The organism is Amycolatopsis sp. cmx-4-54, assembly GCF_046548895.1.
GTDB lineage: Bacteria > Actinomycetota > Actinomycetes > Mycobacteriales > Pseudonocardiaceae > Amycolatopsis.
The window spans coordinates 446,037-502,016 of record NZ_JAEBEJ010000004.1 but is presented as its reverse complement, the minus strand read 5'-3'; the positions used below and the strand labels follow the sequence as shown (position 1 = coordinate 502,016).

Sequence of the window (55,980 nt, the reverse complement as noted above, 5' to 3'; positions counted from 1 at the left end):
TACCGGTCGTTTCGTTCACCTTCGGCACACCTTCGCCCGAGGACGTCGAACGCCTGCACGCCAACGGGAGCAAAGTGACCGTCACTGTCACCGGCCCGGCGGAAGCCGATCGGGCCGTGGCCGTCGGCGCCGACGCCCTCGTGGTCCAGGGATTCGAGGCAGGAGCGCATCGTGGGCTCTTCGCTGACGAGCCTGGAGCCGAAGGCGGGGGCGCGCAGTACGGCGTCCTCAGCCTGCTCCGCCTGGTCTCGGCGCGGACGGATCTGCCGCTCGTCGCGACGGGTGGCCTCGTGCACGGCGCCGATATCGCGGCGGTGCTGGCGGCTGGGGCCGTCGCGGCACAGCTGGGCACCGCTTTCCTGCGAGCGGACGAGGCCGGGACGCAGCCGGCGCATCGGCAGGCGCTCGCGGACGGAGGAAGGCCGACGGCGTTCACCAGGGCGTTCAGCGGACGTCCCGCCCGGTCGCTGGTCAACCGCGTGGTCGCGGACTTCTCGGCGACGGCGCCGTCGGCGTATCCGGAGGTCAACAACCTGACCAAACCGATCCGCGCGGCGGCGGGCAAGGCGGGCGATCCCGAGATCATGTCCCTCTACGCGGGGCAGACCTACGAACTCGCGGGCTCCGGCCCGGCGGCGTCGATCGTCGAACGCCTCCAGACCGAAGCCCGCGAAGCCGCTACGCGTTTGAGTCGTCTCCGCTGACCTGCTTCGCGTCGCCGTTGCCCGCGTTCATCGCGGAGTGACGGCGGCTGTAGGCGAAGTAGATGATCAGGCCGACGCCGAACCAGGCCGCGAACCGCAGCCAGGTCTCCGGGTTCAGGAACGTGATCAGCCAGATCGAGAAGACGACGCCGATGATCGGCACGATCGGCATACCCGGGGTCTTGAACGTGCGGGGCAGGTCGGGCTGCTTGTAGCGCAGCACGATCACCGCGATGCAGACGACGACGAACGCGAGCAGGATGCCGATGTTCGTCAGTTCCGCGGCCTCACCGATGGGCAGCAGCCCGGCGATGACCGCCGACGCGATGCCGAGCACCCAGGTCATCCGGCTCGGCACCTTGCGCACCGGATGGGTCTTGCTGAACCACTTGGGCAGCAGGCCGTCGCGGCTCATCGAGTAGCCGACCCGGCTCGCGCCCATGAGGAAGGTGAACAGCACCGTGGTGATACCGATGATCGCGCCGACGGCGATGATCAGGCCGAGCCACTTCATGCCCAGGCCCGCGAAGGCGCTGGAGAAGGCGGCCTCGCTGTCGATGTCCTTGTAGTTGACCATCCCGGTCAGGACCAGGCAGGCCAGCACGTAGAGCACCATCGAGATGGCGAGCGAGTAGAGGATCGCCTTCGGCATGTGCTTTTGGGAGTCGGTCGATTCCTCGGCCGCGGTGGACATGGCGTCGTAACCGAAGACCGCGAAGAACACCGTCGCCGCGCCGGTGAACGCACCGCTGAGGCCGAACGGGAAGAAGTTCGAGTAGTTCTCGGTGTTGATGTGGAAGACGCCGACGACGATGACCAGCAGGACCAGGCCGACCTTCAGGTAGACCAGGAGCGTTTCGAACCGGGCCGCGTTCTTCATGCCCTGGTTGAGGATGAAGGCGATCAGCAGGCACAGCAGCACGGCGAACAGGTTGATCTTGTAGGAGCCCGGTTCGACGCCTGCCGCTTCGGTGCCCGGGGCGCCCAGCATCCACGTCGGGAGCTCGATGTTGAGATAGCCGAGCAGTTCGTTGAAGTAGCCGGAGATGCCGATCGCGACCACCGCCACGATCGCGGTGTACTCCAGCAGCAGGTCCCAGCCGATGAACCAGCCGACGATCTCGCCCAGCACGGTGTAGCCGTAGGTGTAGGCCGACCCGGCGCGGGGGATCAGCCCGGCGAACTCGGCGTAGGAGAACGCGGCGGCGGCGCTGGCGATCCCCGCGATGAGGAACGAGATGAGCACGGCGGGTCCGGCCGTCTTGTTCGCGACCGCGCCGGCCAGGGAGAAGATCCCCGCGCCGATGATGCCGCCGACGCCGATCGCGGTCAGTTGCCGCAGGCCGAGCGTGCGTTGGAGCCCTCCACCCCCACTGAGTTCTTGGATCTGTTCGATCGGTTTACGGCGGAAAATCCCGGATCCCGAGCTCAGGCTGCGCGGTGCGGACATCGTCGTCTCCCAACAGGTTGTGCCCTTCGGACTGGGTCACAGTCCGAATGGAGACTAGGCAAGCGCCGCGAAGCGGCTCCATTGAGGGTGGCGGCGGGGGCATGGATGGACGTAGCGGGAGTCGGGCCGTCGCACCTATCCGGCGACGGTGTCCTCACTCACTTCGGCGGCCACGCGGGCGGCGATCTTCGACGGCCTGGACGCGCCGGCGGAGAAGTAGGTCAGCAGCTCGGAGATCTCGACGGGGTCGTCCAGCTGCGGGCAGTGGCCCCAGTCCTCGCGCACCATCAGCCTGCTGTGCGGGACCAGCGCGTGCAGCCGGCGCCCGGAGGCGGCGCTGACCAGCTTGTCCTTGCCGCAGACGACCACCAGGAGCGGGACACGGATCTCCTCGAGCCGGTACGCGTTCGCCAGCTCTTCGATGAGCTGCCTCGCCTGTTCGAGCCGGGTGGTGGTGGACCGGTAGTCCGGGAAGAGCGAGGTGAACCGGCGGACCTGGGTGGCGTCCGCGACGGACGAGTTTGCGTACAGCAGCCGGGGGACGAGCTGCTCGGCGACGGCGCGCACGAGGAAACCGGGGATCGGCAGCGGCAGGGTCGAGTACATCCGGAGCGGCAGCGGGTACCGGGCCACGGTGCGGATGAGCCAGCTGTCCACGAAACCGGGCGCGGCGATCGACACCACGCCCGCGACCGGCAGCCGCTGGTTCTCGGCGGCCCGGAGGCTCATCGTGCCGCCGAGCGAGTTGCCGGCGAGCACCACCGTGCCGAGTACGGCCTGCTCCTTGACCACGGCCGCGGTGAACGCGTCCAGCTGCGGGAGCATCGAGCCCGGCCGCAGAGGCTGAGCGTCACCGAATCCGGGCAGATCGACCGCGACCGCCGGAACACCGGCGGCCGCGAGCAGTTCCAGGACCGGGCGCCAGGTGTCGGCGCTGTCGCAATAACCGTGCAGCAGCACCAGCCTCGGTGCCGTCGGCTTGACCTGTCCGCGCGCGGCCGACCGCTTGCCGAGCACCCGCCGGGGTGCGCGGTCGGAGGACTCCACCGGCTGCGGCCCGACCTCGAGCACTCTGGTGCGGACGCCGGCGTAGCGCCGGAACGAGACGCGGATCGGGTCGGTGTCGGTGGTGGTCCGGCCCCCGGGGTCCGCCGGTTCGGGCCGCTGCGATGCGGTCATTCTTCAAGGCTAACCGCGAGAGGTCGGATTTTGGTCGAACTTTGGTCGTGAAAAGCTTCCCGAGTCATAACGTTCTTGACACTTGACAAGGCTACAAAATGTCTGTTTGACCTGGGAGGACCAGGCAGACGTGCGCCTGTGTGCGCATTTCATCGCGACTCGGGGGAAGAGTCACCCCTCCGATGAATGCGTGAAAACGACCTTGCCGGAAGTTTCCCCGTCGAGCATGTTCTTAAACCCGGTTTCGGCTTCGGCGAGCGGCAGTTCGGCGCCGATCTGCGGGCGGACGCCGGTGAGCTCCAGGTAGGCGAGGAGATCGTTCAGTTCGTCCCTGGTCCCCATGGTCGAACCCGCGATACGCAGTTGCAGAAAGAACACGCGCTGCAACTCCGCGTGAGCGTCCGGTCCGCTGGTCGAGCCCGAAACGACGATGATCCCGCCCGGTTTGAGCGACTTCACCGAATGCGACCAGGTCGCCTTCCCGACGGTTTCGAAGACGGCGTCGACCCGCTCCGGCAGCCGCGCGCCGGACTCAAAGGTCTGATGTGCGCCCAGACTCTCGGCCAGCGCACGCTTTTCCTCGCTCCGCCCGGTCACCCAGACCCGGAACCCGGCCGCGCGCCCGAGCTGGACGAGTGCGGTCGAGACGCCGCCGGAGGCGCCCTGCACGAGCATCGTCTGTCCCGGTCGCAGCCCGGACTTCACGAATAGCATCCGGTACGCCGTCAGCCACGCCGTGCCCATGGTCGCGGCTTCCGCGAAGGTCAGGCTCGACGGCTTCGGCACGACGTTGCGTGCCGGAACCACGACCTGCTCGGCGAAGGTGCCTTGGTGCTTCTCGGTGAGCAGGGTGCGCTTCGGGTCGAGCGTGTCGTCGCCCTGCCAGCCCGGGGCGTTGATCACCGAGTGGACGACGACCTCGGTGCCGTCGTCGAGGGTGCCCGCGCCGTCGCAGCCCAGGATCATCGGGAACTGCTCGGGTTTGATGCCGACGCCGCGCAACGTCCACAGGTCGTGCATGTTGAGGCTGGCGGCCTTGACGTTGACCCGCACCCAGCCCTCGGGCACGTCGGGCTCGGGTCGCTCGCCGATCACGAGCGAGTCCAGCGGCTTTTCGGCGTTGGGTTCGGATGCGTAGACGGCGAACATGTCAGCAACCTACCCCGGCCCTTCCCTCGGGACCACTGACCCACGAGCGTAGGCTTACCGTCGTGTTCAACGGGCTCGCAGACTGGTGGGACGGCGTCGAGCTGTGGCTCGCGCAGGCCCCGTTTCCCGTGCAATTCGTCCTGGTCATGGCGGTCGTCGTGCCGCTGTGCCTGGTCGCGGCCTGGGTACTCGACACGGTGTTCGGCAAGGTCGCCCGGCTCTTCGGCACGGCCCGCGATGCGAACGACTCCGACCGGCCGTCCTAAGCTGGCACACCATGTTCAACCGTAGGCGGATCACCGCCGCCCTGATCGGCCTGATCGTGCTGGTGCTCGCAGGCTGGTTCGTCAAGGACGGCATAAGCGGTGACGACACGAAGAGCGCTCCGGCGAGTTCGTCCGCTTCGGCCGCGCCGTCGGGCGACGCCGCGGCGAGCGGGGCGAAGGGCAAGGTCGCGGGCGCGGAGTCCGGTCTCCCGGTCAAACCGCTCACCGGACTTCCCCCGCAGGCGTCCGACACCTGGAAGCTCATTCAGGCCGGCGGCCCGTACCCGTATCCGCGCAACGACGACGTCACCTTCCAGAACCGGGAGAAGGTCTTGCCCGCCAAGGGTTCCGGCTACTACCGGGAGTACACGGTCAAGACGCCGGGAAGCCCTGATCGCGGGGCAAGGCGGTTGATTGCCGGTGGCGGCAAGGAGCTGTATTACACCGAGGACCACTACAAGTCCTTCGTCGTAGTGGATCCCAGCCGATGAGCGCGGGCAAGGAAGCCGCGGACAAGGCGTTCGCCCGCGGCGCGTATCCGCATCTGCTCGACGGCGCGCGGACGGTCGACAAGGACACGACGCTCGACGCGATCGCGGAGGCGTTGTCGTTCCCCGACTACTTCGGGAAGAACCTCGACGCGCTCTACGACTGCCTCACCGACCTGTCGTGGCTCCCGGTGGGCGAGCACGTGCTGATCTGGTCCGGTTCTTCGGGTCTCAGGGAGCGCGATCCCAAGGCGTATCTGGCCGTCCGCAGCGTGCTTTCAGACGCGCAGCGGGCGCTGGGGCCCTCCGGTGACCGGAAGGACTCCCGGCGCCTCACTGTCGTCTTGCCGGATTAGGCCTCCGGGACCCAGTTCGGCTTGCGCTTCTGCGCGAAGGCCGTGATGCCCTCCTGGCCTTCTTCGCTCGCGAAGAACCCGGCGGACAGCTTGTTCATGGCCTCGAAGCCTTCGGACGGTGTCGCCGGGCGCGGCTTGCTGAGCAGTTCCTTCGTCGCCGCGAGCGCCTTCGGCCCGCCGAGGGCGAGCGCCTTGACGTAGCGGGCGACCTCGGCGTCGAGTTCGTCGGCGGGGACGGCGGAGTTCAGCAGGCCGATCTCGACGGCGCGTTTCGCGTCGAAGGTGTCACCGGTCAGGAAGAGTTCGTGCGCGGCGCGGGCGTTGAGCCGCGGCAGCACGGTGAGCGAGATGACGGCGGGCACGACGCCGATCCGCACCTCGGAGAAGGCGAAGGTCGCCTCGGGCACGGCGACGGCGATGTCGGTCGCGGCCACCATGCCGATACCGCCGGCCCGCGCGGGGCCCGCGAGCCTCGCCACGACGGGTTTGGGGCTGGTCCACAGTTGCTCGAGGATCTTCGGGAACTCGTTGACGCCCTGGGCGCCCGCACCGGCGCCGCGGGCCTCCTTGAGATCCATGCCCGCGCAGAAGACCGGACCGGTGTGGGTGAGCACGATGACCCGCACCGCGTCGTCCGCCTGCGCCTTGTCCAGCGATTCGCTCAGTTCACGCCGCAGCTGGGCGGAGAGCGCGTTGCGGTTGTGCGGGGAGTCCAAGGTGATCGTGGCGGTGCCGCCCACCACGCCGTAGTGCACCAGTTCGTCAGCCATGCCCCACCTTCGCACGGGCGAAGTCGGGCCGGGCAGTGGCCTGCGCCACCATCTCCACCGACGGTGACGCAGGCACGGGTCAGCCGATCGTCGTCGTGGTGAAGGTCGGGCTCGGGTTCGGGAAACACGAGGTCGGGGCGGAAACGTCGAAACCGGCGCTGACCACGGCGGTGAACGTCAGGCCCGGGTCGCTGTAGCCGGACCCGCCCAATTTCGTCTCGATGGTGCCGGACGAACCCGCGGTCAGGTGCGCGGTCACGGTCGGCAGTTCGAACGTCGAGCCGCCCGCGATCGGGCCGGGAAAGCTCAGCGTCGCGACGCTGCCGGAGAGGGTGATCTTCGGCGGGGTCGACCCGATGCCGGAGCCGCCGGCGAGGTCGGCGCCCACCCACGTCGAGTTCGCCGGGATCGGGATCTTCAGGGCGAAGTCCTTGATGTTCTTGACCTGGTAGCCGCTGACCTCGGCCGGGACGGTGTTCGGTGCCGGGTCGATGACGACGTCGAGCGCGGCGCCGGGGGCGACCGTGGCCGGAGCGGTGACGTCGGCGTCCTGGTTCAGCTTGAGGTACTTGTTGCCGACGAGCGGCGGCTTCGCCTCGCAGTCGAAGACGACGGTGGTCGCCGCGGAAGCCGGCGCGGCGACACCGGCGAGCGGGACGAGCACGGCCGACGCGCAGACCAGGGCACGGATGGCAGCCTTCATGTTCCACCTACCTGGGGGTTCGATGGGGAGAGAGGGAGCTGCGCAGCGTTTAGAGAGTTACCGGCAAGTTAAGTAACTCGTCAAGGAATCTCCGTTCCCATACGCGGGGTGTCACGGAACTGGGAACGGAACCCACCGAAGATTGGTATCAAGGGTCCGAACGGGACGAAACGTTCTACTGTGCCGATGACGATCAGGCGGCGAGCCTGGCCGCGGCGACGTCGTAGCGGTCCAGGACGAGCCCGGCGATCCGCGGATCCGGCCCCAGCGGCCCGGCGACGATCACCGATGGATCGGCTTCGCGGGCCAGGCGCGCGATCCGGTCCGGCAGGAGCCCCGGCGCGAGGAACCAGCCCGCGACCGCGAGCCGCTGCGCGCCGTTGAGCCGCAGCCGCGCGATGGCGGCGGACACATCCGGCTGCGCGGCGCTGGCGAAGGCGGGTGTCGCGAGCAGCCCGCGACGCAGGTGCCAGCGCGTGGTGATCCCGGCGACCGCGTCGTTCGCCGCGACGTTCGACGAACCGACGCCGGCCAGCAGGACACCAAGCCCGGGATCGTCCAGTTCGGCGCCCGCCTCGGTGAGCCGGTCCAGCGCGACCGTCTCGATGAGCGGGTCGATGCCCAGCACCCCGGAAACCCGCACATCGAGGCCAGGGCAGTCCGCAGTCGCCTCGGCGACGAGCGCGGGCAGATCGACCCTGGCGTGGTAGGCCACGCCGAGCAGGAGAGGCACCACGACGACCTCGCGATGCCCCTCGGCGTAAAGGCCGCGCAGGGCGTCGGTGAGCAGCGGCTCCGACAGGTCCAAAAAGGACTCACGGATGTCGAGACCGGGCGCCAGTCCACGGGAGACGTCGAGCAGGGCGCGGATGGTCGCGGCGGACCGCGGATCGCGGCTGCCGTGAGCGACCGCGACCATCGGCGGAGTGGGGCTTGGGGTCATGCGAACCTTTCGCCGACGAGTCCGGCCGCCAGTGTATCGCCGTCCTTCGGATCGATGACCAGGAAAGCGCCCGTCCGCGGGCTGACGCCGTAGTCGTCGACGCCGATCTCCTCGGCCAGCCGGAGCGTGACCCGGCCGATGTCGTTGAGCTCCAACGTGCCCGGATCGTCCACACTGGACAAGGTCTGCTCGTCGAACCGCGCGTGGAGCTCGCCGACGAGGGCCTGCACCGTCCGCGTCCCGTGCTTCACCAGTACCCGCGCGCCCGGTTTGAGCGCCTTGGCCGAGAGCCAGCACAGGGTCGCGGTGATCTCGTCGGTCACCGTCGGCTGCCGGTCGGCGGCGGCGATCAGGTCGCCCCGCGAGATGTCGACGTCGCCGGTGAGCAACAGGGTCACCGAGGTACCGGCGCCGGCTTCGGCGAGCGGCCCGTCGGCGGTGTCGATGGCTTTCACCCGGCTGCGGATTCCCTGCGGCAGCACGACGATCTCGTCGCCGGGCCGGACGGTGCCCGCCGCGATCTGCCCCGCGTACCCGCGATAGTCGGGGTGATCGGCCGTGCGCGGCCGGATCACGTACTGCACCGGGAAGCGGAACGCCGAATCGTGCGGATCCGGCGCCACCGGCACGGTTTCCAGGTGCTCCAGCAGCGTCGGGCCGGAGTACCACGGGGTCTTGTCCGACTTCTCCGCCACGTTGTCGCCCACCAGCGCCGAAACCGGCACCGCGAGCACGGAACCGCGCTCGTAGCCCAGCGACGCGGCGTGCTCGGCGAACTCCTCGGCGATGACGGTGAACGTCGCTTCGTCGTAGCCGACGAGGTCGATCTTGTTGACCGCCAGCACCAGGTTCGGGACGCCCAGCAGCGCGAGCACCGCGGCGTGACGGCGGGTCTGCTCGATGACGCCCTTGCGCGCGTCGACCAGCAGCACGGCCAGCTGCGCGGTGGACGCCCCGGTCACCGTGTTCCGGGTGTACTGCACGTGCCCCGGCGTGTCCGCGAGCACGAAACTGCGCCTGGGCGTCGCGAAGTACCGGTACGCCACGTCGATCGTGATGCCCTGCTCGCGTTCCGAGCGCAGGCCGTCCACGAGCAGTGAAAGGTCTGGTGTGGACAGTCCTTTGTCGACACTGGCGCGGGTGACCGCGTCCAGCTGGTCGGCGAGGACGGATTTGGTGTCGTACAGGAGCCGCCCGACCAGGGTCGACTTCCCGTCGTCCACGCTGCCCGCGGTCGCGAGCCTGAGGAGGCTGGACATCAGAAGTACCCTTCCCGCTTGCGGTCTTCCATCGCCGCCTCCGACATCCGGTCGTCGGCACGGGTGGCGCCGCGTTCGGTGAGCCGGGAGGCCGAGACCTCGGCGATGACCTCGTCCACCGTGGCGGCGGTCGATTCGATGGCGCCCGTGCACGAACCGTCGCCGACGGTCCGGTAGCGCACGGTCAGTTCCTTGACGACCTCTTCCGGCCGCGGCCCGCCCCACGGACCTTCGGCCAGCCACATGCCGTCGCGCTGGTAGACCTCGCGCCGGTGCGCGTAGTAGATCGACGGCAGTTCGACCTTCTCCCGCGCGATGTAGTTCCAGACGTCCGCCTCGGTCCAGTTGGACAGCGGGAAGACGCGGACCTGCTCGCCGGGGCGGTGACGGCCGTTGTAGAGGTTCCACAGTTCGGGGCGCTGCCGTCGCGGCTCCCACTGGCCGAAGGAGTTGCGGAGACTGAAGATCCGCTCCTTGGCGCGGGCGCGTTCCTCGTCGCGGCGTCCGCCGCCGAAGACGGCGTCGAACTTGTTCTCGGCGATGGTGTCGAGCAGCGGCGTGGTCTGCAGCGGGTTGCGCATCCCGTCGGCGCGCTCCTCGAGCCTGCCGTCGTCGATCCAGTCCTGGACCTTCGCCACCACCAGCCGCAGCCCATGCTGCTCGACGACGCGGTCGCGGAAGTCGATGACCTCGTCGAAATTGTGCCCGGTGTCCACGTGCAGCAACGGGAACGGCACCGGAGCCGGCCAGAACGCCTTGATCGCCAGGTGCAGCAGGAGCGTCGAGTCCTTGCCGCCGGAGAAGAGGATCACCGGCCGGTCGAACTCGCCCGCCACCTCGCGGAAGATGTGGATGGCCTCGGATTCCAAGGCCGCCAGGTTGTCCTGTGCCGCGGCGGCGACTGGTTCGAGCGTGGTCATGTCGTCCCTTCTCACCCGTGCAAACCGCACTCGGTCTTGCCCTGCCCCGCCCACCGGCCGCTGCGCGGGTCCTGGCCCGGAGCGACCTTCGCGGTGCACGGCGCGCAGCCGATCGACAGATAACCGATGGACACCAACGGGTTCTCGAGGATCCCGTGCTCGTCGATGTAGTCCCTGAACTCGTCGTCGGACCACGGCGCGATCGGGTTGATCTTCACCAGTCCATTGCGGTCGTCCCAGGTGACGATCGGGGTGTTCGCGCGCGTCGGCGCGTCGACGCGGCGGACGCCGGTCACCCACGCCGAGTACTTCGCGAGCGTGTTCCGCAGCGGCACCACCTTGCGGAGCTGGCAGCACTGGTTCGGGTCGCGCTCGTGCAGCTTCGGGCCGTACTCGGCGTCCTGTTCGGCGACGCTCTGCGCGGCCTGGGCGTTGACGATCCGCACCCCGGGGTACACCGCCTGCACCGCGTCACGGGTGCCGATGGTCTCCGGGAAGTGGTAGCCGGTCTGCAGGAACAGCACGTCGACGTCGGGTTTGACCTGGGTGGCCAGATCGATGAGAACGGCGTCCTGCATGTTCGAGGCGACGATGAAGTCGTCGCCGAAGGTTTCCGCGGTCCAGCGCAGGGCTTCGGTCGCGGTCGCCTCCGCGAGCTCCTTCGAGGCCCGTTCGGCGAGTGTCTTGTAGTCGGCAGTGGCGGTCATCCTTGCGACACCTCCGGAAAGGACAGTCCGAGGAACTTCACGGTGAAGACCCGGCGGCAGCCCGAGCACAGCCACGAGCCGCCCTCTTCGGGCCGCAGGTCTTCATCGCCACAGAAAGGGCAGTAGTACGGGGTCGCGCGTTCGGTCATTGCAAGACGCTTTCGTCGGCCCGCAGGACCCATTGGGCGAAGCGCTCGCTGGGTTCGCGGCCGGCGATGTACGCCCGCACGACCCGTTCGACGTACGCGGTCAGCTCCGACGCGGTCACCTTGTGCCCGCGCAATTTCCGGCCGAACCCGGCGTCGAGGCCGAGCCCGCCGCCGAGGTGCACCTGGAAGCCCTCGACCTGCTTGCCGTCCTCGTCGGTGACGATCTGGCCCTTGAGCCCGATGTCGGCGGTCTGGACGCGGGCGCACGAGTTGGGGCAGCCGTTGAGGTGCACGGTCACCGGGTTCTCGATCTCGGCCTGGATGTCGGCGAGACGCTTCTCGAGTTCGGTGACCAGTTCGACCGCGCGGGCCTTGGTCTCGACGATCGCGAGTTTGCAGAACTCCAGGCCGGTGCAGGCCATGATCCCGCGGCGCCACGGCGACGGCTCGGTCTCCAAGCCGAGTTCGGACAGCTCGCTCTTCAGCCCGTTCACCTCGGCCTCGGGGACGTCGAGGACCACGAGCTTCTGGTGCGGGGTCAGGCGGACGCGGTTCGACCCGGCCCGCTCGGCGGCCTTCGCGACCGCCAGCAGGGTGGCGCCGGACACACGGCCCGCGACCGCCGCGGCGCCGACGTAGAACTTCCCATCGATCTGCGGGTGCACGCCGACGTGGTCGATCTGGGCGGCGGGCACCTCGGGGGCCGGGCCGTCGGTCAGCTTGCGCTTGAGGTACTCGTCTTCCAGCACCTGGCGGAACTTCGCGGCACCCCAGTCCTTCACCAGGAATTTGATCCGGGCACGGGCGCGGAGCCGACGGTAGCCGTAGTCGCGGAAGACGCTGATCACGCCTTCCCACACGTCGGGGACCTCGTCGAGGGAGACCCAGGCGCCCAGCCGCTGCCCGATCATCGGGTTGGTGGACAGGCCGCCGCCGACCCAGACGTCGAAGCCGGGGCCGTGCTCGGGGTGGTTCACGCCGACGAAGGCGACGTCGTTGATCTCGTGCGCGACGTCCTGCTGCCCGGAGACCGCGGTTTTGAACTTGCGCGGCAGGTTCGAGTAGCGCGGGTCGCCGATGTAGCGGCGTTTGATCTCGTCGATCGCGGGGGTGCCGTCGATGATCTCGTCGGCGGCGATGCCCGCGACGGGGGAGCCGAGGATGACGCGCGGGCTGTCGCCACACGCCTCCATCGTGGTCATCCCGGCCTTTTCGAGCTTCGCCCAGATCGTCGGGACGTCCTCGATCTGGATCCAGTGGTACTGGATGTTCTGCCGGTCGGTGATGTCGGCGGTGTCGCGCGCGTGGGTCTGCGAGATCTCGGCGAGCACGGCGAGCTGGTCGGTGGTCAGCGCGCCGCCGTCGAGCCGCACCCGCAGCATGAAGTAGCGGTCGTCGAGCTCCTCGGGTTCCAGCGTCGCGGTGCGGCCGCCGTCGATCCCCGGCTTGCGCTGGGTGTAGAGACCGAACCAGCGGAACCGGCCGCGGAGGTCACCCGGGTCGATCGAGTCGAAGCCGCCGCGGGCGTAGATGTTCTCGATCCGGGCCCGGACGTTGAGCGGGTTGTCGTCCTTTTTGGACCGCTCATTGGGGTTCAGGGGTTCGCGATACCCCAACGCCCACTGTCCCTCGCCCCGTTTCTGTTTCACCCGGGGCGTGCGGGCAGGGGTCTCGCGCGTGGGCGACGACATGGGAGTCCTCCGGCAGATCGTGGTGGTGGCGGGGAGTCAGCGGTTCGTCGCACAGAGCGCGCTCGCCACACGACGGAGGTCCACGTGGCGGCGTGCCACGAGGGTGATTCCGGCGCGGGTCATTGATTCAGCGTGCCACGCGCCCACTATGTGGTCCAGGCCGGTCCGAATACTGGGAACACCGTCCGGAATCGACTCTTTTGGCTGGTCAGAGGGCTGCTTTGAAGGTCAAGCCCGGGTTCGCGCCCGGGCACTGTGACGCAGAACGCGCGCCCCTCACGACGGGAGGACGCGGTCCACGATGATCCGGATGACGTCCTCGTCGGAGACGTCCGCGAGCACCTCGGGCAGGGTGAGCCGTTCGACGGTGAGGCCGGTCAGCGCGAGGTACATCAGCAGGACCTCGGGGCGCCCGCCCGGCATCCCCGCCGCGATGTGCCAGTCGACGCTCAGATCGATGCCTTCGCGGATGGTCTTGGTCAGCTCGGCCGAGAGATCCGGGCGCCGGGTGGCTTCGAGCCGGAGTTCGAGCAGGGCGAGGTAGGGCTCGCGGTGGGCGGTCAGCCGCCCCATGAGCTCGCCGAGCAGGACGCCGACCCGGTCGTGGGACGGCGACTCCGCCTGCGGGTTCGCCATCACGTCGGCCGGGGCCGACAGTCGCTCGTGCACGCGGACGCCGACCTCGCCGAGCAACTGGTCGCGGTTGCGGAAGTAGTTGGACGTCGTTCCCGGCGGGACGTCCGCTTCGACGTCCACGGCGCGATAGGTGAGCCCGCGGGCGCCCTCGCGGGCCAGGACGGTGATGGCGGCGTCGGTCAGCGCGGTCCGCCGCTCCGGGTTCTGTCGCATCGGAACATTCTCCTTGCCTCAGTCAAACCACTATGTCTATAGTACTACGCATCAAGTGGTTTAGAACCGGGAGGAAACACCAGATGCAACTCAGCGGTTTCGGTGCCTGTGTGCTCGTCGACGACATCGCCGAGACCACCGCCTGGTGGAAGCGGCACATGCAGTTGACGGTGACGATCGAGCTCGACTGGTTCTCCAGCCTCAACGTCGGCGTCCCCGGCTATGAGATGAGCTTCGCCAAACGTGGTCACCAGGCCACGCCGGAGCCATGGCGGGCGCAGGAAGCGGCCGGCTCCATGGTCGGCTTCATGGTCGACGACGCGGCGGCCGAATACGAGCGGCTGCGCGAGGAGGGGGTCAAGATCGTGACCGAACTCGTGGACGAGGAGTTCGGCCAGCGGCACTTCTACATCGAGGACCTGAACGGATTCCTGATCGACATCATCCAGGTGATCCCGCCGTCCCCGGAATGGCTGGCCGCGAACGGGTTGGCCTGATACCGCTTCGGGTGAGTGAGGCCGCGCCGGGCCGCCGGCGCCGCCGGTTCGATTTCCGATCCACAGAGGACGCGGAGTTGCGCATGCGCCGATGGGTTCGCCGCGTTGGTGCAGGCTGATCTCGCTCCACGTCGGTCGAGGTGCGCGTCGCCGACAGGTAGCCCCGTCTCGTGAAGGCCTCTTTCCCCGGGGAAGGAGGCCTTCACGGCGTGGGGGACACTGAAGTGTGCCCGCGTTGCTGCCCGAAACCACCACGCCCGTCGAGTCCACGCTCCCCGAGAGCGCGCTGGAAGGGCTCGGCACCCGGCCGTTCGGTGTCTACGTGCACGTCCCCTTCTGCGCGACCCGCTGCGGCTACTGCGACTTCAACACCTACACCGCCGGCGAGCTGGACAGCGATTCGTCGCCGCAATCCTGGCTCGAAGGCCTCAAGCGCGAGTTCGATCTCGCCGCGCGCGTGCTGGGGAAGCCGCCCGCGGTCGACACCGTCTTCGTCGGCGGCGGCACCCCGTCCCTGCTCGGCGCCGACGGGCTCCGAAGCGTCCTTGACGCCGTTCGTGACACCTTCGGGCTCGCGCCGGAGGCCGAGGTGACGACGGAGTCCAATCCCGAGTCCACCTCGCCCGAGTTCTTCGCGGGCATCCGTGACGCCGGCTACAACCGGATCTCGCTCGGGATGCAGTCGGCCGCACAGCACGTGCTGAAGATCCTCGACCGCGTGCACACCGCGGGCCGTCCGGTCACGGCCGCCGAAGAGGCCCGCGCCGCGGGGTTCGAGCACGTCAACCTCGACGTCATCTACGGCACGCCGGGGGAGCGGACCGAAGATCTCCAGGCTTCGCTGGACGCGGTGCTGGCCGCCGGGGTGGACCACGTCTCGGCGTACGCGCTGATCGTCGAAGAGGGCACCGCGCTCGCCCGGCGCATCCGCCGCGGCGAACTGCCCGCGCCGGACGACGACGTGCTGGCCGCCGACTACGAGATGATCGACCGCGTCCTCGCCTCGGCGGGACTGCGCTGGTACGAGGTGTCCAACTGGGCGACTTCGGAAGAAGCCCGCTGCCGGCACAACATCGGCTACTGGCGCGGCGGTGACTGGTGGGGCGCCGGGCCCGGCGCGCACAGTCACGTCGGCGGCGTCCGGTGGTGGAACGTGAAGCACCCGGCCCGCTACGCCGCCTCTCTCGCCGCCGGGGAATCACCGGCCGCGGGCCGAGAACTGCTGACCGACGAGGACCGGCATCTGGAACGGGTGATGCTGGAACTCCGGCTGTCCGAAGGGCTTCCGCTCGACGCGCTCGACGACGACGGCCGGACCGAAGCCCGCGCCGCCGCCACCGAAGGACTGCTGGATCAGTCCGCTTTGGACGGTCAGGGACGTGCGGTGCTGACCGATCGTGGACGGTTGCTGGCCGACGGTCTGGTGCGCCGGCTCACGTGATTGACCGGACGACACGCGTGATCAGACGGACGACACGCGTGACTGGATGGACGACACACGCGAGGCCAAGCCGCGCAAGAAGAGATCGATGGCGAACTCGAAGCGTTCCTGCGCGGTCTCCGCGGTGAAGTACTCACCCGAAGCCAGCAGGTTCGGGAAGGCGCCGGGCGGGAACGACGTCAGGTACTCGACCATCCGATTGCCGCGTTCCTCCTGTTCGGCCAGGTCGATGTCGCCGTGTTGCCAGCCGGCTCCTTCGTACGCGAAAGCCTTGGCGTAGAGCCATAACGCGTCCGCGGCGAACAGTGCCCGCTTGAGATCGAGACCGCCGGCACGCAGTACCGCGAGCATCGCTTCGGCCTGCTGCAGGGCGTTCGCGCCGACCGGGACGGGGATGGCCCACGCGATCTTGGCGATCCCGGGGACCGACGTCAGCGCGCGCACGTTGTCGCGCAGTAGCTCTTTCGCCTGTTCGACCCAGTGTTCCGGATCGGGCTCGGGGAACGGGCCGAAGGCGAGGACGTGGTCGACCATCAGCTCGTGGAGCTCTTCCTTGTTCGCGACGTGGGCGTAGAGCGACGCCGGTCCGGTCTCCAGCGCCTGGGCCACGCGCCGCATGCTCACCGCCTCCAGTCCCTCGGCGGCGAGGAGGTCCAGTGCGGTCTTCACCACGAGTTCCTGGGACAGCACGGGTTTCTCGGCGCGACGCCGGGGCCTGCTCACTTGGTCCGCCCTCCTGATCCGGGGTTCGAGGGAAACTCTACTTGACGCGAACGCCGTTCGTCTGTAGAACGGTGTTCGTCAAACGAACACTGTTCGTCCAACTGGAGGAAGTCATGACCGAACGACAGACCGAAGTCCTGGCCGTGCTAGGCGAGTTGGCCGACGCGTGGAACGACGGTGACGCGACCGCGTACGCGTCGCTCTTCACCGAAGACGCCGACTACGTGACCTTTTTCGGGATGAACATGCCCGGCCGGGCGTTGATCGAGAGCGCGCACCGGTCCTTGTTCGAGGGACCGCTCAGGGGATCGAAACTGGTGAAGGGCGGCGGCGAGCCGAAGGTCCGGTTCCTCCGGCCGGACGTCGCGATCGTCGTGTCCGGCGGCGGATCGTCGCTGTCGGACGACAAGCCGGAGCCGGGCCGAGAATCGACGCTGACGTACGTCCTCGTGGAGGAGTCCGATGGCTGGCGCGTCGCGTCGTTCCAAAACACCCGGGTGAGCGATCCGGCCGCGAGGGCTTCGTGAAGCTCCTGGTCGAGGTGTCCGGTGTGGTCCCGGCTTCGGCCGCCGAGGTCTTCACCCGGCTCGCGGAGACGTTGCGGGCGCAGCCGTACAACCCCGGCTTCGAGCTGGATGCCGAGCGTCGTTTCCTCGCCCAGCAGGGTGGCTGGTGGTATCGCGGCGAGTACACCGTCGAGGAGGATCCGGCCGGTGCCCGGGTGACCCACCGGGTGTACAACGTCGCCACCTGGAGCCGTTGGGCGGTTCCGTTGGCGAACCGGTTCTTCGCCGGATTCGCCGAACGGGTCGGCGAGGACTTTGATCGGATGATGGGAGACCTCGCCCGGCCCGGCGGCGAGAGGCGTACGCTCGGTTAGGTTCACCTAACCCAGGAAAGGAAGTGTGCATGGCCGAGGCGCGGAGAGCGGTGTCGGCGACCCGCCTGCGGGTGCTGCGCACCGAGCGGATCACCCCGCACATGGTCCGGATCGTCGCCGGGGGCGAAGAGATCGCCTCGTTCCGGCCCAACGACTTCACCGACGCCTACGTCAAGGTGCATTTCCGGGTGCCCGGCGTCACCTATCCCGAACCGTTCGACCTCGCCCGCGTTCGCGAAGAGCTGCCACGCGAGCAGTGGCCGCGGATGCGCTCGTACACCGTCCGCGCCTTCGACCCGAACCTCGGCGAGCTGGTGCTCGACTTCGTCCACCACGGTGACGAGGGCGTCGCCGGGCCGTGGGCCGCCGCCGCGAAACCGGGCGACGAACTCCTCATTTCCGGACCCGGCGGGGCGTACGCGCCGGGCGAGGAGGCCGACTGGCATCTGCTCGCGGGGGACGAGAGCGCCCTGCCCGCGATCGCCGCTTCGCTCGAGGCGATGCCGGCCGGGGTGCCTGTGCACGCGTTCATCCTGGTGGAGGACGCCGCCGAAGAGCAGTCTCTGACCACCAAGGGCGACGCGCGGATCACCTGGCTGCACCGGAGCCGGGGTGACGATCTCGCGGCCGCCGTTCGCGCGCTCGACTGGCATGAGGGTGTCGTGCAGGCGTTCGTCCACGGTGAGGCCGGGTTCGTCCGGGACCTGCGGCGTCATCTGCTCGACGACCGGGGCATGCGGCGCGACCTGCTGTCGATCTCCGGATACTGGCGGATCGGGAAGACCGACGAGGCGTGGCGACTGGAGAAACAGGCCGAGCGGAACGCGTAGCCTCGGTCGCATGATCGAGCTGAAGGTGGACGTCGACCCGGCCGAAGTGGGTTTCGACGGGGAGCGGCTGCGCCGGATCGACGAGCACTTCGACCGATACCTGGAGCGAAAGCGGCTCCCCGGGTATCTGGCCGTGGTGACCAGGAACGGGAAGGTCGCGCATCTCGCGTCGAACGGGCAGCGCGACATCGAGGCGGGGCTGCCGGTCGAGACCGACACGATCTGGCGCGTCTACTCGATGACCAAGCCGGTCACGTCCGTCGCCGCGATGATGCTCGTCGAAGACGGCCTCATCGACCTCAAGGACCCGATCTCCCGCTGGTTGCCGGAGTTCGCGGAACCGCGGGTCTTCGCCGGTGGCTCGTCGGTGAAGCAGGCGACCGTGCCCGCCACCGAACCGATCCGCCTCTGGCATCTGCTCACCCACACCGCTGGGCTCACCTACGGTTTCCACCGCACGCATCCGGTCGACGCGGCCTACCGCGAGGCGGGGTTCGACTTCGGCACCGCGCCGGGGCTCGATCTGGCGGGGGTGTCCGAGGCGATCGCGCGGCTGCCGTTGCTGTTCCAGCCGGGTTCGGAATGGAACTATTCGGTCGCGACGGACATCCTCGGCAGGCTGATCGAGGTCGTCTCCGGCCAGTCGCTCGACGTCTTCTTCGCCGAGCGGATCTTCACCCCGCTCGGCATGCACGAGACGGGATTCCAGGCCGCCGAAAGCGATCTCGACCGGCTGGCCGCGCTCTACGTGCCGCATCCCGCCACCAAGGAGCCGTTCCGGCACGACGAGCTGGGCGCCGTCGGCCGCGTGAAGCCCTCGTGCTTCTCGGGCGGCGGAGGGCTGGTCTCCACGGCGGGTGACTTCCACCGTTTCACCCAGATGCTGGTGCGCGGCGGCGAACTCGACGGCGTCCGACTGCTCGGCCCGCGCACGGTGCGGCTCATGGCGACCAACCACCTGCCCGGCGGCGTGGACCTGGAGACGTGCGGGCGGACGGGGTTCTCGGAGGCACCGTACGACGGTTTCGGCTTCGGCCTGGGCTTTTCCGTGCTCGACGACCCGGTGAAGGCCAAGACCCTTGCCAGCGCCGGGGAATTCGCCTGGGGTGGCGCGGCGAGCACCGCGTTCTGGATCGATCCGGACGAGGACATCACGGTCCTGTTCTTCACCCAGTTGCTGCCGTCGTCGACCTATCCGATCCGCGTCGAATTGAGGAACCTGGTGTATCAAGCCTTGCTCGACTGAGGGGGAGCCCATGCGCCGGATCGTGGTGGTCGGAGCCGGTCAAGCCGGACTGGTCCTGGCCTTGGGCCTGCAGCGGCACGGATACGCCGTCACGGTGGTCACCGACCGCGACGCCGAAACGATGCGGGACGGCAAGCTCATCTCGAACCAGTGCGTGTTCCATCCCGCGCTGACCCGGGAACGCGCGCTGGGCATCAACTTCTGGGACGGACAGGCCCCGGAGATCCTCGGCGCGTCGTTCGGGCTCGCCGGGGACTCCCCGGAGCCCGCCGTCTCGTGGCAGGCCCGGTTCGACCATCCCGCGCAGTCGGTCGATCAGCGGGTCAAGGTGTCCGCCTGGCTGACCGCCTTCGCCGAACGCGGCGGCGAGGTGCGGATCGGCAAGGTGACGCCGGACGGGCTGGAGGAGTACGCCCGCGAATTCGAACTCGTGCTGGTCGCGGCCGGACGGGGACCGCAGTTCGACGCCCTCTTCTGCCGTGACGACGCCCGTTCCCCGCACCGCGAGCCGCAGCGCACCATCGGGATCCTGTACCTGGACTCGGGCAGGGAAGAGCCGCTTCCGGTGTATCCGGGCCTGACGTTCGGGCTGTCCCCGGCCGGTGAGTTGTTCGGGCTGCCGATCCAGTCCGTGCGCGGACCCGTCTTCGGTCTCGGGTTCTTCGGCGTGCCCGGCGGCCCCATGGACGTCTGGGACGGCGTCACCGATGTCGACGAGCATTTCGCGCTCGCGATGACGTTGCTGCGCAGGCAGTTCCCGTGGGTCGAGGAGTCGCTCGCCGACGCCCTCCCCAGCGGGCCGCTGGACGTCCTTCGCGGCCGGGTCCTGCCGATCGTCCGCGACCCGGTCGGGACACTGCCGTCAGGGGCGAAGGTCCTGGCGATGGGTGACGCCGCGGTGACGAACGACCCGATCGCCGGACAGGGCGCGAACATGGCGGCGCACGCGGCCGCGGTCTACGAACGGCGCATCCTCGACCACGACGACCGTCCGTTCGACGAAGCGTTCCTGCGCGGAACTTTCGCCGCATACTGGGAAAAGGCACAGCACGCGACCCGGCTGAGCAACGATCTGCTCGCTCCGCCGCCGGATCACGTGCTGGCCACCCTGGAAGCCGCGCGGACGGCGCCCGAGGTGGCACGCCGGTTCGCGAACATCTTCTCCGACCCCGTCGACTACGCCGGTTGGCTCACCGACGAGGACACCGCCAGGGCCTACCTGGCGTCGAACGGCGCGTGATCCGGGGCGCACACGGTGCCGCGCGCCGGAAGGCGTCCGTACGACAGATAGGCGTCGAGAGCCGCGTCGACACAGGCGCTGCGGTTCGCGGCGCCGTGCCCCCAGGCGTCCAGCGTCAGGAGCCGCGCGTTGCCGAGGATGCGTTCGGTCCGTTTCGCCCCGGCGTACGGCGTTTCCGGGTCGCCCTTGCCGTTGGCCAGCAACAGGATCGGCGCGGTCGGCCGGTTCCACGGTCCCGTGTACCGCGCCGGATCGGAGGCAGGCCAGAAGGCGCACGGCAGGGAGAGATACGCGTCGTACGAACCGAAACCGCGGCTTTCCCGGTCGGCCGCGCGGGCCGCGCGAGGCCAGGCGGCCGGGTCACGCGGGTTCGTCGTGTCCGCGCAGATCGTCCCGCCGCCACCCATCGCGGAGTCGAAGGGCGTCGTGATGGCTTTCGCCGCAACGGGTTTCGTCACGGACTGAAGGAATTCCGCCAGCGCGGGAGAACGGGCCTCGTCGGTCAGTGCGTTGTGAGTACGCCGGATGACCTCCTGATAGGTGACCGGTCCCGGTGTGGCTTCGAGCCGGTCGAGGAGTGTGTCGTACTTGGCCCGCAGGTCCTTCCCCGGCTCGCGGAACGCGCACCGGGTGTCGGCCGCGCACGCGTCGAGGAACGCCTGGAGCGCGCGGTCCGCGTCCCGGAAGCCGCCGAGCCTGGTGCTGAACGGGACGTTCGCGTCCTCCGGACGGTGGCCGGTGGACCAGGCGATCGGATCGTTGACGGCGTCCAGTGCCAAGGCACCGACGCGATGCGGGAACAGGTTGGCGTACACCTCGCCGAGGTAGGTGCCGTAGGAAAGCCCGTAGTAGCGCAGGCGGGGCTCGCCGACGGCGTCGCGCAGCCTGTCGAGATCCCTGGCGACGTTCGCGGTCGACAGGTGTCCGAGCAGCGGCCCGGCGTTGCGGCCGCAGGAAGCGGTGACTTCGCGGACGTCGGCGAAATGCCGGGTCTCCTGCTCGGCGGTGATCGGGAAGTTCCCCAGGATTCGTTTGAGCGGCTCGGTTTCCGCGTCGCCGGTGAAGCAGCGGACCGGCGTGCTGGCGCCGATACCGCGCGGGTCGAAGCCGACGATGTCGAACTGCCGGTGCAGAGCCGGGGTCTGGAACTTGCTGAAGCGCCCGGGGTTCCCGGGGCCGCCGGGGTTGGTGAAGAGGGTGCCGCGTTTGTGCTTCTGGTCCGTCGCCGGCAGACGGCCGAGCGCGATCGTGATCCGAGGTCCGCCCGGGTCCTGATAGGACAACGGGACCTCGATCTCGGCGCAGTCGTGACCCGGCGGCGATCCGGACGGACAGGGACCCCAGGCGAGACCCTTCGGCGCGGCGGAGACCGCGGGCGCGAGAGTGACGGCGGCGAGTGCGGTGAGAGTGAACACAGTGGCTATGCGGATTCTGGTCACCGCTCCAGCGTCGCGCCTCGCGGGCGCGCGATCCCTGGTGCTCGTACCCGGAAAAATGGTGGGGTACGCCCCTCCATGTTCAACATATAGCGCACCGGGGGCCTTGCGGCAAGACCCCCGTGATGCCGCAGAATCCTCGGTCGTAGCGAGAACAGGCCGAACAGGAGTGAAGATTTGACGGACGTCGACGTGATCATCGTGGGTGCCGGCCCGACCGGTCTGATGCTGGCCGCCGAACTGCGGCTGGCCGGTGCGCGCCCGCTGGTCCTGGAACGGCGGCCGGAACAGGGGACGACTCCGAAGGCCCACGGGCTCAGCGGGCAGATCCTGGACCTGCTGCGGTATCGCGGCCTGCTGGAGCGGGTACGGGGGCTCGTCACCGACCCCGTCCCGCCGCATCGGTTCCCGTTCGGTGGGGTGCACGTCGACCTCACCCGGTTCGAGGAGCCGCCGCTGAAGGCGCTGTCGGTACGGCAGCAGTCGTTGGAGCGGCTGCTGGAGGTGCACGCCATCGAGCTCGGCGCTGAGGTGCGTCGCGGGCACGAAGTCGTCGGGCTGCGCCAGGACGACGAGTCGGTGACCGCCGAGGTGCGCGGCCCGGACGGCGCGTACGAGGTCACCGCCCCGTACCTGGCGGGCTGCGACGGCGGACGCAGCCCGGTTCGGGCGATGGCCGGGATCGGTTTCCCCGGCACCACCTATCCCGAGGTCAACCGGATCGGGCAGGTCAAGATCCCCGACGGGCTGACCGTCCACGACAACGGCGACATCGAGACGCCGGAACTGGGCCGGATCAAGGCGGGTTTCACCCGTACCGACGCGGGTGTGTTCGCGCTCGGCTCGCTGACTCCGGGGATCCTGTTCATCCAGACCACCGAGGACGACCCCGGCGAGATCGACGACGACGTGCCGATGACCCTGACCGAACTCGGGGACAGCATCCGGCGGGTGCTCGGCGGGGACGTCCCGCTGGGCGACCCGGTCCGGCTCTCGCGCTACCAGTTCTCCGCCCGCCAGGCGGAGCGCTACCGCGAAGGCCGGATCCTGCTGGCGGGCGACGCGGCCCACCTGCTGCCGTCCACCGGCACGGCGATCAACGTCGGCATGTCCGACTCGGTCAACCTCGCGTGGAAGCTGGCCGCGGAGATCCAAGGCCGGGCTCCGGAAGGACTGTTGGACACCTATCACGCCGAACGGCACGCCGCCGGGGCGCGTGCGCTCCTGCAGTCCCAGGCGCAGGTCGCGTTGCGGCGCGGGCACGACGCGGCGGCTGAAGCGCTCCGCGCGGTCTTCCAGGAACTGCTGGACGACGAGCAGGCAGCGCGACGGCTGGCCTCCCACGTCGCCGGGACCGACACGCGTTACCCGATGCCGGGCTCCGGGCACGCGCTCGCCGGCACGTTCGTCCCGGATCTCGCGTTGGAGACCGACGAGGGCGCGACTAGCGTCGCCGAGCTGCTGCGTCCGGCGCGGCCGGTCCTGCTGGACCTCGCCGGGCGACCGGAACTCCGCGAACTCGCACAGGGGCTGGTGGACGTCCACACCGCGAAGGCCGAGAACCGGCCCGCCGACGTCCTCCTGATCCGCCCGGACGGCTACGTCGCCTGGGCAGGTGACGACGTCGGCGGCCTGCGCGAGTCCCTCGCCACCTGGTTCACCGGCTGACCTCCCCCAGCATTTCGTCCTCCGAATGCGGTAGAACGCATTCAGAGGACGAAATGCGGGGAGTCAGCGGTTGATGACCTCCGAGCCGTAGCGCTTCAGGGTTTCTTCGCGCTGGTCGTGCATCAGGTATAGCGAGAACTGGTCGACACCGAGCGAAGCCAGCTCCTCCAGGCGTTCCACATGCGCCGAAGACGGCCCGAGGAGGCAGAACCGGTCCACGATCTCGTCCGGGACGAAGTCGGTCGAGGGATTCCCCGCCCGCCCGTGGTGCGAGTAGTCGTAGCCCTGCCGCTCGCGGATGTAATCGGTCAGTTCATGCGGTACCGGCCCGGAATCGCCGTACCGTGCCACGAGATCCGCGACGTGGTTGCCGACCATCCCGCCGAACCAGCGCAACTGTTCCCGCTGATGCGCCAGATCGTCGCCGACGTACGCCGGGGCCGCGAGGCAGATCGTGATCCCCGCCGGATCCCGCCCGGCCGCGCGGGCGGCCTCACGGACCGAACCGATGGTCCACCGGGTGATCGCGGGATCGGCGCACTGGAGGATGAAGCCGTCGGCGTGCTCGCCGACCGTCTTCAGCGCCTTCGGCCCGTATCCCGCCATCCACATTTCGAGTCGGCCGTTGCGGATCCAGGGGATCTGGACCGGCTTGTCCCGCAACAGGACTTCGCGTCCTTCGGCGAGTTCCTTGACCACGTGCATGCAGTCACGCACGGTGGCCAAAGTGGACGGTGGCAGGCCGACCACCCGGTGCGCCGAGTCACCTCGGCCGATGCCGCAGACCGTCCGGTTGCCGTACATGTCGTTGAGCGTGGCGAAGGTCGACGCCATCACCGACCAGTCCCGGGTGGCCGGGCTGGTCACCATCGGGCCCACGATCATCGACGACGTCGCCGCGAGGATCTGCGAGTAGATGACGAACGGTTCCTGCCACAGCACGCACGAATCGAACGTCCAGCCGTAGCGGAAACCCTGGTCCTCGGCGGCCTTCATCAGCCGCACGAGGTCGCGGGCGGGCGGGTCGGTCTGGAGAACTATCCCGAAATCCACGGCCACCGCCTCAGTTCAGGTACTGGTTCAGGTCGCGCGAGAGGAATTTCCCGTGCGTCGTACTGCCCGAGAAGCCGGACGGCGACACGACCACGCGCCCGCGCGAGAGCACCGTCTCGACCTTGCCGGTGATCTCCATGCCCTCGTAGGCCGAGTAGTCCACGTTCATGTGGTGTGTCTCGACCGACAAGGTCTGTTTCGCCGCCGGGTCGTAGACGACGATGTCCGCGTCCGAACCCGCCGCGATGACGCCCTTGCGCGGGTACAGCCCGAACATCCGCGCCGGGGTGGTCGAGCAGGTCTCGACCCAGCGGCCGAGGGTGAGTTCGCCCGCCAAGACCCCTTGGTGCAGCAGGTCCATCCGGTGCTCGACGCCGGGGATCCCGTTGGGGATCGCGCGGAAGTCGCCGCGGCCGAGTTCCTTCTGGTCCTTGAAACAGAACGGACAGTGATCCGTGGAGACCACCGAGAGATCGTTGGTGCGCAGCCCTCGCCACAGATCCGCCTGATGCGATTTCTCGCGCAACGGGGGAGAGGCGACGTACTTCGAGCCCTCGAAATCCGGTTTCGCCAAGTCCTCGATGGACAGATAGAGATACTGGGGACACGTCTCCGCGAAGACGTTCTGCCCATCGTTACGCGCTTCCGCGACCGCGGCCAGCGCCTGAGATGCCGAAAGATGCACGATGTACAGCGGCGCCCCGGTCACCTTGGCCAGCTGGATCGCCCGCGAGGTCGCCTCGCCCTCCAGCTCCGGTGGCCTGGTGAGCCCATGCTGCACCGGGTCGATCTTCCCGGCCGCGAACGCCTGCGCGGCCAGCTGGTCGATCGCGATGCCGTTCTCCGCGTGCATCATGATCGTCGCGCCGATCTCGCGCGCCTTCTGCATGGCCAGCAGGATCTCGCCGTCCGTGGAGTAGAACACCCCCGGATACGCCATGAACATCTTGAAACTGCCGACCCCGCCGTCGACACAGGCCTGCATCTCCTTCAGCGACGAATCGTTGACGTCGGAGACGATCATGTGGAAGCCGTAGTCGATGGCGCAGTCGCCGTCGGCCTTCTCGTGCCATTTGTCCATAGTGGACAACAGCGACGTTCCCTTGGCCTGGACGGCGAAGTCGATGATCGTGGTCGTCCCGCCCCACGCCGCCGCCGTCGTCCCGGTGCCGAAGGTGTCGACGGAATGCGTGCCGCCGAACGGCATCTCCATATGCGTGTGCGCGTCGATCCCGCCGGGCAGCACGTACTTCCCGGTGGCGTCGATGATCGAGTCGGCGGGCCCGAGCGTGCCGGGCGCGCCGACGGCCGAGATCGTCTCGCCGTCGACGAGGACGTCCGCCGCCGAAGCGCCCATCGTGGACAGCACCTGCCCGCCGCTGATGAGGGTGGTCATCACGCCTCCGCGAGGGGTCCGTAGCTGTCGGGACGGCGGTCTCGGTAGAAGGCCCAAAGATCCCGGACTTCGGCGAGTTTCGCCATGTCGAGGTCCCGGACGACGATCTCCTCCTCGGTGTCGGAAGCGGCCTCGCCGACGAGCTGGCCGCGCGGATCCGCGAAATACGACTGGCCGTAGAAGTCGTTGTCGCCCAAGGGTTCCACGCCGACACGGTTGATCGTGCCGACGTAGTACTCGTTCGCGACGGCGGCCGCGGGCTGCTCCAGCCGCCACAGGTACTCCGAAAGGCCCCGGCTGGTCGCCGACGGGTTGAACACGATCTTCGCGCCCGCCAGGCCCAGCGCGCGCCAGCCCTCCGGGAAGTGCCGCTCGTAACAGATGTAGACGCCGATGCGGCCGACGGCGGTGTCGAACACCGGGTAGCCCATGTTCCCTGGCCGGAAGTAGAACTTCTCCCAGAAGCCCTTGACCTGCGGGATGTGGTTCTTGCGGTGCTTGCCGAGGTAGGTGCCGTCGGCGTCGATCACCGCGGCGGTGTTGTAGTACACGCCGGGCTGCTCGACCTCGTACATCGGGACGACCAGCACGACGCCGTGGCGTTCGGCGACCTCCTGCATGAGCTTCGTCGTCGGCCCGTCGGGGATGCCTTCGGTGTAGGAGTAGTAGTCGGTGTCCTGCACCTGGCAGAAGTACGGGCCGTAGAACAACTCCTGCAGGCAGACCACCTGCGCGCCCTGCGAGGCGGCCTTGCCGATGGCTTCGACCGCGTTCGCGATCATGGACTCCTTGTCACCCGTCCACCGCTGCTGGATCAATCCGGCTCGGACCACGTCGCTCACTTGCATCCTCCTCGATCTCGGTGGTGCGGTTGCGTTCGGGCAGGGACAGCAGCAGGTAGACGACGAAAGCGCCCGCCAGGCCGACGACCCAGTTGTAGTCGTAGAGCGGTTTCAGCAGCGGAATCAGCCCGTCGGCGGGGAACGGCCCGCCGTACGCGCCGCCGACCGCGAGGACGGCGCCGACCAGCGTCGCGACCAGCGCCCGCCAGTTCCAGCCGCCGGTGAACCAGTAGATGCCGCGTTCGGTGTAGAGATCCCGCAGGTTGAGGCGCGTGCGGTTGATCACCCAGTAGCCGGCGACGAGCACCCCGGCGATCGCGCCGAGCAGGCCGCCGTAGAAACCGAGCCACGCGAAGATGTAGATGTTCGGGTCGGAGTAGAGCCGCCACGGCTGGATGAGGATGCCGATGATGCCGGTGATCAGCCCCCCGACGGCGAAGGTGATCTTCTTCGGGAACGCGTTGGAGAAGTCGTAGGACGGGCTGACCACGTTCGCCGCCAGGTTCGCCGACACCGTCGCCAGCACCAGCGCGATCAGCGCGACCACCACGACGACCGGGGAGTCGAACCGGTCGGCCAGTTTCGCCGGGTCCCAGATCTGCTCGCCGTAGAGGACGCTGCCGCCCGAGGTGGTCAGGATGGCCACGATCGCGATGAACGTCATCGTGGTCGGCAGGCCGAGGATCTGACCGCGGACCTGCTTGCCCTGGCTGCCGCCGAAGCGGGTGAAGTCCGGCATGTTCAGCGAAAGCGTCGACCAGAACGCGATCATCGCCATCAGCGCCGGGGCGAACACCTTCCAGAAGTCCGGCCCCCAGCCGAGTTTCCCTGGCTCGGCCAGGATCGGGCCGAGCCCGCCCGCCTTGACCAGCACGTAACCCAGCAGGATCAGGAAGCCGACCGACACCAGCGGCGCCGTCCAGTTCTCGAATTTCCGGACCGCCTCCATACCGCGCCAGATGATGAGCATCTGGATCACCCAGAAGACCCCGAACGACAGCCACAGCGTCCAGTGCTGGCCCAGGACGACGGTGGAGTTCTTCCAGCCGGAGCCCGCCAGCCGTCCGACGATGATGTAGATCGCCTCGCCGCCGACCCAGGTCTGGATGCCGAACCAGCCGCACGCGATGAACGCCCGCAGCAACGCCGCCAGATTCGCGCCGCGCATGCCGAAGAAGGCGCGGGCGAACACCGGGAAGGGGATGCCGTACTTCGTCCCGGCGTGGCTGTTGAGCAGCATGGGGATCAGCACGATCAGGTTGCCGATGGTGATCGTGAGCAGCGCCTGTACCCAGTTCATCCCGAGCGCGATCAGCGACGCCGCGAGCGCGTAGGACGGGATGTTGTGCGCCATGCCCATCCACAGCGCGAAGTAGGTGTAGGTGGTCCAGGTCCGCTTTTCGACCGGGACCGGGGCGAGTTCTTCGTTGTAGAAGCGGCTGTCCTTCAAGGACTCGACCTCGCCGAGTTCCACCCGGCCATCAGGATGCACGTGCTGTCTACCGCGTGCCGTCGGCTCCATTGCGGAATCGTGCTCGCCCGCGCCGCGCGGGTGGGACTGGCAGACTGTTCACTGTTGATGGCGTCGGAGCGCAGACTGTCGATTGCGCTCGAGGGCTCCTGGTGCATGACCTGCGTCACATACCCGGGCGTGACAATCCGGCAAACCGGCCGAAACATCTCCACAGGATCTCCACAGCTCACCCGGATGGTCTCCACGGCCGGTGCTTACAGTCATCCCCATGGAACTGGGAGGACGCCGGGTGCTGGTCGTCGAGGACGACGTGACCATCGCCGAGAGCATCGCCGCGCGGCTGCGGGCCGAGGGATTCACCGTGGACCTGGCGCACGACGGCCCTTCCGGCGTCGAGACCGACGCCGAGCGCGAGCCGGATCTGGTGGTGCTCGACGTCATGCTGCCGGGGTTCGACGGGCTGGAGGTCTGCCGCCGGATCCAGGCCCGCCGCCCGGTCCCGGTGCTGATGCTGACCGCCCGATCGGATGAGACGGACATGCTGATCGGTCTCGGCGTCGGTGCCGACGACTATCTCACCAAGCCGTTCTCCATGCGGGTGCTCTCGGCGCGGGTGCACGCGCTGCTGCGCCGCGTCGAACGAGCGGCCAGGACCGACGTGAGCGACGCCGGTACGAAGATCGTCCTCGGCGACCTCGAAATCGACGTCGAGCAGCGGCGGGTCACGCGCGCGGGCAACCAGGCCCAGCTGACGCCGATCGAGTTCGACCTCCTCGTCCACTTCGCCAAACGCCCGAGGGCGGTGCAGCCGAGGGAACGCCTGCTGAGCGAGGTCTGGGATTGGGACGTCGCGGGCACCGGTTCGGGCACCCGCGCGGTCGACAGTCACATCAAGGCGCTGCGCCGGAAACTCGGCGCGGACCTCATCCGCACCGTGCACGGCGTCGGCTATGCCCTGGAGGTGGGCTCGTGAAGCTTCGCCCGCTGCTCGGCCGCGTCGTCGACGCGCTCCCGAGACCGCTGGACCCGGTCCGTTCCATCAAGCTCAAGCTCGCGATCCTGCTGGTGTCCTCGGGTGGTATCGCGTTCGCCTTCTTCAACTGGCAGATCGGCTGGCTGCCACCGCGGACCACGATCGCCGCGATGGTGCTCGCCGTCGTGACCTCGCAGATCCTGGCGCACGGGATGACCAGGCCGCTGCGCGAGATGACCGCCGCCGCCCGCGCGATGGCCAAGGGCGACTACACCCGGCGGGTCCGGGCCACCGCCCGCGACGAGGTCGGAGAGCTGTCGCACGCCTTCAACCAGATGGCCGCCGACCTCGACGCCTCGGATCAGCGCCGCCGCGAGCTGATCGCGAACGTCTCCCACGAACTCCGCACGCCGATCACCGCGCTGAACGGCGTGTTGGAGAACCTCGTCGACGGCGTCGCCGAACCCGATCCGGCGACGTTGAAGACCGCGCTGCAGCAGACCGAACGGCTCGGCAGGCTCGTCTCGGAACTGCTCGATCTTTCGCGGATCGACGCGGGCGCGTTCCCGTTGCAGCTGGAGGAGTTCGATCTCGAACTGCTGCTGGACGAGGTCGCCGCCGAAGCGGGGGCCACCGGTCGCGGAGTGCGCTTCTCCGTCGACGTCCAGCCGCCCGGCGCGACCGCCGTCGCCGACCGCGGCCGGCTCTACCAGGTCGTGGTCAACCTGCTCGACAACGCCGTCCGGCACGGCCCGGCCGGCGGAGAGGTCCGGGTGCGGGCGGAGGCCCGCGAGGCCGACGTCGTCATCGAGGTCGAAGACGAAGGTCCCGGGATCCCGCCGGGGGAGCGGGACAGCGTGTTCGAGCGGTTCACCCGCGGCGAGCGGGCCGGTGGCGGGGGCACCGGCCTCGGGCTCGCGATCGCGCGGTGGGTGGTCGACCTCCACGACGGCAGCATCGCGGTCGTCACCCCTGAGCGGCGGCAGGGCTGTGTCATCCGCGTCGTGATCCCCGTTCCCTGATTCGCCGCCGCGCGTTTGCATCGGCTCCGCGCACACGGCGGGATGTGCTTTCGCAAACTGGAGGATTCGATGAGCGAAGAGCAGGAAGACCGGCAAGCGCACGCGTCACCCCCTTGGACGACTGCCACGCTGCCGCCCGCGCCCCCGGTTCCGGTGCTGATGCGGCCCCGCGTGCCGCCCAAGTCGGCGATCGTCCCGTTGCCCGGCTCCGTCCTGCCCGCGGCGGTCGCGGCCGGGCTGATCGCCGCCTTCGCCATGCCGGACGAGCCCGGAGCAGGCTGGTTCGTGGCCGGGCTCGCCTTCGCGGTGGCCGTCTACTTCGCCGACAAGCACGCCCGCGGTGACGCCGAACCGCATTTCCGTCTGGTCAACGCGGTCTGGGCGGTGGCCGCGCTCGGCTTGCTCGCGGTCGGCATGTTCCGCGCGTCGGTCTGGCTGAACGTGTTGTGCGTACTGGCCGCTCTTGTCGCGGGGTCCCTTGCCGTGGTCGGGAAACGCACGGTGAACACGATCATCTACGACGTCTTCGCGATTCCGATCGAAGCGCTGCTTTCGATCCCCTGGATCGGGCGCGGCCTCGCGAAGCTCGGCAAGAAACAGGAAGGCCGCGCGAAGCCGAGGTTCCTGGTTCCGGTGCTGGCCAGCGCCTTGCTGCTGCTGGTCTTCGTGCCGCTGCTGCGCGGCGCGGATGCCGCGTTCGCGAACGTCGTCGACGCGGTGATCCCCGAGCTGAGCCCAGGAACGTTCGTCCGCTGGGGATTCTTCTTCGTCGTGGCCGCGTTCGCCGTGTCAGGGGCGTGCTATCTGCTGGCGGCGCCTCCGCTGCCCGCTGCTGACGACGCGCCACGCAAACGGCTCAAGCACCGGCTCGAATGGACGTTGCCGCTGGGTGTGCTGGTGGCGCTGTTCACCAGTTTCGTCGTGGTCCGCCTGGTCGTGTTGTTCGGCGGCACCGACTACGTCCTGGCCACGAGCGGGCTGACCGCGGCCGAATACGCCCGGAGCGGGTTCTGGCAGCTCTCCGCGATCACCGTGCTGACCCTGCTGCTCGTCGCCGCCGCGTTGCGCTGGGCGCCGAAGTCCACGATGGCCGACCGAGTCTGGCAGCGCGGACTGCTCGGCGCGTTGAGCGTCCTCAGCCTGGTACTGGTCGCCTCGGCGTTGAGTCGCATGTGGACATATCAGCAGGCGTACGGGTTCACCGTGCTGCGGCTGCTGGTCGAGGTCTGTGAACTCTGGATCGGGCTGGTCTTCGTGCTGGTGCTTGTATCCCTGATCCCGCTGCGGTCGGCCTGGCTGCCGCGCGCGGCCATCGGAGCCGCCGTCGCGGCGCTGCTCGGGCTGGCCGTCCTCGATCCGGAACGGTTCATCGCCGACCGCAACATCGACCGGATCGCGCACGGCAGAACACTCGACACCCGCTACCTGGCCACGTTCTCCGCCGACGTCGTCCCCGCGGCGGAACGGCTTCCGGAGCCGCTGCGCTCCTGCGTGCTCAGGCGGGTCATGACGGACGTTTCGCAAGATGATTGGCGTGAATGGAACCTGAGCCGGTCCCTCGCGCGTCAGACCCCCGTTGCCGCGGTGGACGGGACGGCTTGCCGGTATCCCGCCCATCCTTGAGCCGTGACACCACGGTCTTGTTCGCCCTCGTGGGGGTGAGGGCGAACAAGACCGCGTCAGCCGCCGGGTCTTCGAGGGGGAGGCCCGGCGGTCGTTCCTCTGAGATGATTTCGCGGATATCGTGCTCGATGGTCGTCGAAATCGGAATAATTCCATCGAAAATCTACGGTAATCGCGCCTTTTCGATGGTTCGGTAACAATTCGCCGCCTGGTCCCCGGTTATCTTATATCACCGGTTGTCAGTGCTTAACCGGCTGTCCTTCGCACCTGTTTGGCCTATTCCGGCTTCCGTCTCTTGGTGCTTGACTGTCGGCGTGCTCCCGGTGAGCACGTCGGGGCTGGGGGCGCTCGTCAAGACGCGGCGGAACGCCAACTGGGGAAAACACTTCTGCAATTCACGTCGCCGGTTTCGCGTCGGCTAACGAGTGATGGCTCAACGCGCGCGAATTCCGAAGGTGGAAGGAACTGGGAATCATGGGGAGACCAGTCCGTTTCGGTTCGATGCTCTCCGCGGCGGCGATCGCGTTCGCGGGAGTGGCCTTGGTGCCCGCGCCCGCCGTCGCGGCGGTGCCCGGCCCGGCGGCGAGGGTCGCCGCGCCTCCGTCACCGCGGTGTCCACGGACCGCCGCTCCGCCGGAGACGAAGACCGCGCCGGCCCAGGCGCCGCTGACCAGGCCGGTGGTCGGACAGGCCGCGTCGGGCGCGTACTCGGCGCCGGACACGGCACGGCGGATGATCCCCGGTGACGAGTATCCGGTGCGGGTCACCGTGACCAATACGGTCAAATTCCCTCTGGTGGCGGGAAAACATGTGCTGTCCTACCGGTGGGAACTGCCGAACGGCCAGGACGCCACCGCGGGCAATCGCCTCGACACCCCGTTCCCCGCGGACCTCGCCCCCGGCGCCGCCGTGGCGCTGGACGCCAAGGTCAAGGCGCCGACCTTGGCCGACACCGGCAACGAGCGTGAGCAGTTCGTGCTGCGCTGGGACGTCTACGACACCTCGACCCGTAAGTGGCTGTCCGAGACGGCCGGGGTGGCGACTCTCGACCAGCCGGTCCGGGTCGAGCGCCCGACGTCGGACCAGCTCGGGCTGGAGCAGTTCTATTCCTATACCGGAGCGCCCACCGGGGCGGGCGGCGCCGTATCGGTGAACCAGTTCTCGGGCAACGCGGTGTGGAACTACGACGTGCTGAGCAACCCCAGCCGGGGGCTGGCCAGCTTCCTGCGGGTGAGCAGCAACAGTGCCGACACCTCGGATTCCTACGCCGGTAGTGGCTGGTCGGTCGCCTCCTCGACGCTGAACCGGCTCGGCACCCCGCTGGAATTCGGCGGGCTGCTTCCCGGTCTGCTGGGCTGGCCGGCCACGGTGACCCTGGTGGACGGCGACGGCACCAGTCACGTGTTCGAGCTGAACAAGAACAACTCCTCGGACTCGGCGAAGTGGACCTACGACGGCCCGGCAGGCGTGCATTTGTACCTGCAGTACCTTCCCGGGGGAGCCGACGAGCGCCGCTGGGTGTTCACCACTCCCGAGCGGACCCGGTTCTTCTTCGACTCCCAGGGCTATCACACGTCCACTGTGGACAAAAACGGCAACACCATGTCGTTCACCTATGAGCGCGCGCTGCTGGGCAACCGCAACACCGGTGTCCTCAAACACGTCACCGACGCCACCGGTCGCCGTACCCTCACCCTGGACTACTACCAGCGTGGTGACGCGTTCTCCTACATTCTCGGCGGCAAGAAGCTGACCGGCACCGCGCTGGACAACCTGTTCATCATCGACAAGCTCAAATCGGTCACCGACGTCTCCGGACGCGTCGTGACGTTCACTTACACCGACCGCGGCGCGCTCGGCGAGGTCATCGACGGAGCCGGAACCCCCGACGCGAAGCCGTTCACCTTCTTCTACGACGAGGACAACGTCAAACTGACCTCCGTCGTGGACCCGAACGGGCACAGCACCCGCCTCGGCTACTTCACCGAAGCCGGCGACACGCAACGCCGGTGGAACGTCCGCACGGTCACCGACCGGCGCTCCGCCGCGACGACTTTCGACTACACCGATCCCGACGGTGGGGCGGGGTCGAAGATCGAATCCTCGGTCGTCGACCCCAATGGGCATATCAGCAAGACGCTGCTCGACGGGTACGGCCGCCCCGAGCGGTTCGTCAACGCCAAGAACGAGAAGACCCACCTGCACTGGGACGAGGACAACAACGTCGTCAAGCTGGTGGAGAACAACGGTGCCACGCAGAGCTGGGTCTATGACCAGAAGACCGGGTACCCGTTGGAGATCAAGGACGCCGTCGCCAACCAGACGGGCGGGCCGCCGACCAGACTCGGCTATCGCACCGACCTGAACGGGCACGTCGCCGATCTGACGGACAAGACCACACCTGAAGGTCGCAAGTGGACCTTCGTCTACGACGACAAGGCCAACCTGGTCGCGGTCACCGACCCGAAGGGCAACGCCACACCTCAGGAGAGCGACTACACGTCGCGCTACTCCTACGACGGTTTCGGGCACCTCATCAACCAGACCGACGCCAACGGCCACACGACCGTCTACGGAGACTACGACCCCAACGGTTATCCGCGGGTCATCACCGATCCGCTGGGCTGCGCGACCCTGTATCGCTACGACCAGATCGGCAACGTCGCCTCGGTCACCGACGCGCGCGGCAAGACCAGCACCTACACCTACGACGTCTTCAAACGGCCACTCGACACCAAGCAGCCGAAGGACCAGGCGGCGGGCACCTACATCGTCACCCCCGGCCCGCGCTACGACCGCAACGACAACGTCGTGACCAGCACGGCGGCGAACGGCGCGGTCACCCGCACCACGTTCGACGAGATGGACCGGCAGGTCGCGGTCCAGGCGCCGAAGGACACCCCTGACGGGCCGGAAAAGACCACCACCTTCGGTTACGACGCCGTCGGCAACCTGATCAAGCAGGTCGAGCCCAAGGGCGTGCTCACGCCGAACGACCCGCGCGACTTCACCCTCACCTTCGTCTACGACGAGGTGAACCAGATCGTGCGGGCGACCGACGTGACGGGTGACCAGATCACCACGCAGTACGACGACGTCGGCAACCTGGTGACCCACATCGATGCCCGCAAGGACAAGACCCCGGACCCGGCCGACTACACCACGAAATACCGCTTCGATCTCAACCATCAGCTACTTGAGACGATCGACGCGAACGGCAACTCGGTGCGGACCGAGCACGACCGCGATGGCAACGTGGTGGCCAGCACCGACGAAGAGGGCAACAAAACCCTGATCACCCTCGACGAGCGGGCCATGCAGGTCGAGGTGAGGTCTCCGCACAGCAACGACGGTGGTCTGCGGTACTTCACCACCCGCTACGAGTACGACCAGGTCGGGAATCTGACCAGGACGATCAACCCCCGTGGGGTGGACACCCCCGGCGAGGCGAACGACTTCGTCACCGAGACCGTCTACGACGAGCTGAACCGGACTCGCGAGGAGATCCTGCCCTACGCACCCGGCGACGCCGAACACAACAAGCCGGTCAGCACGATCACCACCTACGACGAGGTCGGCCGGGTCAAGGAGACCTCCGCGCCACCATCGCACGGCGAGCAGATCCGCAACGTCACCAAACTGGGCTATTACGACAACGGCTGGCTGCGTGAGTCGGTCGACCAGTGGGACATCAAGACCACCTACGACTACACGCCGACCGGTCAGCAGGCCAACCGGACGCTGACCAGTGCCGGTGGCGGAGCGAACCGGGTGCAGACCTGGGACTACTTCCCCGACGGCAAGCTGAAGACCCGGTCGGACGAGGGCGTCCCGGTCGGCCGCGATGTGGTCGTGGTCGACAACGCCAACCCCGACCGCACCCAGGCCACCGGTCAGTGGGCGACCGCGAACTCGGACAAGGGTTTCCAGGGCACGCAGTACCGTGCGGGCGACGGCCGTGCCGCCGACGCGTCGTTCACCTGGAAGGCTCCGGTGCCTGCCGACGGCACGTACGAGGTGCTGGTGCGCTACCCGCGCGCCGACGCCACGGACGCCACCTACACCGTCGAGCACAACGACGGTGCCACCACCAAGAAGGTGGACCAGACCACTCGCGCCGGGGAGTGGGTCAGCCTCGGCAAGTACCCCATGTCCGCGGGGCAGGTCCGGAACGTGACGCTGTCCGGTCAGGCGGGCGGCTCGGTCGCGGCCGACGCCGTGCAGCTGGTGCGTGACAACAGCGCCGACGCCGACAACGAAAAGAAGACCTTCGCCCACCGTTACGACGCCAATGACAACCTGGTCGAGCTGACCGACTCGTCGCCGGAGACGGCGATCGACACCTACCGTGTCCGCTATGACGAGGTGGACCTGGCCGACCTGGTCGAGGAGCTGAACGACGGCAAGGTCGAGCACAGCACCGCCTACACCTACGACGAGAACCGCAACCTCAAGTCGGCGAAGTTCGACGGCCGGACCTCGTTGTACGACTACAACCCGCTCGACCAGGTCGAAAAGACCACGAACAAGCGCGACGACGGCGACGCCGGCAAGGTCAACACCTTCACCTACACCAAACGCGGGCACGTCGAGAAGCAGGTCAAGAGCAACGGCAACGTCGTCGACTACACCTATTACCTCGACGGTCTGCTGCGATCCCAGGTCGAGCGCAAGAAGAACAACGGCCCGGTCGTCACCGAGCACAACCTCGAGTACGACCCCAACTCCAACCGGATCAAGGACAACGGCCGCAGCCAGAACGCCGACGACCACGGCGCGACCATCGACACCGACGCCGCCTACACCTACGACCCGCGGGATCGCGTCCGTGAGGTCACGAAGAAGGGCACCGACGGGGAACGCAAGGAGAACTACAAGCACGACGACAACGGCAACGTCTGGGAGCAGGAGGTCGACAGCAAGAAGACGAAGTTCGACTACGACCGCAACCGGCTGATGTCGTCGGACACCGACGGCCAGAAGTCCGTCTACGACTACGACGCCTTCGGCAAGCTGAACCGGGTCACCCAGTCCGGCAAGGAACTGGAGAAGTACACCTACGACGGCTTCGACCGCAAGATCGAACACGTCAAGGACGACGGCCGCGGCCCGAAGACCACCACCTACACCTACGACCCGCTCGACCGGCAGCAGACGAAGAAGGTCGACGACAAGACCACCGCGTATCACCACCTCGGGCTGTCCGATCAGGTCCTGACCGAGGACGAGAACGGCAAGCTGCGCAAGGCATACCAGTACGGCGCCGACGGCGAATTGCTGGCGCAGATCAAGTTCAAGGACGACGGGACCGAAGAGGACGCGGTGTACGGGTTCAACCCGCACTCCGACGTCGAGCAGGTCACCGACGCGGAAGGCAACACGAAGTCCACCTACGGCTACACCGCCTACGGCAAGGACGACGAGAAACAGTTCTCCGGGGAGGACAAACCCGACCCGGCCAACCCGGACAAGGCCGAGGAGAACTCGTACCGGTTCAACACCGCCCGGCACGACAAGTCCACCGGCACCTACGACATGGGCTTCCGGGACTACTCGCCGGGCCTGAACCGGTTCCTGACCCTCGACCTCTACAACGGCGCGACAGCGGATCTCGGGATGACCACCGACCCGTGGACCAACAACCGGTACACCTTCGGCGCGGGCAACCCCCTGTCGCAGGTGGAGATCGACGGGCACGGTTGGTTCGACGACGCGGTCGACTGGATCGGTGACAACGCCAAGGAGATCGGGCACGCCGCGCTCGACGTCGCCGGCGTCATCCCGGTGGTCGGCGAGGCGGCCGACCTGGCCAACGCGGCCTGGTACGCCGCCGAGGGCGACTGGACCAATGCCGCGCTGTCGGCCGCCTCGGCGATCCCGTTCGCGGGCTGGGGCGCCACCGCGGTCAAGGCAGGCAAATACGCGGTCAAGGGTGCCGAGGCGGCGCAGGGCGGGGCCAAGGCCGCCGACGCCGGGCAAACCGCGGCGAAGACCGCGAGCAAGTCGGCCGACGCCGGCGCGAACGGAGCGAAGGCCGCGCCCGCACCGAAACCCGCGCCCAAGGCGGGTGGCGGCAGCGGCGGGAAGCCCTCTGGCGCCGGTGGCGGCAAGGCGGGCGGCACGGCGTCCACCGGCAAGAAAGCCTCGGGCAGCGGCTCCGGCGGCGGCAAGGCGGCCAACGCGGGCGGCACCAGTGCCTCGAAGGGCTCCGGTGGCGGGGCGTCGAAGGGAGCGGGCTGCAACAGCTTCGTGCCCGGCACCACGGTGGTGATGGCCGACGGCAGCCACAAGCCGATCGAAGACGTCCGTGAGGGCGAGCAGGTGCTGGCCACGGATCCGGAGACCGGTGACACCGTAGCCCGGCCGGTCACCGCGGTCATCGTCGGCGAGGGCAGCAAGGACCTTGTCGCGGTCACCGTCGACACCGATGGCGGTGACCGCGCCGGCTCGACCGGTGTCGTGGTCGCCACCGGGGAGCACCCGTTCTGGGTCGACCAGCAGGGCCGCTGGGTCGATGCCAAGGACCTGCGCCCCGGCGACCAGGTGCGCGCCGACGACGGCGAACGCCTCAGCGTCGTCTCGACACGGTCGTGGACCCAGCGGCAGAAGGTCCACAACCTCACCGTCCAGGACGTACACACGTACTATGTGCTGGCGGGCGAGACTGCGGTCCTCGTTCACAACAGCAACTGCGGCAATCGCACGCATGACAAAGCACGTGGCGCCAGCGGCGTTGATGAAATGACAGAGACGTTTGAGCAATTCTACAAGAAGTCCGATATCTACAGTGAGAGCTACGGTAATGGACTTGACTTGTGGACCCCTTATGGCAGGCGCCAAGTGGATATCGCGGTCAGGAACCCGGACGGAAACCTCCATCTTTATGAGGTGAAGGTCAATAAATCGAATTACACCAAGGGGCAGCGAAGGAAGGATGAATGGCTGGCGAAGACGTACGGGTTCGAAACCTCGGTCGTCCGGCGCGGTACAGCCTGTCCGATTTGCAACCCCTAACCTGAGAGGATGACCTGTGAGTAGCGACTTCGGCTTCTGGAAGCGCTCTGCCGGGGACCCTGAAGAGGTCTTCGACAACCTTGCCGAGGGCGACACCGGAGACCTTGTCGTGAGCCCTGACGTAGTGCGGTTCCGCGAGGAGTTGCTGGCTAGGTGGCCAGATGTGGACGACGTTCTAGAACCGTCTCGATTCGACCTGGAAGAGGAACCGGATCACGCCGGAAAGTACGTCCTCCTAACCCTCTCGGTTCGCCAATTGGATTATCTCCCGGAGATTCTCGACATGGCGAAGCGGAACGGTCTCGTCGGATTCAGCGGAGTGGCGGGCGAGCCGATTTAGGCTTTCGATCCGCTACGCATCCAAGCAGAACAGAGGAAGGTAGGGGCGATGAGACGAAGAGTGTTGGCGGGGTTGGGTGCGGTGGTCGCGATGACGGTTTCCGTCGTCGCGGCGCCGGTGGCGTCGGCGGGCCAGGAACTGCCGTTGCCTGGGTTCGGCGACGTCGTCGTGGACGACGCGCACGAGCGGGTGTTCGTTTCCGGTGGCGGCTCCGGCAATGGCATCGTCGTGGCGGATTTCTCCGCCAGGGTTCGCCGGACCATCCCGAATCAGCTGGGGGCGGACGGGCTCGTGCTGAGCGCCGACGGCACCAAGCTCTACGCCGCACTGTCCGCCGGGGACGCGATCTCGGTGATCGACACCGCGACGCTGACCGAGACGGCCCGGTATCCGACCGGCGCGGGCACCTGCCCGACGCATCTGGCCAGGACCGGTGACCTGATCTGGTTCGGCTACGGCTGCGTCGACGGCACTTTCTCGGGCAAGATCGGCAAACTGGACCCGGCCGCGGCGACGCCGGTTTCCGGCGATCACCAGAAGGACGTCCGCTACCAGCGCGCGCCGTTGCTGACCTCGTCGGGAGTGGCGAACGGCCCGCTGCTCGCCGGACAGTTGTCGCTGAGCCAGTCCATGGTGCAGGTGTACACCGTGTCCGGCGGGGAGCTCGGCACCGGTGCCACGGGTGACGTCGTCGGCGCCGGACTGTACGACACCGACATCACCGCGGACGGGGCCACGCTCTACAGCGCGGCGGGCGGACGCGACCGGGTGGAGGCGTTCGCTTCCGCGGATCTGGCCCGGCGGGGCGCGTACGCCGCCCGGCCACGCCCGGTCGCGGTGTCGCTGTCGCCCGACGACCTGTATCTGGCCGCGGGTGCGCTGACCACGGACGGCAATGACGTGCTGATCTACGAAGTGGGTGGCGTGACCCCGGTCAACACCGTCTCACTCGACAGCGGTGAGACCGTCCAGCCTCGCGGCTTGTCCTGGTCGGCCGACCAGGACCACCTGTTCGTGGTGACACGCCACAACAACGACGTGGAGCCGCACCTCGAGGTCGAATACCGGCCTGTCGGCTGAGGAAGACCGGGCGCCGAGTCCACCCGGGCCAGGTCGCGAAAGCCTCTTTCGAAACACCAGATGTCCTCAAAAGAGGCTTTCGCGACACAAGGTCAGCCCCAGGGATACGCCAGAGTCGACTTACCTGGGGTCACGAGTCAGAAGGTGAAGACGCCTGCCGACTCGGCGTCGGCGACGCAACGGTTGGCGTACGAGGTGCGGTAGATGACCGGTTCACCGCGCCACTTCCCGACGGCGGAGACGTCCACCGGGGCGTATTCCAAGGTGCAGGCCCGCGGTTCCGGGCGCAGCCTGTCGAAGTCTCCGTCCACTTCGGACAGTTTGGCGCAGGCGCCGCCGCGTCCCGGGTGAGACCCCCCGGTGGGTTCGCAGGTGAGCGAGACGGTGCCGACCCGGCCCCTGGTGTCGTGACTGGTCAGCTGGAAGGTGGATTCGGCGGGTTGCGCCGGGGCCAGACAGGCCAACGCGAGTACGCAGGCGCCGATCGGTTCGAAGAAAGCCATACCAACACTATCGGCTGACATGACCCGGTCACTGTGTTCCTCTCTCGGGTGAGATTTGCTCACTCGGACGTGTGGTCGTCCGCTTTTCGAATGTCGTGCGCGAGCAAAGCGACATAAAGCGAGAGCATCGACTCCGGATCTTCGAGCCGTACCCCGAGGACCTGCTCGATCCTGGCCAGCTGCTGGTAGTAGGCGGTGCGGGAAGTGTGCGCGGCGGCGGCCGCCGCCGACTTGTTGCCACCGTGCTCGCAGTAATGCCTCAACGCCTGGACGAGTCTGCTGCCCTGTGCGGCGTCCCGGTTCAGCAACGGGCCGAGCTCCCGCGCGGCGAACGCGGTGATCCGTTCGTCGCCCGCCAGCAGATGCAGCAGTCCGCGCAACCGGACGTCGTCGAGCCGGTGGACCACCCGTTCGGCGTTCTCGGTGAGCGCCGCGGCGGCGACCTGCGCGGCTTCGACGAGCGTCCGGCGCGCGTCGGCGGGCCCGCCGCCCGTGGTCCCGACCGCGACCACGGGCGGCGCACCGGCGCGGGCCTCGTGGACGTCGGTCGCCAGCCGCTTCAGCACCGCGTCGACCCCGGCCTCGGGCGACAGCGCGATCAGCGCGCGCACCTGGGTGTCGTCGGTGGCCACCAGCGCGGACACCTTGGCGTGCCGGGCGGCGAGCACGGTCGCCTCGGCGAGTTCCCGCAGCAGCACCGGAGTCGACTGCGCGGTTTTCGCGGTCACGGTGATCCGGGGCCGCACCGCGACCCCGACGAGCAGCCGTCCCGTCAGCGGGACACCCAGCGCGGAGGCCCGCGCGGTCAGTTCGGCGGGCGGCACCGGGTTCGCCAGCAGTTCGGTCAGGATCGCGCGGTGCGCCTGGCGTTCGAGGGAGTCGGTGTCCTTGGCGACCAGCCGGTGCACCGCGAGCGCGGACGCCGCCCGTTCGGCGACCACGACGTGCCGGTGCGGCGGTGGATCCCCGCAGACGACGACCAGCCGCCCCCAGTCGTGCCCGCGCGCGCCGACCACGGTGATCAGCCAGCCCGCGCCCGGGTGATAACCGGTCCGCTCGCCGACCTGCACCGGCCGCGACCGGGACGGCCAGCCGGGCAGCAAGTCACCCGGGTCGGTCCCCGCCGTGTCGTAGGCGAGGACTTCGTGCGCGAGCGTCTCCAGCACGACGGGATGTTCGGTGAGCCTCGCGACCTCGCGCAGGATGTCGCCCGGTTCGGCACCGGCGACGGTCAGCGCGGTGAAGGTCTCGTGGACCCGCTCCGCCGCGCGGAGTTCGTCGACCTGGGCGTCGACGATCAGCCCGTTCACCGCCTCGGTGACCGACACGAAACGCGTCTCGCGCGAAAGGGTGATCAGCGGGACACCGTGCCGGTCCGCGGCGTCGACCAGCGCGGACGGCAGTTTCTCGCTCCAATGCCGGACCAGTTCGACCACGATCCCGGCCACCCCGACGCCGGCCAGATCGGTGACGTACCTGGCGAGCGCGGCGCCGTCGTCCGGCAGCGCGACCCCGGTGGTGAGCACGAGTTCCCCGCCGCGCAGCAACGGGGCGATGTCCGCGACCTCGGCGACGTGCGCCCAGCGGACCGGCGCGTCCAGCCCCGCCGCCCCCGCCACCACATGGGGCCTGCCCTGACGCAGCACCGGCAGCGCGAGCACCTCGGCGACGGTCGGGTACATCGGCCTCCCACCCGGTTCGGCAACGCTGGAGACAGACTGTACGGCCGGGACCGGGAGTCCGTACACGTTGCCGATGGCGTCGGTGTGGCGCGCGCGCCCAGACTCGACCGGGAGCAGGCACCCGGCGATCAGGAGGGCGGAACCCGTGACCGACCGCATCACCCACTGGATAGACGGCAAACCGTGCGAAGGCGTGAGCGACCGATCCGGGGACGTGTTCGATCCGGCCACCGGCCAGGTGCGGGCGAAGGTCGCCTTCGCCGCGCAGGACGACGTCGACGCCGCCGTCGCAGCCGCGTCCCGGGCGCTGCCGGGCTGGCGCGGGACGTCGCTGGCCGGGCGGACGCGGGTGCTGTTCGCCTTCCGTGAGCTGCTTTCGGCGCGGCGTGATGAGCTGGCGAAGATCGTCACGAGCGAACACGGCAAGGTCGAATCCGACGCGGCGGGCGAAGTCGCGCGCGCGATCGAGAACGTCGAGTACGCCTGCGGTGCCGCGCAGCTGCTCAAGGGCGGGTTCAGCGAGAACGCCTCCACCGGCGTCGACGTCTACTCGATCTCGCAGCCGCTGGGCGTGGTCGGCGTGATCTCGCCGTTCAACTTCCCGGCGATGGTCCCGCTGTGGTTCGTCCCGAACGCGCTCGCCTGCGGCAACACCGTCGTGCTCAAGCCGAGCGAGAAGGACCCGTCGGCGGCGATCTTCATCGCGGAACTGTTCGCCGAGGCGGGTCTGCCCGACGGCGTCCTCAACGTCCTGCACGGCGACAAGGGGGCCGTCGACGGGCTGCTGGAACACCGCGACGTCAAGGCGATCTCGTTCGTCGGGTCGACGCCGATCGCGAAGTACGTCTACGAAACCGGGACCAGGCACGGGAAACGCGTGCAGGCGCTCGGCGGCGCGAAGAACCACATGGTCGTGCTCCCGGACGCGGACCTCGACCTCGCCGCCGACGCGGCCGTCTCGGCGGGCTTCGGCTCGGCGGGGGAGCGGTGCATGGCGGTGTCGGTCGTGGTCGTCCTCGACCCGGTCGGCGACGAACTGGTCGCTAAGATCGCCGAGCGGATCAAGCGGCTCCGGGTCGGCGACGGCATGCGGCCCACCTCGGAGATGGGCCCGCTCGTCACCGCCGCCCACCACGAACGCGTCGAGTCCTATGTCGGGGCGGGGGTCGAGGCGGGCGCCCGGCTCGTCGTCGACGGCCGCGGCGTCGAGGTCGACGGCGAGGACGGCGGGTTCTGGCTGGGCCCGACGCTGTTCGACCACGTCACGCCGGAGATGTCGATCTACACCGACGAGATCTTCGGGCCGGTGCTGGCGGTCGCGCGGGCCGAGGGATACGACGCGGCGCTGGAGCTGATCAACGGCAACCCCTACGGCAACGGCACCGCGATCTTCACCAACGACGGACGGGCCGCGCGGCGGTTCCAGAACGAGGTCGAGGTCGGGATGGTCGGCGTGAACGTGCCGATCCCGGTACCGGTCGGCTACTACTCGTTCGGCGGGTGGAAGGACTCGCTGTTCGGGGACAGCCACGCGTACGGGCCGGAGGGGTTCCACTTCTTCACGCGGACGAAGGTCGTCACGTCGCGGTGGCCGGACCCCTCGCAGGGCGGCGTGAACCTCGGGTTCCCGCGCAACAGCTGACGCCGGCCGGTCGATTCCCGGCTCGGTCCGTGAAGGCCTCCTTGAGGGACCCAGAGTCCCTCAAGGAAGCCTTCACGGACTCGATGATCGCAGGGGAGGGTGTGTCAGAACCGGCCGCAGTTGCCGTTGCCCGCTTGGCCGTTGAACACGCCCTTCAACCACTCGGTGGCATCGGTGGACGCGGTCGTCATGCCCAGCGCGTGCGAGAAGAACGGTGTGAAGGTCGGCAAGTCCTTCCACTGGACGTTGGCGCCCTTGCCGCACCAGTCCTTCGCCATCTGCTTGCCGACGGCCGCCGGGATGACGTCGTCCATCGGGCTCTGTTCGACCAGAACCGGCATGGCGGGTTTGACGGTACCGATCCGGTTCTCCGCCACGATCGCGTCGAACGGCGGCTGGGACAGGTAGGCCGACACCGGCTTGCCTTCCTTCGTCAGCGAGCTGGACTGCTTGAACATGAACTGGAGGACCGCGTTCATGGTGCAGGTCCGGCGTGCCTGCAGGAACAGCTCGGCACCCGTCGGGTTGGCCAGGTTCATCAGCTTGGCCTCGGGATAGGCCTGGTTGATGCCGATCAGGGCGTAGCCGAGGAACCCGAAGTACATTCCGCCGTCGAGCGACTTCGACAGCGCAGCCTTGTCCGCGGGCGGCGCGCCGGAGTAGACGCCTTTGACGTTCAGTTCGGGGGCGTAGGTGGCGGCCAGTTCGGCGGCGGCCGCGGCGGCACTGCCGCCCTCGGAGTAGCCCGCGATGCCCACCGGGCCGCTGGCGGGCAGACCGGTTCCCGGCAACCGCTGCGCGGCGCGGAGGACGTCGAGCACGGTGTGCGCCTCGGACAACCGGACGACGTACGGGTGATCGCCGCTGCCTTCCACCCACGGTCCGATGTAGTCGGTCTGGGCCACGGCGAACCCGGCGCCCAGCAACGCGTTGACGAACCCGCCCTGGAAACCGGAGACCAGGTCCGATGCCCCCTCACCCGCGAGGGTCTTCGAGGGAGCGCAGTCCGGGCCCATGCCGAAGGTGAACGGCGCGTAGGCCACGATCGGCCGTTCGCCGGGACCGGTCCACGGTTTGTCCGGCACCAGCACGGTGCCGCTCACCGCGACCTGCTTGTCCTTGTTGTCCCGCGACAGATATTGGATCCGGGTCGATTTCGCCCCGTTGTAGGTCGAGGGCTGAGACTTGACCACGTCACCGTTCTCGCCCGAGGGAAGTGGTGAAGAAGTGGTGTACACCGAATTCGTGTCCGCGCTCGCGGCCGGCGCGCCCACCGCGACCAACGTCGCGGTCAGGGCGGCGATCAGGACACGGCGAAGGGAAGAAGTCATATCGCGCTCCACGCTGAGTCGGAAAGTGAGGCAGGTGGACGAAATTCCCGCAGGTGACCAGGCCGTGTCCGGCAAGTCCTGTTCGCCCCGGTACGAGGCAAATCCGCCCGCACCGCCAGGAACCACCTGGATCACGAAGAATTACCGGACACGGCCTAGATGTAAGACCTTCCGGCCCTTGGCGGTCAATGGCCGGAGGATCGCCGGTCGTCGAATTGTCACGGTGGGACGGCTGTTCGCGTCCGGGATTGTCAGGGGCGGCGGTTTTGTCATTCCGGTCAGAGCGGGGAAACCGAATTCACTCATGGTGGTCCGTTCGGCTGTCGCGCAATTTCCGGGATACGCCGATTCCGGCTATCGTCGCCGTCATGTCGGAACCGAAGCGGTCGGCGATGCGGGTGGCCGATTCCGATCGCGAAAACGTCGCGCAACTGCTGTACGAAGCCATGGGTGCGGGACGGATCACCGCCGGTGAACTGGAAACGAGGCTGGACGCCGTCTACGCGGCCAAGACCTTCGCGGAATTCGAGCCCGTCGTCGCGGATCTGGCTCCCGGCGGCGCGCTCGCCCTGTCCCCGGCCGGAGACGGCGAGCAAGGCGGACGGCGTTCGTTCGCCGTCATGTCCGCCACCACGCGGCGGTTCGACGGGCCGCTGCCGTCGAACCATGTCAGCCGCGCGTTCTGGGGAAGCGTGCGCCTCGATCTGCGGCAGGCCCGGATCACCGCCGGACCGTGCACGATCCGGGCGGTGGCGGTCATGGGCGGCGTCAAGATCGTCGTTCCCGAGGATTTCGCCGTCGACGTCCGGGGAATCGGCCTGATGGGCGGCTTCGGCACCGGTCGCCGGACGGGACGAGGGCGGCCCGCACCGGGTGCGCCGGTTCTGCGGGTCACGGGTTTCGCCTGGTGGGGGTCGGTGAAAGTGATCCGGAAGCCCTTGGAGTCGCCGCGGCGCTCCCGTCGCGGGCGCGGCTGACGGGCGGCGAAGAAAGTGCGGGGGCTCGCCGGGCACTCCGCCTTCCGTAAACTCGTTGTGAGGACGAGCCGAGGGAGGTGCGGGTGGCCAACGCGGAAGAGCGCCGCTTCGAAGTGCTGCGCGCGATCGTCGCCGATTACGTCTCCAACCAGGAGCCCGTCGGGTCCAAGGCGATCGTCGACAGACACAACCTCGGCGTGTCCAGCGCCACGGTGCGCAACGACATGGCGGCGCTGGAAGAAGAGGGCTACATCACACAGCCCCACACCAGCGCGGGCCGGATCCCGACCGACAAGGGATACCGCCTGTTCGTCGACCGGATCGCCGAGGTCAAACCGCTCAGCGCGGCCGAACGCCGGGCCATCACGGCCTTCCTCGACAGCGGCACCGACGTCGACGACGTCCTGCGCCGCTCCGTCCGGCTGCTCGCGCAGCTGACCAGGCAGGTCGCGGTCATCCAGTACCCGATGATGACCAACTCCGCCGTCCGCCACCTCGAAGTGGTGCCGCTCACCCCCGCGCGGCTGATGCTGGTGCTGATCACCGATTCCGGCCGCGTCGACCAGCGCACCGTCGACCTCGGCGACGTCATCACCGAGGAGAACGTCGCCAGGCTGCGCACGGTGCTCAACGGGGCACTGGCGGGCCGCCGTCTCACCGACGCCGCGGCGTCGGTCGCCGAACTGCCCGAGAAGTCGCCGGGCGAACTGCGCGACAGCCTCACCCGTGTCTGTACCGTGCTGGTGGAATCGCTGGTCGAGCACCCCGAAGAGCGGCTGGTGCTCGGCGGCACGGCCAACCTCACCCGCAACGTCTCGGACTTCCCCGGATCGCTGCGGCAGGTGCTGGAGGCGCTCGAGGAGCAGGTCATCGTGCTCAAGCTGCTGGCGGCCGCCCGCAACCCCGGTGCGATCAGCGTGCGCATCGGTGAGGAAAATGAGGACGAGCAGATGCGCAGCACCTCGGTGGTGTCCATCGGCTACGGGATGGACGACATGCTGCTGGGCGGGATGGGCGTCGTCGGGCCGACCAGGATGGACTACCCGAACACCATCGCCGCGGTGCGCGCGGTGGCGAACTACGTGGGGCAGATCCTCTCCGGCCGCTGAACGCGGCGTTGAGGTCGAAGTCAGAAGGAGAAGGCGAAGACGGTGGCGAGGGACTATTACGGCATTCTCGGGGTTGCGAAGAACGCGACGGATCAGGACATCAAGCGCGCGTACCGCAAACTGGCCCGTGAACTGCACCCCGACGTCAACCCGTCGGAGGACGCGCAGCACCGCTTCGGCGAGGTGACCACCGCGTACGAGGTGCTGTCCGACCCGCAGAAGCGCAAGGTCGTCGACCTCGGCGGCGACCCGATGGACGGCGGCGCCCGCGGCGGCGGAGACCCGTTCTCGGGCTTCGGCGGCCTCGGCGACATCATGGACGCCTTCTTCGGCGCCGCCGGAGGTGGCGGCGGCCGCGGCCGTGGCCCGCGCAGCCGCGTGCAGCCCGGCTCCGACGCGCTCATCCGCCTCGGCCTCACCCTCGAGGACTGCGCCACCGGCGTCGACCGCGAGATCACCGTCGACACCGCCATCGTCTGCGACCTGTGCCGCGGCGCCGGCGCGGCCGAAGGCACCGGCACCAAGACCTGCGACACCTGCGGCGGCGCGGGCGAGGTCCAGTCCGTCCAGCGGTCCTTCCTCGGCCAGGTCGTCACGGCCCGTCCGTGCCCGGTCTGCCGCGGCTTCGGCGAGGTCATCCCCGACCCGTGCCGCCAGTGCGGCGGCGACGGCCGGGTCCGCGCCCGCCGCAACGTCACCGCCAAGATCCCGCCGGGCGTCGGCGACGGCATGCGCATCCGCCTCTCCGGCCAGGGCGAGGTCGGCCCCGGCGGCGGCCCCGCCGGCGACCTGTACGTCGAGATCGACGAGGCACCCCACGAGGTGTTCGTCCGGCAGGGCAACGACCTGCACTGCAACTTCCGCATCCCGATGACCACCGCCGCGCTCGGCGCCACGGTGCCCATCGAGACGCTCATCGACGGCGACTACGAACTCGACATCGAGCCGGGCACCCAGCCCGCCACCGAACTCGTGCTCACCGCCAAGGGCATGCCGCGGCTGCGGTCCTCCGGCCGCGTCGACGGCCGCGGCGACCTGCACGTCCACATCGACGTCGTCGTGCCGACCAAACTCGACGACGCCCAGCGCGACCTCCTCGTCGAACTCGCCCAGCAGCGCGGCGAAGACGTCCCTTCGCTCGCCTCGAACGGCGCCAAGCCCGGCGGGCTGTTCTCCAAGCTGCGCACCAAGAACCACCGGTAACCCGTGCCAGAGACGACACTGCCGGTCTTCCTCACCGCCGCGCTGCCCGGCTCCGGGCGCACCACGCTCGACGGTGAGGAAGCCCGGCACGCCGCCACCGTCCGGCGCCTGCGCGTCGGCGAACGTCTCGTGCTCTCCGACGGCGAAGGCGGCATGGCGCGCTGCGTCGTCGAAGCCGTCCAAGCGGGCCGCGACGCGGCGCTCACCCTCGCCATCGAAGAACACTGGACCGAGGAACCGCCCGCACTGCGCGTCATCGTCGCCCAGGCGCTCGCGAAGGGCGACCGCGGCGAACTCGCCGTCGAACTCGCCACCGAAGCCGGCGCCGACGCCATCGTCCCCTGGCGCGCCGCGCGCAGCGTCGCCCGCTGGGAAGAAGGAACCCGTGGCGACAAAGCCCTCACCCGCTGGCGCACCACCGCCCGCGCCGCCGCCAAACAAGCCCGCCGCGCCCACGTCCCCGAAGTCGCCGAACCCGTCACCACCCGCGAACTCGCCGAACTCGCCCAGACCGTTTCCCGCGCACTGGTCCTCGAATCCGGTATCACCACCCGCCTCACCGAGATCGAACTCCCGGCGCAAGGCGACATCCTCCTCGTCGTCGGCCCCGAAGGCGGCATCACCGACGAAGAACTGAGTACCCTCACCGACGCCGGCGCGACCGCCATTCGGTTGGGCCCCACCGTTTTGCGCACCTCCACCGCCGCCGCCGTGGCACTTGGCGCGCTAGGGGTTCTCACGGAACGCTGGAAGTGAAAAAACACCCCACCAATTTGCGGCGAGTTATGGCGCGATCACGCAAACAGCCGTTACTCTCGTTAACTGAAGCGCAACACACGGTTTCGGTGCGCCACTAGGGATGAAGCCCAGTCGCGCGCGTGAATCCCCGCCGGGCACCTCCCCCTCGGTCCGGCGGAGCCGCGGCGGCGGTGGAGCGACCCCCAGGCTCCACCGCGCCGCGGCATCTTCATTTCGGGGGCTTCGCAAGTCGCTTCGCTTCTTGCTGCGCCCCGAAATTCGGGATGCCGCGGCGCGGTTCCGCGTGTTGACCCGGGGGGCCGAGCCCCCCGGACCCCCCACGGTGCGGTCGGCGGGGGTTGGCGGGCGGGGCGGCTAAGCAGAGCGAAGCGTGCGTAGCCGGTGGAGGTGACCGGCATGGGGCCTGGCGGCCCTCGCCTGGTGAGGTGAACGGGCGTCGAGCGGGGTGCTCCTGTGGCAGCGCGTGGTCTGTGGCGAGCGTGGCGAACGGACGTCGGGCCGGGCTGGGCTGGGTGGGGGATAGGGTGGGGGGATGAGTGACGCGGAGACGTTGTTCGAGCGGATCATCGCGGGTGAGATCCCGTCCGACAAGGTGTACGAGGACGCGACGACGTATGCGTTCCGGGACATAGCGCCGCAGGCCCGGGTGCATGTGCTCGTGGTGCCGAAGAAGCGGTATCGCAATCTGGCCGAGTTGGCCTCGGGCGACCCGCAACTCCTCGCCGACGTGGCCTCGACGGCCAAGAAGGTCGCGGAGATCGAGGGGATCGCCGAGTCCGGTTACCGGGTGGTGTTCAACACCGACGGTGACGCCGGGCAGACCGTCTTCCACGTGCACGCGCACGTGCTCGGCGGCGAGCAGCTGGGGCATTTCGGGCGCTGAGGCGCGCGCCCCGCGGAAACCGGACTGCGTGCCGACACCCGCAACCAGTAATATCGAACTTGTCACTGTCGTTGAAAATCGCAGCGTAAGCGCAGGAAGTAGGCCCGAGGCCACGTGGCCGGAACCGTACCGGGTGAAGCCGCCCGACCCGACGTTCCCGCGGACGTCACCCCGACGAAGACCGACGAGGCCGCGATCACCGAGGCGGCCCAGTCCCGATTCCCCATCCCCGACGCCGCCGCGCTCAGCCTGCTCGGCTCGAGGGACGAAAACCTGCGCGTCGCCGAGGAGCTCCTCGCCGCCGACGTCCACGTCCGGGGCAACGAGGTCACCCTGACCGGCGCCCCCGCCGACGTCGCCTTCGCGGAGCGTGTCTTCGCCGAACTCGTGACGCTCGCCGGCCGCGGCCAGCAGGTCGACCCGGCCACCGTCCGCCGCACCGTCGGCATGCTCTCCACCGGTGACCACGAGTCACCGGCCGAAGTGCTGAGCATGAACATCATCTCCCGGCGCGGCAAGACGATCCGGCCCAAGACGCTCAACCAGAAGCGCTACGTCGACGCCATCGACAAGCACACGATCGTCTTCGGCATCGGCCCCGCCGGTACCGGCAAGACGTATCTCGCCATGGCGAAGGCCGTCCAGGCACTGCAGGCGAAGCAGGTCACGCGCATCGTGCTGACCCGCCCGGCGGTCGAAGCCGGTGAGCGCCTCGGCTACCTGCCGGGCACGCTCAACGAGAAGATCGACCCGTACCTGCGCCCGCTCTACGACGCGCTGCACGACATGGTCGAGCCCGAGTCGATCCCGCGGCTGATGCAGGCGGGCACCATCGAGATCGCGCCGCTGGCGTACATGCGCGGCCGCACCCTCAACGACGCCTTCATCATCCTCGACGAAGCGCAGAACACCACGCCGGAACAGATGAAGATGTTCCTCACCCGGCTCGGGTTCGGCGCGAAGATCGTCGTCACCGGCGACGTCACGCAGGTCGACCTCCCCACCGGCCAGAAGAGCGGCCTGCGGGTGGTCCGCGACATCCTCGAAGGTGTCGAGGACCTGCACTTCGCGCAGCTCACCAGCCAGGACGTGGTGCGGCACAAGCTGGTCGGCGACATCGTCGACGCGTACGAGAAGTGGCAGGCGCTGCAGGACAGCCAGGACAAGAGCAACGGCTGGAAAGGGCAGCGCCGTTCATGAGCATCGAGATCGCCAATGAATCGGGCGTGAACGTCGACGAGACCTCGATCGTGTCGGCCGCCCGCTTCGCGCTCGACAAGATGGAGGTCAGCCCGCTCGCCGAGCTGTCCATCCTGCTCGTCACCCTCGAGGTGATGGAGGACCTGCACGAGCGGTGGATGGACCTGCCAGGTCCCACCGACGTGATGGCCTTCCCGATGGACGAGCTTGACTCGTCTCGCCGCCCCGACGCGCCGGACGCCTCGCCCGCGCTGCTCGGCGATATCGTGCTGTGCCCGGCGTTCGCGAAGGACCAGGCCAAGACGGCGGGTCACTCGCTGATCGACGAGCTGCACCTGCTCACCACGCACGGCGTACTGCACCTGCTCGGCTACGACCATGCCGAACCGGCCGAGGAACGCGAGATGTTCGGCCTGCAGAAGCGGATCCTCGGCGAGTTCCAGGCGGCCGTGGCCGCGCTCAACAAGCGCGACGCGCAGCGTTCCGCGGACGACAGGCTCCTCGGAACCGCCGGTCTCGACGCCGTGCCCGCCGACGAACCGCCGGCCTAGGCGGCGCCGGAATGGGTAGTCCCGCGGCCCTGCTGGTCATCGCCATCGCGCTGATCCTGCTCGCCGGGGTGTTCGCGGCCGCCGACGCGGCGGTCAGCACGGTCTCCAAGGCCCGCGCCGACGGTCTCGTCCGGCTCGGGCGTCCCGGCGCGCGCCAGCTCGCGCTGGTCATCGCCGAACGCCGCCGTCATATCAACCTGATCCTGCTGCTGCGGATGACCTGCGAGCTGACCGCCACCGTGCTGGTCACCGTCGACGTCCTGGGCTGGGTTCAGCCGCTGTGGCTCGCCGTGGTCGTCGCCGCCGGGGTGATGGTCGTGGTGAGCTACGTGCTCATCGGGGTCGGGCCGCGCACCCTCGGCCGCCAGCACCCGTACCGGATCGGCCTGGTCGTCGCGGGTCCCGTCCGCGTCCTCGGGTCGATCCTCGGCCCGCTCAGCAGGCTGCTGATCGTCCTCGGCAACGCCATCACCCCCGGCCGCGGCTTCCGCGAAGGCCCGTTCACCTCCGAAGTCGAACTGCGCGAACTGGTCGACCTCGCCCAGGAACGCGGCGTCGTCGAGGAATCCGAACGCGAGATGATCCACTCGGTGTTCGAGCTCGGTGACACCGTCGCGCGCGAGGTCATGGTGCCGCGGACGGAGATCGTCTGGATCGAGCACGACAAGAGCGTGCGCCAGGCGCTCGCGCTGGCCCTGCGGACCGGGTTCACCCGGCTGCCGGTGATCGGCGACTCCGTCGACGACGTGGTGGGCGTGGTCAACATCAAGGACCTCATGCCCGCGTACATGGCCGAGGGCGGCTCGCAGCGCCAGGTCGGGGAGCTGATGAACCCGGCGAGTTTCGTGCCGGACTCGAAGCGGCTCGACGACCTGCTCAAGGAGATGCAGGTCTCCCACAACCACATGGCGATCGCCGTCGACGAGTACGGCGGCACCGCCGGCCTGCTCACCATCGAGGACGTCCTCGAGGAGATCGTCGGCGAGATCACCGACGAATCCGACACCGACGAACGTCCCGAGGTCGAAGAACTCGAAAACGGCGCGGTCCGCGTCTCGTCCCGGCTCTCGATCGACGACCTGGGCGAACTGTTCGGGATCGACCTCGAAGACCACGACGTGGAGACCGTGGGCGGGCTGCTCGCCGAGCGACTGGGTAGGGTCCCGCTGCCGGGGGCCGAAGCCGAGGTCGCCGGACTTCGGCTGTTCGCCGAAGGCGGTAAGGACCGGCGCGGGCGGATGCGGATCACCACGGTGGTCGTCCACCCCGCCGACGCGGACGCGGTGACCGACCCTGCCCAGGGCAGGCGCCGGACCCGGGTCCCGCAGCCCGATGAAAGTGACAGGAGTGTCGAACATGCCTGAGCTGGACGCCGAGGACCAGAAGCTGGTGACCCTGGCCAGGTCCGCGCGAGCCCGCACCCAGGCCGCCGAGGGCGCCGCGCTCCGCGACACCGACGGCCGCACCTACGCGGCGAGCACGGTCGACCAGCCGTCGTTCAAGCTCACCGCGCTGCAAGCCGCCGTCGCCGCCGCCGTTTCGAGCGGAGCCGAAGGAATCGAGGCCGCCGTCGTCGTCAGCGATGACGCCCTCCTGAACGGCGCCTCCCTCCAGGCGGTGCGGGACATCGCCGAAGACGCCCCGGTCCATCTCGCGGATCCCAGCGGCAAGGTGCTGAGCTGATGGCCGAGCCGCATCGTTCCGGTTTCGCCTGTTTCGTCGGACGGCCCAACGCGGGCAAGTCGACGCTGACCAACGCGCTCGTCGGCAGCAAGGTGGCGATCACCTCCAGCAAACCGCAGACGACCCGCCACGCCATCCGCGGCATCGTCCACCGCGAAGACGCCCAGCTGGTGATCATCGACACGCCGGGGCTGCACCGGCCGCGGACCCTGCTCGGCGAGCGGCTCAACGACATCGTCCACTCGACCTGGTCCGAAGTGGACGTTGTCGGGCTTTGCGTGCCCGCCAACGAAAAAATCGGTCCCGGTGACCGGTACATCGCCGCCGAACTCAAGAAGATCGCGCAGCGCCGAAATGGTTCGGGGACGCCCGTCGTCGGGATCGTCACCAAGACGGATCTCGTGAAGCCGGAGCAGGTCGCCGAGCAGTTGCTCGCCCTGCAGGAGGTCATGGAGTTCGCCGAGCTGATCCCGGTGTCCGCTGTGGACGGTTTCCAGGTCGGCGCGCTCTCGGATCTGCTGGTGCGGCACCTTCCCGAGGGCCCGCAGCTGTACCCGGGCGGCGAACTCACCGACGAACCCGAGCAGACCCTGGTCGCCGAGCTGATCCGCGAGGCCGCGCTGGAGGGTGTCCGGGACGAACTCCCGCATTCGATCGCCGTCACCGTCGAGGAAATGCTGCCCCACGAGGGCAGGGACGACATGATCGACGTGCACGCGTTTCTCTATGTGGAACGACCGAGCCAGAAGGGCATCATCCTCGGGCACAAGGGTGAGCGCCTCAAGGACGTCGGCGCCCGCGCCCGGCAGCAGATCGAGGGCCTCCTCGGCTCGAAGGTCTACCTCGACCTGCACATCAAGGTCGCCAAGGAGTGGCAGCGCGACCCCCGTCAGTTGCGTCGGCTGGGCTTCTGACTGAACGGAATGTCTCGATTCGGTCGCGGAGACCGGTTGATGATGTGGAACCGGACGGGTGACCTTAGAGTCTCAACCCTTGACTCCGGTGATCGCTGATCGGGCGGCGCGCCCGGGTCGTAGTTCGACATCTCATTCGTGAAGGGAAAGCGGTAAATGACCGACAACCAGGGCCTGCCCAACTACTCCGGCGACCCTCAGGGCGGTGGAGGCTCGCACAACCCCGGCCCGCCGCCCAACAACAACCTGGTGTGGGCCATCCTCACCACGATCCTGTGCTGCCTGCCCTTCGGTATCGTCGCCATCGTCAAGGCGAACCAGGTAAACACCCTCTGGGCACAGGGCCAGCCCGCCGCGGCGCAGGAAGCGGCGAACGCCGCCAAGAAGTGGTCGATCATCGCCGCCATCGTCGGTGTCGTGGTCGCCATCCTCTACGTTGTTCTCGTCGTCGCCCTGGGTGTGTTCTCGGCCGACATGAACAACTACCGCTGATCGAGGCGATCGAGGGGGAGACCTCATGACCGACCAGTACCCGAACTACCCGCCCCCGGGCGGGCCACCGCCGCAGCAGCCGTATTACGGCGGCGTGCCGAACTACGGTCCCCCGCCGGACAACAACCTGGTGTGGGCCATTCTCTGCACGGTGTTGTGCTGCTTGCCGCTGGGTATCGTCGCGATCGTGAAGTCGAGCCAGGTGCAGACGTTGTGGTCGCAGGGCTTCCACGCCGAAGCCCAGAAGGCCGCCGACGACGCGAAGAAGTGGTCCATGTGGGGAGCGATCTCCACCGGCGTTCTCTTCCTGCTGTACATCATCTTCATCGTGGTGATGGTCATCATCGGCGCGTCGGCGGGAAGCTTCACGCCGTGACGACGTCCGTCTACACGGGATTCCCGGCGCGCGGGTTCAAGGCAAAGGCCCGCGCGCTGGGGCCACCCCTGGCCATCGCGGCCGGCGCGGGGCTCGGTTGCGTCGTTCTCTGGCTGGGTGATCCCACCACTCCGGGCGGGCCGCTTCCGGTCTGTCCCACCAAGACCTTGCTGGGCATCGCCTGTCCGGGCTGTGGCGGCATGCGCATGGTCTACAGCGCGCTGCACGGGGACATCCCCGCCGCGCTGCACTACAACGCGGTGTCCTTTGTGGTCGTTCTGCTGCTCGTCTGGAGCACCGTCGCCTGGGCGGTC

At 68.5% G+C, this 55,980-nt stretch carries 54 protein-coding genes (2 of these 54 running past the window's edge); 32 read left to right on the top strand and 22 right to left on the bottom strand.

Annotation, left to right across the window (positions count from 1 at the left end; translation table 11 throughout):
- On the top strand, positions 1-704 hold the 3' portion of the coding sequence (locus tag ACLJQ7_RS16220; protein ID WP_410649029.1) for a nitronate monooxygenase. 346 nt of this gene lie to the left of the window's left edge; 704 of the gene's 1,050 nt are visible here — the last part of the coding sequence; the start codon falls outside the window, past its left edge; the stop codon is at positions 702-704.
- On the opposite strand, the gene ACLJQ7_RS16215 is transcribed toward ACLJQ7_RS16220, so the two are convergent.
- The 3 genes from ACLJQ7_RS16215 to ACLJQ7_RS16205 form a co-directional block, all read right to left on the bottom strand.
- Positions 679-2,154, bottom strand: a complete 1,476-nt coding sequence (locus tag ACLJQ7_RS16215; RefSeq protein ID WP_410649028.1) for an amino acid permease — start codon at positions 2,152-2,154, stop codon at positions 679-681. The two genes, ACLJQ7_RS16220 and ACLJQ7_RS16215, sit on opposite strands and share 26 nt — an antisense overlap.
- Positions 2,155-2,289: 135 nt before the next feature.
- Positions 2,290-3,333, bottom strand: coding sequence for an alpha/beta hydrolase (locus ACLJQ7_RS16210; protein WP_410649027.1), 1,044 nt, complete (start codon positions 3,331-3,333; stop codon positions 2,290-2,292).
- A gap of 171 nt (positions 3,334-3,504) precedes the next feature.
- The gene (locus ACLJQ7_RS16205) at positions 3,505-4,482 is read right to left on the bottom strand and encodes a quinone oxidoreductase family protein (RefSeq protein WP_410649026.1); all 978 of its coding nucleotides are present in this window, start codon (positions 4,480-4,482) and stop codon (positions 3,505-3,507) included.
- A gap of 62 nt (positions 4,483-4,544) precedes the next feature.
- On the opposite strand from ACLJQ7_RS16205, the gene ACLJQ7_RS16200 reads away from it, so the two are divergent.
- The 3 genes from ACLJQ7_RS16200 to ACLJQ7_RS16190 are packed head-to-tail and all read left to right on the top strand — an operon-like array spanning position 4,545 to position 5,592.
- Entirely contained in the window at positions 4,545-4,748 is a 204-nt protein-coding gene (locus ACLJQ7_RS16200) for a hypothetical protein (RefSeq protein ID WP_410649025.1), read from the top strand.
- 11 nt (positions 4,749-4,759) lie between these two features.
- On the top strand, positions 4,760-5,239 hold the full coding sequence (locus tag ACLJQ7_RS16195) for a ribonuclease domain-containing protein (protein ID WP_410649024.1): 480 nt from the start codon (positions 4,760-4,762) through the stop codon (positions 5,237-5,239).
- On the top strand, positions 5,236-5,592 hold the full coding sequence (locus ACLJQ7_RS16190) for a barstar family protein (RefSeq protein WP_410649023.1): 357 nt from the start codon (positions 5,236-5,238) through the stop codon (positions 5,590-5,592). Before ACLJQ7_RS16195 ends, ACLJQ7_RS16190 begins: the two co-directional genes overlap by 4 nt.
- Here ACLJQ7_RS16190 and ACLJQ7_RS16185 read toward each other — a convergent pair.
- From ACLJQ7_RS16185 to ACLJQ7_RS16140, 10 genes are all read right to left on the bottom strand, one after another.
- Positions 5,589-6,362 carry an enoyl-CoA hydratase family protein gene (locus ACLJQ7_RS16185; protein ID WP_410649022.1) on the bottom strand — a complete coding sequence of 258 codons (774 nt, stop codon included), beginning with the start codon at positions 6,360-6,362 and terminating at the stop codon, positions 5,589-5,591. The genes ACLJQ7_RS16190 and ACLJQ7_RS16185 overlap by 4 nt on opposite strands.
- 79 nt (positions 6,363-6,441) lie before the next feature.
- Positions 6,442-7,065, bottom strand: a complete 624-nt coding sequence (locus ACLJQ7_RS16180) for a cyclase (protein ID WP_410649021.1) — start codon at positions 7,063-7,065, stop codon at positions 6,442-6,444.
- A 193-nt stretch (positions 7,066-7,258) separates the two neighbouring features.
- The gene (locus ACLJQ7_RS16175; RefSeq protein ID WP_410649020.1) at positions 7,259-8,008 is read right to left on the bottom strand and encodes a sirohydrochlorin chelatase; all 750 of its coding nucleotides are present in this window, start codon (positions 8,006-8,008) and stop codon (positions 7,259-7,261) included.
- Positions 8,005-9,267, bottom strand: a complete 1,263-nt coding sequence (locus ACLJQ7_RS16170; RefSeq protein ID WP_410649019.1) for a sulfate adenylyltransferase subunit 1 — start codon at positions 9,265-9,267, stop codon at positions 8,005-8,007. The genes ACLJQ7_RS16175 and ACLJQ7_RS16170 overlap by 4 nt, the downstream gene beginning before the upstream one ends.
- The gene (cysD, locus tag ACLJQ7_RS16165; protein ID WP_410649018.1) at positions 9,267-10,187 is read right to left on the bottom strand and encodes a sulfate adenylyltransferase subunit CysD; all 921 of its coding nucleotides are present in this window, start codon (positions 10,185-10,187) and stop codon (positions 9,267-9,269) included. The genes ACLJQ7_RS16170 and cysD overlap by 1 nt, the downstream gene beginning before the upstream one ends.
- Before the next feature lie 11 nt (positions 10,188-10,198).
- Positions 10,199-10,894 (bottom strand): phosphoadenylyl-sulfate reductase, encoded by a 696-nt coding sequence (locus tag ACLJQ7_RS16160; protein ID WP_410649017.1) that lies wholly within the window; start codon positions 10,892-10,894, stop codon positions 10,199-10,201.
- Positions 10,891-11,043 (bottom strand): hypothetical protein, encoded by a 153-nt coding sequence (locus ACLJQ7_RS16155; protein WP_034316341.1) that lies wholly within the window; start codon positions 11,041-11,043, stop codon positions 10,891-10,893. The genes ACLJQ7_RS16160 and ACLJQ7_RS16155 overlap by 4 nt, the downstream gene beginning before the upstream one ends.
- Positions 11,040-12,734: a nitrite/sulfite reductase gene (locus ACLJQ7_RS16150; RefSeq protein ID WP_410649016.1), complete on the bottom strand. Its 1,695-nt coding sequence runs from the start codon at positions 12,732-12,734 to the stop codon at positions 11,040-11,042. The genes ACLJQ7_RS16155 and ACLJQ7_RS16150 overlap by 4 nt, the downstream gene beginning before the upstream one ends.
- 36 nt (positions 12,735-12,770) lie before the next feature.
- Positions 12,771-12,857, bottom strand: a complete 87-nt coding sequence (locus ACLJQ7_RS16145) for a putative leader peptide (protein ID WP_360907593.1) — start codon at positions 12,855-12,857, stop codon at positions 12,771-12,773.
- Positions 12,858-13,010: 153 nt separating this feature from the next.
- The gene (locus ACLJQ7_RS16140; RefSeq protein WP_410649015.1) at positions 13,011-13,583 is read right to left on the bottom strand and encodes a TetR/AcrR family transcriptional regulator; all 573 of its coding nucleotides are present in this window, start codon (positions 13,581-13,583) and stop codon (positions 13,011-13,013) included.
- Positions 13,584-13,666: 83 nt separating this feature from the next.
- On the opposite strand from ACLJQ7_RS16140, the gene ACLJQ7_RS16135 reads away from it, so the two are divergent.
- Together ACLJQ7_RS16135 and hemW are read left to right on the top strand one after the other, a co-directional pair.
- Positions 13,667-14,080 (top strand): VOC family protein, encoded by a 414-nt coding sequence (locus tag ACLJQ7_RS16135; RefSeq protein WP_410649014.1) that lies wholly within the window; start codon positions 13,667-13,669, stop codon positions 14,078-14,080.
- 226 nt (positions 14,081-14,306) lie between these two features.
- Positions 14,307-15,521 carry a radical SAM family heme chaperone HemW gene (hemW, locus tag ACLJQ7_RS16130; RefSeq protein WP_410649013.1) on the top strand — a complete coding sequence of 405 codons (1,215 nt, stop codon included), beginning with the start codon at positions 14,307-14,309 and terminating at the stop codon, positions 15,519-15,521.
- 21 nt (positions 15,522-15,542) lie between these two features.
- Here hemW and ACLJQ7_RS16125 read toward each other — a convergent pair whose 3' ends face one another.
- Positions 15,543-16,244 (bottom strand): TetR/AcrR family transcriptional regulator, encoded by a 702-nt coding sequence (locus ACLJQ7_RS16125; protein ID WP_410649012.1) that lies wholly within the window; start codon positions 16,242-16,244, stop codon positions 15,543-15,545.
- A gap of 113 nt (positions 16,245-16,357) precedes the next feature.
- On the opposite strand from ACLJQ7_RS16125, the gene ACLJQ7_RS16120 reads away from it, so the two are divergent.
- The 5 genes from ACLJQ7_RS16120 to ACLJQ7_RS16100 are packed head-to-tail and all read left to right on the top strand — an operon-like array spanning position 16,358 to position 20,440.
- Positions 16,358-16,771, top strand: coding sequence for an SgcJ/EcaC family oxidoreductase (locus tag ACLJQ7_RS16120; RefSeq protein ID WP_410649011.1), 414 nt, complete (start codon positions 16,358-16,360; stop codon positions 16,769-16,771).
- On the top strand, positions 16,768-17,124 hold the full coding sequence (locus tag ACLJQ7_RS16115) for a hypothetical protein (protein ID WP_410649010.1): 357 nt from the start codon (positions 16,768-16,770) through the stop codon (positions 17,122-17,124). The genes ACLJQ7_RS16120 and ACLJQ7_RS16115 overlap by 4 nt, the downstream gene beginning before the upstream one ends.
- Before the next feature lie 29 nt (positions 17,125-17,153).
- Entirely contained in the window at positions 17,154-17,954 is an 801-nt protein-coding gene (locus tag ACLJQ7_RS16110) for a siderophore-interacting protein (RefSeq protein WP_410649009.1), read from the top strand.
- 10 nt (positions 17,955-17,964) lie between these two features.
- On the top strand, positions 17,965-19,200 hold the full coding sequence (locus tag ACLJQ7_RS16105) for a serine hydrolase domain-containing protein (RefSeq protein ID WP_410649008.1): 1,236 nt from the start codon (positions 17,965-17,967) through the stop codon (positions 19,198-19,200).
- A 10-nt stretch (positions 19,201-19,210) separates the two neighbouring features.
- Complete coding sequence (locus tag ACLJQ7_RS16100; protein WP_410649007.1) at positions 19,211-20,440, top strand: styrene monooxygenase/indole monooxygenase family protein; 1,230 nt, start codon at positions 19,211-19,213, stop codon at positions 20,438-20,440.
- On the opposite strand, the gene ACLJQ7_RS16095 is transcribed toward ACLJQ7_RS16100, so the two are convergent.
- Entirely contained in the window at positions 20,416-21,879 is a 1,464-nt protein-coding gene (locus tag ACLJQ7_RS16095) for an alpha/beta hydrolase (protein WP_410649006.1), read from the bottom strand. The genes ACLJQ7_RS16100 and ACLJQ7_RS16095 overlap by 25 nt on opposite strands.
- Before the next feature lie 174 nt (positions 21,880-22,053).
- Between ACLJQ7_RS16095 and ACLJQ7_RS16090 the strand changes: the two genes are divergently transcribed.
- On the top strand, positions 22,054-23,544 hold the full coding sequence (locus tag ACLJQ7_RS16090; RefSeq protein ID WP_410649005.1) for an FAD-dependent monooxygenase: 1,491 nt from the start codon (positions 22,054-22,056) through the stop codon (positions 23,542-23,544).
- A 63-nt stretch (positions 23,545-23,607) separates the two neighbouring features.
- Here ACLJQ7_RS16090 and ACLJQ7_RS16085 read toward each other — a convergent pair whose 3' ends face one another.
- The 4 genes from ACLJQ7_RS16085 to ACLJQ7_RS16070 are packed head-to-tail and all read right to left on the bottom strand — an operon-like array spanning position 23,608 to position 28,357.
- Entirely contained in the window at positions 23,608-24,597 is a 990-nt protein-coding gene (locus tag ACLJQ7_RS16085; protein ID WP_410649210.1) for a TIGR03842 family LLM class F420-dependent oxidoreductase, read from the bottom strand.
- A gap of 10 nt (positions 24,598-24,607) precedes the next feature.
- Positions 24,608-25,993, bottom strand: coding sequence for a dihydropyrimidinase (gene hydA / locus ACLJQ7_RS16080; protein WP_410649004.1), 1,386 nt, complete (start codon positions 25,991-25,993; stop codon positions 24,608-24,610).
- A complete protein-coding gene (locus ACLJQ7_RS16075; protein WP_034316377.1) occupies positions 25,993-26,835 on the bottom strand; it encodes a nitrilase-related carbon-nitrogen hydrolase in 843 nt (280 codons plus the stop codon). The genes hydA and ACLJQ7_RS16075 overlap by 1 nt, the downstream gene beginning before the upstream one ends.
- Positions 26,786-28,357 carry an NCS1 family nucleobase:cation symporter-1 gene (locus tag ACLJQ7_RS16070; RefSeq protein ID WP_410649003.1) on the bottom strand — a complete coding sequence of 524 codons (1,572 nt, stop codon included), beginning with the start codon at positions 28,355-28,357 and terminating at the stop codon, positions 26,786-26,788. The genes ACLJQ7_RS16075 and ACLJQ7_RS16070 overlap by 50 nt, the downstream gene beginning before the upstream one ends.
- A 241-nt stretch (positions 28,358-28,598) precedes the next feature.
- On the opposite strand from ACLJQ7_RS16070, the gene ACLJQ7_RS16065 reads away from it, so the two are divergent.
- The 6 genes from ACLJQ7_RS16065 to ACLJQ7_RS16040 all read left to right on the top strand — a co-directional run bounded on the left by ACLJQ7_RS16065 (position 28,599) and on the right by ACLJQ7_RS16040 (position 40,361).
- Positions 28,599-29,282 carry a response regulator transcription factor gene (locus ACLJQ7_RS16065; RefSeq protein ID WP_340688479.1) on the top strand — a complete coding sequence of 228 codons (684 nt, stop codon included), beginning with the start codon at positions 28,599-28,601 and terminating at the stop codon, positions 29,280-29,282.
- Positions 29,279-30,304: an ATP-binding protein gene (locus tag ACLJQ7_RS16060; RefSeq protein ID WP_410649002.1), complete on the top strand. Its 1,026-nt coding sequence runs from the start codon at positions 29,279-29,281 to the stop codon at positions 30,302-30,304. The genes ACLJQ7_RS16065 and ACLJQ7_RS16060 overlap by 4 nt, the downstream gene beginning before the upstream one ends.
- 69 nt (positions 30,305-30,373) lie before the next feature.
- Entirely contained in the window at positions 30,374-31,927 is a 1,554-nt protein-coding gene (locus ACLJQ7_RS16055) for a DUF4153 domain-containing protein (protein ID WP_410649001.1), read from the top strand.
- Between the two features lie 474 nt (positions 31,928-32,401).
- Positions 32,402-38,941, top strand: coding sequence for a polymorphic toxin-type HINT domain-containing protein (locus ACLJQ7_RS16050; RefSeq protein WP_410649000.1), 6,540 nt, complete (start codon positions 32,402-32,404; stop codon positions 38,939-38,941).
- A gap of 16 nt (positions 38,942-38,957) precedes the next feature.
- Positions 38,958-39,281, top strand: coding sequence for a hypothetical protein (locus tag ACLJQ7_RS16045; protein ID WP_410648999.1), 324 nt, complete (start codon positions 38,958-38,960; stop codon positions 39,279-39,281).
- Positions 39,282-39,329: 48 nt separating this feature from the next.
- A complete protein-coding gene (locus ACLJQ7_RS16040; protein ID WP_410648998.1) occupies positions 39,330-40,361 on the top strand; it encodes a YncE family protein in 1,032 nt (343 codons plus the stop codon).
- Positions 40,362-40,498: 137 nt separating this feature from the next.
- Here the strand turns inward: ACLJQ7_RS16040 and ACLJQ7_RS16035 are convergent, their stop codons facing one another.
- Together ACLJQ7_RS16035 and ACLJQ7_RS16030 are read right to left on the bottom strand one after the other, a co-directional pair.
- Entirely contained in the window at positions 40,499-40,864 is a 366-nt protein-coding gene (locus ACLJQ7_RS16035) for an SSI family serine proteinase inhibitor (RefSeq protein WP_410648997.1), read from the bottom strand.
- 59 nt (positions 40,865-40,923) lie between these two features.
- Positions 40,924-42,546, bottom strand: a complete 1,623-nt coding sequence (locus ACLJQ7_RS16030; RefSeq protein ID WP_410648996.1) for a PucR family transcriptional regulator — start codon at positions 42,544-42,546, stop codon at positions 40,924-40,926.
- A gap of 145 nt (positions 42,547-42,691) precedes the next feature.
- Between ACLJQ7_RS16030 and ACLJQ7_RS16025 the strand changes: the two genes are divergently transcribed.
- Positions 42,692-44,188, top strand: a complete 1,497-nt coding sequence (locus ACLJQ7_RS16025) for a CoA-acylating methylmalonate-semialdehyde dehydrogenase (RefSeq protein ID WP_410648995.1) — start codon at positions 42,692-42,694, stop codon at positions 44,186-44,188.
- Positions 44,189-44,292: 104 nt separating this feature from the next.
- On the opposite strand, the gene ACLJQ7_RS16020 is transcribed toward ACLJQ7_RS16025, so the two are convergent.
- Positions 44,293-45,519, bottom strand: a complete 1,227-nt coding sequence (locus tag ACLJQ7_RS16020) for a lipase family protein (protein ID WP_410648994.1) — start codon at positions 45,517-45,519, stop codon at positions 44,293-44,295.
- A 368-nt stretch (positions 45,520-45,887) separates the two neighbouring features.
- Between ACLJQ7_RS16020 and ACLJQ7_RS16015 the strand changes: the two genes are divergently transcribed.
- The 13 genes from ACLJQ7_RS16015 to ACLJQ7_RS15955 form a co-directional block, all read left to right on the top strand.
- Entirely contained in the window at positions 45,888-46,496 is a 609-nt protein-coding gene (locus ACLJQ7_RS16015) for a DUF1707 domain-containing protein (protein ID WP_410648993.1), read from the top strand.
- A gap of 83 nt (positions 46,497-46,579) precedes the next feature.
- A complete protein-coding gene (hrcA, locus tag ACLJQ7_RS16010; RefSeq protein WP_410648992.1) occupies positions 46,580-47,605 on the top strand; it encodes a heat-inducible transcriptional repressor HrcA in 1,026 nt (341 codons plus the stop codon).
- A 42-nt stretch (positions 47,606-47,647) separates the two neighbouring features.
- A complete protein-coding gene (gene dnaJ / locus ACLJQ7_RS16005; protein ID WP_410648991.1) occupies positions 47,648-48,808 on the top strand; it encodes a molecular chaperone DnaJ in 1,161 nt (386 codons plus the stop codon).
- A gap of 3 nt (positions 48,809-48,811) precedes the next feature.
- Positions 48,812-49,564, top strand: a complete 753-nt coding sequence (locus ACLJQ7_RS16000) for a 16S rRNA (uracil(1498)-N(3))-methyltransferase (protein WP_219153593.1) — start codon at positions 48,812-48,814, stop codon at positions 49,562-49,564.
- 535 nt (positions 49,565-50,099) lie between these two features.
- On the top strand, positions 50,100-50,450 hold the full coding sequence (locus ACLJQ7_RS15995) for a histidine triad nucleotide-binding protein (protein ID WP_410648990.1): 351 nt from the start codon (positions 50,100-50,102) through the stop codon (positions 50,448-50,450).
- A gap of 114 nt (positions 50,451-50,564) precedes the next feature.
- Positions 50,565-51,650, top strand: coding sequence for a PhoH family protein (locus ACLJQ7_RS15990; protein WP_410648989.1), 1,086 nt, complete (start codon positions 50,565-50,567; stop codon positions 51,648-51,650).
- Positions 51,647-52,201, top strand: a complete 555-nt coding sequence (gene ybeY / locus ACLJQ7_RS15985; RefSeq protein WP_125676146.1) for an rRNA maturation RNase YbeY — start codon at positions 51,647-51,649, stop codon at positions 52,199-52,201. The genes ACLJQ7_RS15990 and ybeY overlap by 4 nt, the downstream gene beginning before the upstream one ends.
- A gap of 11 nt (positions 52,202-52,212) precedes the next feature.
- A complete protein-coding gene (locus ACLJQ7_RS15980) occupies positions 52,213-53,565 on the top strand; it encodes a hemolysin family protein (protein ID WP_410648988.1) in 1,353 nt (450 codons plus the stop codon).
- Positions 53,558-53,884 (top strand): cytidine deaminase, encoded by a 327-nt coding sequence (locus tag ACLJQ7_RS15975; RefSeq protein WP_410648987.1) that lies wholly within the window; start codon positions 53,558-53,560, stop codon positions 53,882-53,884. Before ACLJQ7_RS15980 ends, ACLJQ7_RS15975 begins: the two co-directional genes overlap by 8 nt.
- Positions 53,884-54,798, top strand: a complete 915-nt coding sequence (gene era, locus ACLJQ7_RS15970) for a GTPase Era (RefSeq protein ID WP_410648986.1) — start codon at positions 53,884-53,886, stop codon at positions 54,796-54,798. Before ACLJQ7_RS15975 ends, era begins: the two co-directional genes overlap by 1 nt.
- A 156-nt stretch (positions 54,799-54,954) precedes the next feature.
- Complete coding sequence (locus ACLJQ7_RS15965; protein WP_410648985.1) at positions 54,955-55,290, top strand: CD225/dispanin family protein; 336 nt, start codon at positions 54,955-54,957, stop codon at positions 55,288-55,290.
- A 25-nt stretch (positions 55,291-55,315) separates the two neighbouring features.
- Entirely contained in the window at positions 55,316-55,666 is a 351-nt protein-coding gene (locus tag ACLJQ7_RS15960; RefSeq protein ID WP_340685426.1) for a CD225/dispanin family protein, read from the top strand.
- Positions 55,663-55,980 carry the 5' portion of a DUF2752 domain-containing protein gene (locus tag ACLJQ7_RS15955; protein WP_410648984.1) on the top strand. The gene runs 135 nt beyond the window's last position, so only the first 318 of its 453 coding nucleotides appear in the window; its start codon is at positions 55,663-55,665; the stop codon falls past the right edge of the window. The genes ACLJQ7_RS15960 and ACLJQ7_RS15955 overlap by 4 nt, the downstream gene beginning before the upstream one ends.

What these genes read in the sequence shown, in the direction of transcription:
- ACLJQ7_RS16215 (WP_410649028.1), bottom strand. Translation starts at nt 2,154, where the DNA reads ATGTCCGCACCGCGCAGCCTGAGCTCGGGATCCGGGATTTTCCGCCGT.
- ACLJQ7_RS16210 (WP_410649027.1), bottom strand. Translation starts at nt 3,333, where the DNA reads ATGACCGCATCGCAGCGGCCCGAACCGGCGGACCCCGGGGGCCGGACC.
- ACLJQ7_RS16205 (WP_410649026.1), bottom strand. Translation starts at nt 4,482, where the DNA reads ATGTTCGCCGTCTACGCATCCGAACCCAACGCCGAAAAGCCGCTGGAC.
- ACLJQ7_RS16195 (WP_410649024.1), top strand. Translation starts at nt 4,760, where the DNA reads ATGTTCAACCGTAGGCGGATCACCGCCGCCCTGATCGGCCTGATCGTG.
- ACLJQ7_RS16190 (WP_410649023.1), top strand. Translation starts at nt 5,236, where the DNA reads ATGAGCGCGGGCAAGGAAGCCGCGGACAAGGCGTTCGCCCGCGGCGCG.
- ACLJQ7_RS16185 (WP_410649022.1), bottom strand. Translation starts at nt 6,362, where the DNA reads ATGGCTGACGAACTGGTGCACTACGGCGTGGTGGGCGGCACCGCCACG.
- ACLJQ7_RS16180 (WP_410649021.1), bottom strand. Translation starts at nt 7,065, where the DNA reads ATGAAGGCTGCCATCCGTGCCCTGGTCTGCGCGTCGGCCGTGCTCGTC.
- ACLJQ7_RS16175 (WP_410649020.1), bottom strand. Translation starts at nt 8,008, where the DNA reads ATGACCCCAAGCCCCACTCCGCCGATGGTCGCGGTCGCTCACGGCAGC.
- ACLJQ7_RS16170 (WP_410649019.1), bottom strand. Translation starts at nt 9,267, where the DNA reads ATGTCCAGCCTCCTCAGGCTCGCGACCGCGGGCAGCGTGGACGACGGG.
- cysD (WP_410649018.1), bottom strand. Translation starts at nt 10,187, where the DNA reads ATGACCACGCTCGAACCAGTCGCCGCCGCGGCACAGGACAACCTGGCG.
- ACLJQ7_RS16160 (WP_410649017.1), bottom strand. Translation starts at nt 10,894, where the DNA reads ATGACCGCCACTGCCGACTACAAGACACTCGCCGAACGGGCCTCGAAG.
- ACLJQ7_RS16155 (WP_034316341.1), bottom strand. Translation starts at nt 11,043, where the DNA reads ATGACCGAACGCGCGACCCCGTACTACTGCCCTTTCTGTGGCGATGAA.
- ACLJQ7_RS16150 (WP_410649016.1), bottom strand. Translation starts at nt 12,734, where the DNA reads ATGTCGTCGCCCACGCGCGAGACCCCTGCCCGCACGCCCCGGGTGAAA.
- ACLJQ7_RS16145 (WP_360907593.1), bottom strand. Translation starts at nt 12,857, where the DNA reads ATGACCCGCGCCGGAATCACCCTCGTGGCACGCCGCCACGTGGACCTC.
- ACLJQ7_RS16140 (WP_410649015.1), bottom strand. Translation starts at nt 13,583, where the DNA reads ATGCGACAGAACCCGGAGCGGCGGACCGCGCTGACCGACGCCGCCATC.
- ACLJQ7_RS16135 (WP_410649014.1), top strand. Translation starts at nt 13,667, where the DNA reads ATGCAACTCAGCGGTTTCGGTGCCTGTGTGCTCGTCGACGACATCGCC.
- ACLJQ7_RS16120 (WP_410649011.1), top strand. Translation starts at nt 16,358, where the DNA reads ATGACCGAACGACAGACCGAAGTCCTGGCCGTGCTAGGCGAGTTGGCC.
- ACLJQ7_RS16110 (WP_410649009.1), top strand. Translation starts at nt 17,154, where the DNA reads ATGGCCGAGGCGCGGAGAGCGGTGTCGGCGACCCGCCTGCGGGTGCTG.
- ACLJQ7_RS16105 (WP_410649008.1), top strand. Translation starts at nt 17,965, where the DNA reads ATGATCGAGCTGAAGGTGGACGTCGACCCGGCCGAAGTGGGTTTCGAC.
- ACLJQ7_RS16100 (WP_410649007.1), top strand. Translation starts at nt 19,211, where the DNA reads ATGCGCCGGATCGTGGTGGTCGGAGCCGGTCAAGCCGGACTGGTCCTG.
- hydA (WP_410649004.1), bottom strand. Translation starts at nt 25,993, where the DNA reads ATGACCACCCTCATCAGCGGCGGGCAGGTGCTGTCCACGATGGGCGCT.
- ACLJQ7_RS16070 (WP_410649003.1), bottom strand. Translation starts at nt 28,357, where the DNA reads ATGGAGCCGACGGCACGCGGTAGACAGCACGTGCATCCTGATGGCCGG.
- ACLJQ7_RS16055 (WP_410649001.1), top strand. Translation starts at nt 30,374, where the DNA reads ATGAGCGAAGAGCAGGAAGACCGGCAAGCGCACGCGTCACCCCCTTGG.
- ACLJQ7_RS16050 (WP_410649000.1), top strand. Translation starts at nt 32,402, where the DNA reads ATGGGGAGACCAGTCCGTTTCGGTTCGATGCTCTCCGCGGCGGCGATC.
- ACLJQ7_RS16040 (WP_410648998.1), top strand. Translation starts at nt 39,330, where the DNA reads ATGAGACGAAGAGTGTTGGCGGGGTTGGGTGCGGTGGTCGCGATGACG.
- ACLJQ7_RS16035 (WP_410648997.1), bottom strand. Translation starts at nt 40,864, where the DNA reads ATGGCTTTCTTCGAACCGATCGGCGCCTGCGTACTCGCGTTGGCCTGT.
- ACLJQ7_RS16030 (WP_410648996.1), bottom strand. Translation starts at nt 42,546, where the DNA reads ATGTACCCGACCGTCGCCGAGGTGCTCGCGCTGCCGGTGCTGCGTCAG.
- ACLJQ7_RS16020 (WP_410648994.1), bottom strand. Translation starts at nt 45,519, where the DNA reads ATGACTTCTTCCCTTCGCCGTGTCCTGATCGCCGCCCTGACCGCGACG.
- ACLJQ7_RS16015 (WP_410648993.1), top strand. Translation starts at nt 45,888, where the DNA reads ATGTCGGAACCGAAGCGGTCGGCGATGCGGGTGGCCGATTCCGATCGC.
- ACLJQ7_RS15995 (WP_410648990.1), top strand. Translation starts at nt 50,100, where the DNA reads ATGAGTGACGCGGAGACGTTGTTCGAGCGGATCATCGCGGGTGAGATC.
- ybeY (WP_125676146.1), top strand. Translation starts at nt 51,647, where the DNA reads ATGAGCATCGAGATCGCCAATGAATCGGGCGTGAACGTCGACGAGACC.
- ACLJQ7_RS15980 (WP_410648988.1), top strand. Translation starts at nt 52,213, where the DNA reads ATGGGTAGTCCCGCGGCCCTGCTGGTCATCGCCATCGCGCTGATCCTG.
- ACLJQ7_RS15975 (WP_410648987.1), top strand. Translation starts at nt 53,558, where the DNA reads ATGCCTGAGCTGGACGCCGAGGACCAGAAGCTGGTGACCCTGGCCAGG.
- era (WP_410648986.1), top strand. Translation starts at nt 53,884, where the DNA reads ATGGCCGAGCCGCATCGTTCCGGTTTCGCCTGTTTCGTCGGACGGCCC.
- ACLJQ7_RS15965 (WP_410648985.1), top strand. Translation starts at nt 54,955, where the DNA reads ATGACCGACAACCAGGGCCTGCCCAACTACTCCGGCGACCCTCAGGGC.
- ACLJQ7_RS15960 (WP_340685426.1), top strand. Translation starts at nt 55,316, where the DNA reads ATGACCGACCAGTACCCGAACTACCCGCCCCCGGGCGGGCCACCGCCG.